This is a genomic window from Xenorhabdus thailandensis, from assembly GCF_037996785.1.
GTDB classification, from domain to species: Bacteria; Pseudomonadota; Gammaproteobacteria; order Enterobacterales; family Enterobacteriaceae; genus Xenorhabdus; species Xenorhabdus griffiniae.
The window spans coordinates 688,015-744,834 of record NZ_JBBMXF010000007.1 but is presented as its reverse complement, the minus strand read 5'-3'; the positions used below and the strand labels follow the sequence as shown (position 1 = coordinate 744,834).

Here is a 56,820-nt window from a genome sequence, read left to right as displayed (position 1 = left end):
AACCACCAAACATCCATCATTGCACCACTTTCTGAAGAAACACCGCCCCCCCATTACTGATATTCATCAGGGAAGTTCGCTGCCAAGGAAGGCTAAACGCAAAATAAAAAAGAGAAGCTTAAAACCCGCTTCCCTTTTTCTACTTAAATCTTAATGGCAGCTACCGCCGCAGCATCCATGATCACCGTGATCGTGATCATGGTGGTGATCACCACAGCCACCCTGACCATGTACATGGCCATGAGCCAATTCTTCTTCGGTTGCTTCGCGGATAGCAACAATTTCAACATTGAATTTCAGATTCTGGCCAGCCAGCATGTGGTTCGCATCAACAACTACTTCATCACCTTCTATCGCAGTGATTTCTACTGGGATAGGCCCCTGATCTGTGTCAGCCAGGAAACGCATACCAACTTGAAGATCATCAACACCAACAAACACATCTTTTGGTGCACGCTGAACCAGGTTGTCATCATACTGACCGTATGCATCTGCTGCTTCTACGCTCACATCAAAACGTTCACCCACCTCACGGCCTTCCAGTGCTTTCTCTAATCCGCTGATCAGAGAACCACGGCCATGCAGATAGTCTAACGGTGCGCTCACCGAGGACTCATCAACTAAAACACCGTCTTCTGTTCTTACTTGATAAGCCAGGCTGACCACCAAGTCTTTTGCTACTTTCATGACAACTCCTACATACCCGAGGGGAAAAACCCGTGAGGGAAAATTTTTACTGCTTAAAAAATGCTGCCAATTGTAACGGAATTCTACGTTACTGTACCTAGGCAATAGCAAAATTTATCCACAATTCGTTGTATATGTATTGGGTTACTGTGGTGTAAAGATGCCAATGACCTGTTCCTGATCTCTGACATGAGAGGTGACAGCTTCATCCGTCTGCCGCTGTATATGGCCACAATGGACACACTCAACAACATCAACCTTATTTTCCTGCCACATTGCCAGCGTATCCTGTGACTGACATTTTGGACAAACCGCTCCTGCAATAAAACGCTTACGACTGATTGACATAATTCCCCCTAAGACGTGTCAGAACCCCTATTTTCCGCTACCATGCACCCCAGACACTTAAAATTACATACATATACCCAATAGCTTTCAAATTGCGGCACATCGATCACTATACGCATCAACGGCCACTATGCATATCAATATACGATTGGTATGGGGAATGCAGTCAACAAAGCAGCAACTTGAAAGACGAAGGATATATAAATCTAACTATACGCGTTACCTTTCAAGTTGCTCATTATAAGACAACATAACTCATTGTTTCTCCCCGCGAAGCGGGGAGAAACAATGTGCATCTTGAAGTGAGATGGGTATATTAATTAACTTAACACATTATATATAGACGGCATCTATGATTGTTTTCTCTTCACTGCAAATCCGTCGTGGCATTCGCGTCCTACTGGATAACGCCAACGCAATCATCAATCCTGGACAAAAAGTCGGATTAGTTGGTAAAAATGGCTGTGGTAAATCTACCCTGCTTGCATTACTGAAAGATGAACTTCAAGCTGAAAATGGCTCTGTTACCTTCCCTAACAACTGGGCACTGGCTTGGGTTAATCAGGAAACGCCAGCCCTGGAAACATCAGCATTGGAATATGTCATCGATGGTGATCGTGAGTTCCGACAACTGGAGCAAAAACTCAAAATCGCCAACGAACAAAATGACGGCCATGCTATCGCTCATCTTCATGGTTTACTTGATACTATTCAGGCATGGACAATCCGCGCCCGCGCCGCTAGTTTGTTGCACGGATTAGGTTTTTCCCAGGTTCAGCTAGAACAGCCGGTACGTTCATTCTCTGGTGGTTGGCGTATGCGCCTCAACCTGGCGCAAGCGTTGATCTGCCGTTCTGATTTGCTATTACTCGACGAACCGACCAACCACCTTGATCTGGACGCGGTTATCTGGCTGGAAAAATGGTTAAAGAGTTATACCGGCACCTTGATCCTAATTTCCCACGATCGCGATTTTCTCGATCCAATCATCGATAAAATCCTGCACATTGAGCAGCAGGATCTATACGAATATACCGGTAACTACTCTTCCTTCGAACGGCAACGCGCGGCCAAACTTGCCCAGCAACAGGCGCTATACCAAAGCCAACAGGAAAAAGTGGCCCATTTACAAAGTTATATTGACCGTTTCCGCGCCAAAGCCTCTAAAGCGAAACAGGCACAAAGCCGCATCAAAATGCTGGAACGTATGGAGCTTATCGCGCCCGCGCATGTCGATAACCCTTTCCATTTCAGCTTCCGCCAGCCGGACAACCTGCCAAATCCACTCTTAAACATGGATAAAGTCAGTGCTGGCTATGGTGAAAAAACGGTATTGAATTCAATCAAATTAAATCTGGTGCCAGGTTCACGGATCGGCCTACTAGGTCGCAATGGTGCGGGTAAATCCACATTGATCAAGTTGCTGGCAGGAGAACTGGCACCTCAACACGGAGAAATTGCCTTATCAAAAGGCATTAAATTGGGTTACTTCGCACAGCACCAACTGGAATACTTGCGGGCAGATGAATCTCCATTACAACATTTGTCCCGAATCGCCCCCCAAGAAACGGAGCAACAGCTTCGGGATTATCTGGGAGGATTTGGCTTCAAAGGCGATCAAGTGATCGATCCAAGCGGACGTTTTTCCGGTGGTGAAAAAGCGCGCTTGGTACTGGCTCTGATTGTCTGGCAACGCCCAAACCTCCTTTTGCTTGACGAACCAACCAACCACCTTGATCTTGACATGAGACAGGCATTGACTGAAGCATTGATTGATTTCGAAGGTGCGCTGGTCGTCGTATCGCATGACAGACATTTACTGCGTTCTACAACAGACGAGCTTTATTTAGTGCATGATGGCAAAGTAGAACTTTTTAAAGGCGATTTAGAAGATTATCAGCAATGGCTCACTGAACTGCAACGCCAGCAAATGCGGGATAGTCAGGAGAAAGAAAAATCAGAAACCGAATCTTCAACGAATGGCACTCAAAATTACAGTGCCCAAGAGCGTAAAGATCAAAAACGGCGTGAAGCTGAATTCCGTAATCAAACGCAGCCATTGCGTAAACAGCTTGCTACCCTTGAAAAACAGATGGAAAAACTGGGAACGGCATTGATGGAATTAGAAGAGAAGCTGTCAGACAACACACTTTACGACCATGATCGTAAAACTGAACTGACTGAATGCCTGCATCAGCAAACGCAAACAAAATCCAAACTGGAAGATATTGAAATGGAGTGGTTAGACATTCAGGAACAGCTCGAACACATGACTACAGAATTTAATATGAGTCAAGGGGTCAGCTAATCTTTCAAATGTAAGCTGGTGGGGATAATCGGGTATTGACATCAAATGCCCGATTATCTCCTATTCTCTTATCCCATCAATTTTTTTTCAAGCACTAAAAATAGTGCTTTCTGTTCACAACAGAATATAAAATTGTTTGCAAACAATCAGAATACTCGCGTAAAAAATAATAATTCATCTATTATATAGAAGATTATTTATAGTGGAAAAATGCTCAAGATGTTCACTCTCATTTTTCTCTCCTTACTGAGAAAACTGTTACAAGTTACACCTCAAGTTTGATTATCATAAGAGACCAAATAAAAATATTCCATATAAAACAAATGATAATCGCTAATCTAGATATTAGCCACTAAAGCAGAAAAGTTTTCAGCATCTTCAATCAAAGATTCATCTATAGATTTTGCCCATACGACACCAAGATCAATTTTTCTATCCGTTTCAATAATTTCTAAAAAATTCATATAGTACTCAGGAATAGAGCTAATAATCCGTTTAGGCACACAGGTATAAGCACTATTTTTTGTAATCATCTCTATTATCAACATAATATCATTTGTTTTTAATAACAAATGCATATCGTTACCAGTATAAATAGGAAAAACATTAAGAAAGCCTGTTAACTCTCTTATCTCTTTTTCTTCTGATGAATTTGTCTGAATCACCCCATTTTCAATCTGATGTAAAACTGTTCTAAATTTAGATACCAGATGACTCCCTTTCTTAAAGATATAGACCAATCTTTCCGTAAACACCTTTTTGGGTTTCAACTGAGTAATAATAGATGATAACGGCATCACTGCAACATGCAGCATCCCAACATTCAGTAAATTTAGCTGCTGCTCAACTGATAATCCAGTCACCAATGACAACACTATATTCCTTTTTTTTCCACAACCTGCTTCTCTATTTGTGAATAATTATGGATAGGAAAACAAGAGCCAACATATAAGTGCCTGACCATATCCTCTTTTGAATCGAAATGAACCCGACTTTTGAAATTTTCATAGTGAGTTAAAAATTTTCGGACATTTTCCAATGTCTTCTGCCCAAAATCTGTCAATCTTGTTCCATTTGGTCCTCTTGTAAAGAGTGATGCACCAAAAATATCTTCCAATCCATGGATTTTCTTTGTCAAGGCAGGCTGAGAAAGATAAAGCCTTTTAGAAGCCTTATGATAATTAAGAGTTTCAGCCAAAACGATAAAAGCTTCAAGATTGCGTATATCCATGTTCTTTAGCCCAATGATTGTTGAATAACTACAAAACATTACAGATTCATGGTGATAGCATTTTAACTTAGTGTTTTGCCAAAGATTTTATCAGGTCAAATGGTCAAAATGTTAACTAATAAAATGTTAGTTAATAAGGGTAAAATTCGCAAAAATTTATTATTAACACGCTTTAATTTCAAATTAAAATAATTCCAAAAAGAAATTAATTTAGGGGAATTATCCCGCAAACACAGCCTACACCTCCTTATTACAGATACAGTTAAATACTATCTTTTGTTTTTAAATACAGAATTGTTAATATTTCCTCAATTTAAAAACGCTCACGGTATAGCATACAAACAAATCCATATCTGATTACTTTACCTGTCATAAAATTAGGGCAATCAACAATAAACACCAAGTTATCAACTGATAACTCTTCTTTATTGGCAACCAACAAAAGCAAACGCTAGTCATCATAAAAGTTAAAACATCACATCACTAAACTATTTTGTAAAAAATTTAATTAACCAACATAATGAAAATCATATATCTAGCTTGACCGTACAATATAAAAAACAGCGGGAAATCCACATCCATTATATTATTAATGATCCATTTACACTTTACTTTTCTGGTCATTATAATATTTACTCTCATTACGTGTTAAGAAGGGGTATTCTAATTAAAGGTGATATATTAAATACAACAACAATGATAACCACCACCATAAAACGAGTAAAAGATACCCATTATAAAATATGATATCAAAAAATATTAATATGATAATCACAAGATTTATAGTGTGTTTTCAGTGAGAATGTATATTTATTACTAACAAATTTTTAATATTTTTTATATCAGAATATTCTGTATTGGCATATCGTTTTATGGATAAAACATGTTGATTTTTATCTAAAAAAAACAGAACCTAATTGATAACCAATATAGTATATATCAATCTATCTTCAAGATGCGTATGATATCTCCCCGCTTCGCGGGGAGATATCAAGTTTCATACAGTGTTGTAAATTTCAACTTGAAGTTTAATGCGTATATAACTTTATTTTATCTCCAACCGCATAATGATATGAAAATCATATTCAAGCATAATATCAACAATTTTCCGATATAAAGGAGAAAGCGGAAGATAGTGTTTTTAATCTATTTTTGTGTATATTTTTTATTAAATTCTCAGTAAGATAAGCTGACGCACATAAATCACTTCTTAGTTTCGTTAAAATATGGCAGAAAAATGATGAAAATCGACTTGAGCAATATGATAACAGAAAGTCGTAATCCCGCCAGTACCCACATTGATCAACTTTCAACTCTCGATATGCTACGCGTTATCAACGATGAAGATAAAAAAGTGGCTATTGCCGTTGAGAAAGCACTGCCTCAAATTGCCAATGTGGTTGATAAAGTTGCCGAGGCATTTCGTCAAGGTGGACGCTTAATCTATAGTGGCGCTGGCACATCCGGGCGCTTAGGTATCTTGGATGCCAGTGAATGTCCACCGACTTATGGTACAAAACCAGAACAGGTAATCGGTTTAATTGCTGGAGGACATCAAGCCATTCTGAAAGCTATCGAAAATGCGGAAGATAATCGGCAATTAGGTATAGAAGATCTTAAGGTACTACACTTTAATCAAAAAGATGTTCTGGTAGGGATTGCCGCCAGTGGCCGGACACCCTATGTATTAGGTGCAATGGAGTATGCCAAATCAGTGAGTGCTACTGTTGCCTGTATCAGTTGTAACCCAGATAGCCCAATGGTACAACTGGCCGATATTGCTATCACGCCCGTTGTGGGGCCAGAAGTGATAACAGGCTCATCCCGCATGAAGGCAGGCACGGCACAAAAATTGATACTGAATATGATCACGACAGGCGCCATGATCCGTATTGGCAAGGTATATAGTAATTTGATGGTTGACGTAGAAGCCACCAATGCCAAATTAATCGAACGCCAGAAAAATATTGTCATGGCCGCCACGGAGTGCAGCAGAGAAATGGCAGAACAGGCGTTAAACGCCTGTGGTGGGCATTGCAAGACCGCAATCGTCATGATCCTATCGGGTATTAACGCCGAAGAAGCCAACGCATTATTGGCAAAACATCATGGACTTATCCGGCCAGCTATCTCAACAAACCGATAATCACTATCTCTTTAGAAGAGGTTAGTAATGAGTAAAATTAGTCAGGAAATGTTGGCTGAAATACTCAACGCCATTGGCGGGACAAGTAACATAGCACGCTGTGGAAATTGCATGACCCGCCTGCGGTTGACGCTAAGGGATAATTCACTTGTCGATATATTCAACTTGAAGAAGATTGCCGGTGTTTTGGGTGCCATCAAGACTGATGACCAGCTCCAAATTATCCTTGGTCCCGGCAAAGCCCAAACCGTAGCAGAGATGATAAAAACGCGGTTAAGTGATACTCACCATTCCCGTACATCAGAACCTACTCAACCTCATACTGACACGTTAAAAGATATCGCCATTTCCAATAAAAAACATCTCAAAGAAAAACAAACTCGTTCACTCCATAAATTTCTGACTAAATTTGCCACTATCTTTACTCCCCTGATCCCCGGTTTTATCGCCGTTGGCATGTTATTGGGTTTTGCTACCCTGTTGGAACAAGTTTTTATTAAAGAAGTCACTCATCCCAACGCTATATTGGTTGAGATAGTTGGCTATATGAAAATTTTCAGCAAAGGTATGTTCAGTTTCTTGGGGATCTTGATTGGCTACAATGCACAAAAAGCATTTGGGGGATCTGGGGTTAACGGAGCCATCATCGCATCGCTATTTGTGCTGGGTTATAACGCCGAAGCTACCAGTGGATTCTACTCCGGTATCAGTCATTTTTTTGGCTTCGCCATTGATCCACGAGGTAATATCATCGGGATACTGATTGCCTGTATTCTCGGTGCCTGGGTAGAAAAACAGATCCGCAAAATCATGCCATCTGATCTGGATATGATCCTGACTTCCGCAATGACCCTACTTATCATGGGTGCCATTGCATTTATTGTCATTATGCCCGTCGGCAGTTATCTGTTTACCGTGATGTCATGGTTGTTCATACACTTGAATGGTAACCCGTTCGGTACAGCTATCTTGGCCGGTCTATTCCTAATCGCCGTGATGTTTGGTGTACATCAGGGCTTTGTTCCCGTCTATTTTGCTTTGATGGAAGCCCAGGGATTCAATTCTCTTTTCCCCATTCTGGCAATGGCCGGAGCGGGGCAAATAGGCTCTGCATTGGCGTTATATGTTAAAGCTCAAAAAGGTTCCTTGCTGCGCACTCAGATCAAAGGCGCCATCATTCCAGGTTTACTGGGGATTGGCGAGCCGTTGATCTATGGTGTCACCCTTCCTCGCATTAAACCTTTTGTCACCGCTTGTCTCGGCGGCGCCATAGGCGGTTTTTTTATCGGCCTGATTGCCTGGTGGGGATGGCCTGTCGGATTAAATAGCGTTTTCGGCCCTTCCGGGCTGGTCGCCCTGCCACTGATGACATCCAACAGTGGCATTTTCATGGGCATGGCAATATATGGGGCTGGGCTAATCGTTGCTTATGTCGCTGGCTTCACGCTAACGCTATTCTTCGGGTGCAAAAATATCGACTTAAGTTAACCAGATTAAAGGCACACAAGCGGCAGTCAGGACACCCATTACGATATTGAATGTAAACCACGCGCGACGGCTTTTCAGTAACTGACCAATCAGTGAACCGAGAACCAGCCAGATTACACTAGCGAGGATATTGACAATTAACATCACTATACTGATGGCAAAAATGGAATAGTTATACAGCTCTCCAGCCAGACTGTAACTACTGATTGCGCCCAATCCCATCAACCAGGTTTTGGGATTTAAGAACTGCAATAGCCAGCTTTGATAAATTTTGATTGGCTCCCCTACCGACGCTGTGGTGTCCAGCCGCTTATAGTGCGAAGTAGCTGTCTTCCAAGCTAGCCATAATAAATACAGGCATCCGAGTATTTTCAGCCCCATATGTAAAGCAGGATAAATCAGCAGTAACGCGGCAACACCAAATGCAGACAGTAGCAAAATGGTTTGCATTCCCAGAATAATACCCAGACAAAGCGGGGTAGAACGGCGAATACCAAAATGAGCTCCCGATGATGTCAGTAACAAATTGTTTGGACCCGGTGTGACAGCGGAAATAAACATAAATATACTAAGCGAGAATATTAGGCTTAAAGTCATGGGTAGATTCCCCTCCCACCCTGGTGGTTAACAATTATTTTCAATAAAAATAACAGTATGTTATTTCACATACAAGATAACTAATCATGAAATCAATTCATTATGAATCCCAGACTACAACTCCATTGGCAACAGCTAAGTTTACCCGATGATGAATTACAGTATTTTCAGGAGCAATCACAATGATTATCCCGTGGCAACAATTGGAAGCCGATACACTCCACAACTTGATTGAAAGTTTTGTCCTGCGGGAAGGTACTGATTACGGCGAACAGGAAAAAACGCTCAAGCAAAAAGTGCAAGACGTCAAACGCCAACTTGAACGAGGTGAAGTTCTGTTAGTATGGTCTGAACTACATGGAACCGTTAATATCTTGCCTAAAGAGATGTTCCGCCCGTAAAACTCAGCTTGTTTGATTCATTCTAATTGACTGATTCACCAATTTTATTGATTTAAGGAGTCTGTTCATGTCTGCCAAACACCCCGTTATTGCAATCACTGGCTCCAGTGGAGCAGGAACAACCACTACCAGTATCGCCTTTCGCAAGATTTTCCAGCAATTTGACGTAACAGCTGCACTGATAGAAGGGGATAGTTTCCATCGTTATACTCGTCCTGAAATGGATGCCGAGATACGGAAAGCAAGAGAACAAGGCAGACATATCAGCTATTTTGGGCCAGAAGCCAATGATTTCGGTATGTTGGAAAAAACATTCCTTGAATATGGGGAAACGGGCAATGGCCGCGGTCGAAAATATCTTCATACCTATGATGAAGCCGTCCCCTATAACCAATCACCAGGTACTTTCACACCGTGGGAACCCCTGCCATTAAATACGGATGTCCTATTTTATGAAGGACTGCACGGTGGTGTTGTCACGCCACAACACAATGTCGCCAGTCATGTTGATCTGCTGATTGGTGTTGTACCGATCGTCAACTTAGAATGGATACAAAAACTCATCCGTGATACAGGTGAGCGAGGGCATTCCAGAGAAGCGGTTATGGATTCCGTTGTTCGCTCAATGGATGACTATATCCGCTACATCACCCCTCAGTTTTCACGTACCCATATCAATTTCCAACGTGTCCCTACCGTTGATACCTCCAACCCCTTTTCTGCCAAAGCGATCCCCTCTCTGGATGAAAGTTTTATCGTGATCCGTTTCCGTGGCCTCACTCAAATCGATTTTCCTTATTTACTCGCTATGCTTCAGGGTTCATTCATTTCCAGCATAAATACTATCGTTGTTCCCGGTGGAAAAATGGGGCTGGCAATGGAATTAATTATGGCACCGCTTGTTAAACAATTACTGGAAGGCAAAAAAATCTCGTAATTTAATCCTTATTTAATTTTTCGATAAGGCAGGTAACAAAAATAATGTTACCTGTTTTATTTAAATAAATAGGCCATTTTTTATGACAAAATTTTTTTCCTTTTATAAATGTAAAATCAATAAAACCAACTCTTCAGCCTGATTTCTGGTAATCTGGCAGCCAGTTCAATATGCTGAAGCGATACAGGAGAAGACATAAACGCTTTCCTGTGTTACAAACAAGGTTACAAGTGTGGATGCAAGTTTGTGTGGGTTAAAATCAATATGCCCAAATCTTGGCATCTTTATAATCCATATAAAATTCCCACTTGTCAGTTTTTAGCAGGTTAATATGTTAAGCTATTGACTTTATAAAGCCAGCCTGAAGAGGAACAACAGTTTCTCACATCATAAAGGCAGAAATAACAACAGAGGATAAAGCGAATGGTTCTCGGCAAGCCACAAACAGACCCTACTCTTGAATGGTTTTTGTCACACTGCCATATTCACAAATATCCATCCAAGAGCACGCTTATTCATCAAGGTGAGAAAGCAGAAACGCTTTACTACATTGTTAAAGGTTCCGTTGCTGTTCTAATAAAAGATGAAGAAGGTAAGGAAATGATTCTCTCTTATTTAAATCAAGGGGATTTCATTGGTGAACTTGGATTGTTTGAAGAGGGGCAAGAACGTACGGCATGGGTACGAGCCAAAAGTGCCTGTGAGGTGGCTGAAATTTCCTATAAAAAATTTCGCCAGTTAATTCAGGTCAATCCTGATATTCTGATGCGTTTATCTGCTCAGATGGCTAGTCGCCTACAAACCACTTCTGAGAAAGTAGGTAACTTAGCCTTTCTGGACGTTACAGGCCGTATCGCCCAGACATTGCTCAATTTGGCCAAACAACCTGATGCAATGACTCACCCTGATGGTATGCAAATCAAAATCACACGTCAGGAAATTGGGCAGATTGTGGGTTGTTCCCGTGAAACGGTTGGGCGTATTCTGAAAATGCTGGAAGATCAAAACCTGATCTCTGCACATGGCAAAACCATCGTCGTTTATGGGACACGTTAATTTCCTATAAACCAGAAACTCAGCCAGTGCAATCCGTTACTTCGCACTGGCTTTTTACTGCTATTTATTTAACCAGCGAGATATCGCCATTTCCAACCGCACCATACCCTCCGTGATTTCTTCTTCAGGAATGATCAGTGATGGTGTAAAGCGCAAGATGCTGTCTCCTGCACTTAATAACATCAATCCCAGTTCCGCCGCCTGCTGCAATATTTCTTTAGCCTTACCCTGATATTCAGTTTTCAATACGGCCCCAATAAGCAAGCCTTTTCCTCGAATTTCCTGAAAGATACCATATTTTTGGTTTATCTTTTCCAAAGCACGAATGAACATGTCGTGCCGTTTCTCCACGCCCATCAGCACTTCTGGCGTATTGATAATATCCAGTACGACACAACCGATACGACAAGCCAATGGGTTTCCACCATAAGTCGTTCCATGGGCGCCCGTTTCCATTGCCGCCGCGATTGTATCTGTCGTTAACATTGCACTGATGGGAAAACCGCCCCCCAGCGCTTTTGCCGTCGTCAGGATATCCGGCTGTACGCCATAATGCTGGTAAGCATATAACTGACCCGTGCGCCCTATTCCACTCTGGACTTCATCAAAGACCAACAAAGCCTGGTGTTTATCACACAATTCCCGCACCCCATGCAGAAACGCCATCGTCGCAGGAGTCACTCCCCCTTCTCCCTGAATTGGCTCCAAAACAACAGCACAAGTGTGATCATCGATTTCCGCCCTGACGGCATCCAAATCGTTAAAAGGCACGTGAACAATATCAGCAGGCTTAGGTCCAAATCCTTCGGCATATTTCGGCTGTCCTCCTACCGAAACCGTGAAAAAGGTACGACCATGAAACGCCTGATGGAATGCAATGATTTTGGTTTTATTCGGATGATAGCGGGTAATCGCATAACGACGCGCCAATTTAAATGCCGCTTCATTGGCTTCAGCTCCCGAATTAGCGAAAAAGACTTTTTGGGCAAAAGTCGCATCAATCAACTTTTGCGCTAAGGTTAAGGCGGGTTCATTGGTAAAAACATTGCTGATATGCCACAATTTTTCACCTTGCTGTTTCAGGGCGTTCACCAAAACCGGATGACAGTGTCCCAAAGCCAGAACAGCAATCCCCCCAGCAAAATCAATGTATTCTTTACCCTGTTGATCCCATATTCGACTTCCTTGCCCTCTGACAGGAATAAAATTCGCCGGCGCATAAATAGGCAACATCACTTGATCATAGGTATTTCGGTTTGTTGCTTTATTTTCTACCATTTCCCTCACCTTATTTTTATATCTGCCATTTCGAAATGAAATAATAATCATAAAATATGAATAAAAAATCAATTAATGACAAATAAAAAAACAACAGAATGAGGGGTATGGGGGTATCTGACTAGGGCGTGTTGACGTTTCGTGGAGGGAAGTTTGAACAGCATGATGATCTGGTATCATTGTCTTCGCGAAAAAACCATTACCCCAGCTCATCATGCCAAGAACAATGTTATCAAAATCTTTATGGAATACGCTAGCTGTATTAATGCAACAACATGGATGTATTTACCACAAAGACGCGCATTACCTGACTTTCGAAGGGATCCTTTATCGAATGAGAACGGGATGTCCGTGGCGGGATTTACCCGATGAATTTGGCAAATGGAATACGCTTTTTAAGCGCTTTAACGCCTGGTCAAAGAAAGGTGTTTTTGAATTATTATTCAAATTGTTATCTGAAAATACAGACACCGAATGGTTATTCATTGATGGGAGTATTATCCGCGCTCATCAACATAGCTCAGGGGCAACTTCAACAGAAGATGAAGCCATTGGTAAAAGTCGAGGTGGACGTTCGACTAAAATTCATTTGGCCGTAGACAGTTATGGTTTGCCTGTCCATTTTGAGCTGTCAGGGGGTCAAACGCACGACATTGTACATGCAGAAAGTTTGGTCACCCATTCACCCGCATCCGATTTTGTGATCGCGGATAAAGGTTACGATAGCGGTACTTTCAGAGATTTCGTTGAAAAACAAGGTTCAAAAACGGTCATTCCCTATCGAAAAAATAGCCGAAAACCCGATAAAAGTATTGATGAAGATTTATACTGTTATCGGCATTTGGTCGAAAATGCGTTTGCCAGAATAAAACATTTTCGAGCTATTGCGACAAGATACGATAAATTGGCGCGAAATTACGCCAGTATGTTGGCACTGGCGTTTGTCATTATATGGTTACCGATGTGGGTTGAGTAAATGGTGAACTCAAAACGTCAACAGCCCCTAATATTTGAGGAAATTATTCAACAATTCATGTCCCTGCTCACTAAGAATGCTTTCTGGATGAAATTGCACCCCTTCCAGTGGCAAAGTACGGTGACGTATTCCCATGATTTCATCTACGTCGCCATTATGCTGACTCCAGGCCGTCACTTCAAATGAAGCCGGCAGCGTCTCTGCGGCAATGACCAGAGAGTGATAACGCGTGACCGTCAATGGACGATCTAATCCTTTGAATACCCCTTGCTGGATATGGTGGATCAGACTGGTTTTTCCATGCATCACTTCATGAGCTTTCACAACCTTGGCACCAAAAGCCTGACCTATTGCCTGATGCCCCAGACACACTCCCAGAATGGGCAATTTCCCTGCAAAATGTGAAATCGCTTCCAACGAGATCCCTGCTTCATTCGGCGTGCAAGGCCCCGGAGAAATGACTAAATGAGTAGGTGCCAAATCTTCGATATCTTCAAGCTGAATTTCATCATTACGCTTAACTAAAACCTCTGTCCCTAACTCACAAAAATATTGGTATAAATTAAATGTAAAAGAATCGTAGTTATCTATTATTAGTAACATAGGAGTATATCCTACTGATTATTATAGTCTTATAAGTTGCCCTACCCCGTTGGGGTATTATGCATTCTGTATAACAGTAAAATCAGGTAAAGCAGTATTAACAACAATGGGGAACTAATCATACCACAGAAGCACTTTTAAAATAGTGGTACGGCGACCGCATTACCATAATGCAACATGATGTAACAACGTAGAAATGGCAGAGAGAAGGGGGAATGTAAACGGTACTCAAACAACCAGTTATGATTATCCGAATACCGTATTATACCAATCACCTTTCAAGATACTCATTGTTTCTCCCCGCTTCGCGGGGAGAAACAATGAGTTATGTTGTCTTATAATGAGCAACTTGAAAGATAACGCGTAATATGTCGGTTCGGGCTGTTAAGGTTCAACCTTGGCAGACAAGATCACAATAGGTTTTACCGGTACATTTTGGTAAGGGCCAACATTTTCTGTTTTGACTTGAGAAATTTTATCAACTACATCCATGCCTTTGACGACTTTGCCAAAGACTGCATAACCGAAATCACGCTGCCCGTGGTCAAGAAAAGCATTATCGGTCACGTTAATAAAAAACTGACTGGTTGCGCTGTCCTTATCTGCGGTACGTGCCATAGCAATAGTACCCCGCAGATTCCGCAGACCGTTATCTGCTTCATTTTTGATTGGCTCTTTGGTCGCTTTTTGTTTCATATCCTTTGTAAAGCCACCGCCCTGGATCATAAAGCCTGGGATAACACGATGAAAAATAGTGTTGTTATAAAATCCCTCATTGACATACTCAACGAAATTCTTGGTAGTCATTGGTGCCTTATTGCTATCTAACTCAAGTTCGATTTCTCCAGCCGATGTTACCAGCTTCACGTGAGTTTCAGCGGCTAATGCTGGGACAGCTATCGCACTGATAGCACATGCAGTCATAAGCGACACAAAAATACGTTTAAACATTGATGATTCCTTTATTTTTGAGGTCAACAATAAAACTCATAACAACAAAACTCATTAAGTGTAATTCCCTATGGAGTGAAGTTCCAAAGATTTACCTACATTTACGAGTTATATAACTTTTATATTCACATACTTAAACAGGCGTTATTTTGAGAATAACCCCATATTAATACGCTTCCCCATGTCAAAGCATAAAAGTTGAAGATTGATGAACACTCGACAGTATGATCAGAATAATTCAAAATCTGTAAGCTCAGTTTCTTAAACTATGCCTTCAGATATTTTTTCCAAAGTAGTCACTACTATGAACTATAAAGCAAGATTGAACCCCGAAAAAGTATTGATTTTGCGGATTATTCATAAAAAGAATCTATTGTGGATTTTTCAAAAAAATACGGTGTTCAGAACATTTTCAAGCTCAAATTTGAAGCACAAAACGATGGGGCATATGTCCACAACTTAACTCATTGACCCAATGCATTAGAGGAAGCAGTCACCTGAATTAATAGGTTGAGCAGACTCATCAAGTTACGCCTGTCCACAAGCGGTTGCTCTCGGTATAATCACCGGGCTATTTTTGTGTATTCCTCAGGGAGATAACCATTTTGACCATCAAAAACTACAACTATCATATGACCCACTTTATTACGAGTGCACCTGACATTCGCCACCTGCCTCAAGATGTGGGCATTGAGGTCGCGTTTGCCGGTAGGTCAAATGCGGGTAAATCCAGCGCCCTGAATGCGCTGACCCGCCAAAAAAGCCTTGCACGAACCAGTAAAACCCCTGGCCGTACCCAATTAATTAACCTGTTCGAAGTAGAAGAAGGGGTCCGTCTGGTCGACTTGCCAGGCTATGGTTACGCTGAAGTCCCAGAAGAGATGAAACGTAAATGGCAGAAGGCGTTGGGAGAGTATCTCCAGAAGCGCGAATGCCTGTTAGGGCTGGTGGTTTTGATGGATATCCGCCATCCGCTGAAAGATCTGGATAGGCAAATGATTGAATGGGCGGTCGTGACGCAAGTCCCCGTCATGGTATTGCTAACTAAAGCCGACAAACTGGCTTCCGGTGCCCGTAAAAGCCAATTGGCAAAAGTTCGTCAGGAATTGACCTCTTTGGGTGGTGATATTCAGATTGAATACTTCTCCGCCTTGAAAAAAATCGGCATCGATAAACTAGAGCAAAAACTCAACCTTTGGTTCAATCAACCTGCCCTTGAAGCGGAATAACTCCGAACTCTTCCCTGCCATAAATCGGGTATAAAAAAACGCCCCAGTCAAAAGAGATGACTGGGGCAGCTAATATTCAGCTAAATCCGATTACGTGAAGTAAAAGGTCTGAAAGATAGAACATCTTACCTCTGTACCCTACGCCGATAACTTTAACCTATTCTTTTAATCAAAAAAAGACTTTTTTGTAATTAATTTTCACCAATTACCTCGATTCAGCTGTTAACATTTAAGCAAATCAGGTTATTATGACACCATTAATGTAGTTTAATTACATAATTGTGAGATCTAGATCTAATCTAAAACCTAACTGAAATTCTTGTCACACGCCCCTTCACGGCGTAATTGAAATCATTTTAGTTCATTAAATAAGCTGCATTTTCATAAAAATCATTCAATAAAAAAGAACCGCATTTTTGCGGCTCTTTTTCAGCTTCTAAAATAAACGGTACATCAATGTGCCTGATCCCAATTATCACCAATCCCAACATCCACTTTTAACGGCACAGCAAGCTGCATACTTTGTTCCATCAGCTCCCTGATTTTCTGTCCTGCGGTTTCCAGCTCTGATTCATGGACTTCAAATACCAATTCATCGTGAACCTGCATGATCATGCGCACATTTGGCTGTTCACTGACAATCCAGTTATCTACCGCAATCATAGCCAATTTGATGATATCCGCTGCCGTTCCCTGCATCGGTGCATTGATAGCTTCACGCTCTGACGCCTTGCGGCGCATGGCATTACGCGATTTGATATCCGGCAGGTATAACCGACGGCCTTCCAGCGTTTCGACAAATCCATGATCAGCCGCCTGCGCCCGTGTACGTTCCATATAAGCCAACACCCCTGGATAACGTTCAAAATAGAGATCCATATAGCGCTGTGCTTCACCACGCGGAATGCCTAACTGGCGGGACAGACCAAACGAACTCATGCCGTAAATCAGGCCAAAGTTAATCGCTTTAGCACTGCGACGCTGCTCGCTAGTCACTTGCTCCAATGGAACACCAAACACTTCCGCAGCCGTCGCACGGTGGATGTCCTTACCTTGGGCAAATGCTTCCAACAGGCCTTTGTCCTGTGACAAATGCGCCATAATGCGCAATTCAATCTGTGAATAGTCCGCCGCCATAATGCGATAACCTTCTGGTGCAACAAATGCCTGACGGATGCGACGCCCTTCACCATTGCGAACAGGGATGTTTTGCAAATTTGGATCACGGGAAGAGAGACGTCCCGTCGCCGTTACCGCCTGATGATAAGAGGTATGAACTCGATTCGTCAGTGGGTGCACCATCTGAGGCAATTTATCAGTATAAGTGGTTTTCAATTTTGCCAGGCCACGATGTTCCAAAATCACCCTTGCCAATTCATGGTGTTCTGCCAACTCCTCCAGCACTTCTTCATTCGTTGATGGCGCACCAGTTGGCGTTTTTTTCAAGACAGGCAAGTTCATTTTTTCAAATAAGATGACTTGTAGCTGCTTTGGTGACGACAGATTGAATTCTTCCCCTGCTAATTCATAAGCGGATTTTTCCAACTCATCCAAACGCGCCGTGATTTCTCTTGAATGTTCTGCCAATGTTTGGGCGTTGATCAACACCCCTGTTCTCTCCATACGGGATAGCACCGGCACCAGCGGCATTTCGATCTTCTGGAAAACTTTTTGCAGAGTTGGAACATTTTCTAACTGGGGATACATGACCTGATGTAGCCTAAGAGTCACATCCGCATCTTCCGCTGCATATTTTGCGGCCTCCTCCAATGGGATTTGATTGAAGGTGAGTTGCTTTTTACCCTTGCCGGCAATTTCTTCAAATGTGGTGGTCTTATAACCCAGATGACGATCAGCAAGGCTATCCATATCATGCCGCCCTGCTACGCTGTTCAAAACATACGATTCCAGCATGGTATCGAAAACAATGCCATTTAAAGCAATGTCATAACGTGCCAAAACCCCACGATCAAATTTCAGGTTTTGACCAATTTTAGGCAGATTAACATCCTCCAGCAGCGGTTTTAAGGTGGCGAGCACTTCATGCAGCTCCAATTGCTGTGGCGCATCCAGATAATCGTGTCCCAATGGCAGATAAGCGGCTTCAACTTCTGATTCCCCCACGGCAATGGCAAAGGACATCCCCACCAGGTTAGCTGTTAAGGTGTCAAGACTGTCGGTTTCAGTATCAAAAGAGAACGCCGGAGCCTGTTTCAGCTTTTCAATCCACTGATCAAGGGATTGGCGTTCAAGGATAGTTTGATAGTTTTCCGGTGAAATTTTAGCGCCAGCTGGTACAACAGCCACTGGTTCTGACTTAGCGTTGGCTGAGGCAGGTTTTTTTCCATTGCCTTCCAGCCAACTGCCATTCTGCACGTCACTGATCCACCGTTTGAATTCATAATGACTAAACAGTGCCAGTAACGCCTCCGTATCCGGTGGCATAACAGAAAGCTCTAAACAGGTCTTATCCAACTCAACGTCAGTTTTGATTGTCGCCAATTGGTAGGAAAGATAAGCCACTTCTTTATATTGTTCCATTTTACCACCCAGAGTTTTGGCTCCACGGAAACCAAGTGTGGCAATATCATCAAGCCGGGCATAGATCTCATCCAATCCGCCAATACCCTGCAATAGTCCCAGAGCGGTTTTTTCACCCACTCCCGGCACCCCCGGAATATTATCGGAAGAATCCCCCATTAAGGCGAGAAAATCGATCATCAGTTCAGGGGGAATGCCATATTTTTCCTTAACCTCTTCTGGCCCCAAAATAGTATTGGTCATCGTGTTAATCAGTGTGATATTTGGCGTCACCAATTGAGCCATATCCTTATCACCAGTACTAATGAGCACCGAACGGCCCTCTTTTGCAGCCTGCAACGCTAATGTACCGATGACATCATCAGCTTCAACGCCTGTCACAACCAGAATTGGCAGTCCCATAGCCTTGACCATTTTGTGCAGCGGTTCAATCTGCAAGCGCAAATCATCTGGCATAGGCGGCCGATGGGATTTGTATTCAGCAAATAGCTCATCACGGAACGTTTTGCCTTTGGCATCAAACACAACCGCCACATGACTGGGTTTGTACTGCATGATCAAACTTCGCAGCATATTCAGAACGCCATACATGGCGCCAGTCGGCTCTCCCGAACTGTTTGTCAGTGGAGGAAACGCATGGTATGCACGATAAAGGTATGAAGAACCATCAACCAAAATCAGGGGATTGTCTGCTATCTGTGCCATAAAATTTTCTTTGTCGTTCTGTGGGATGGATTGATGAATAAAGAATAGAATGCCATATTGTGCCGTTATAGACGAATTTTGCGGGAATTTTCTCGTACTAACTTGCATTTTATGACAAATATTCTGATAAGTACTCTGTGGATAACTTTGTGCACAAAAAAATGACATATAAAACAGATTGATGTTTATTATCACAAAGAGTGGAAAACAGAAGATGAAAAATCAATGAATTACACGGAACATTAAATAAATATTACAACCGCTTTAAAATCACTGACTTGTGGATATTACCGGAATTTATGTTATGAAAGGTGTTTTTTGGCAAGTATTGTGCCAACTTTCTCATAGCCGACACAATACCTATATCATTTTATATTAATACTAGCGTTTTTGTTTCGTTACGCCACCCTCTGGCAACTTATTTTTTGTTCACCAGATAGTTCACAACATCAGAGAATTTCTGTGAGTAATCCAAAGCTGAACGAGTATCAATTCCACCATTGTTAATCAAGTACTTGCCATTAACAAAGATCGCCGGAACACCGCGCAAATTGAAATCCTGGGCCGCCTGACGCTCTTTAGCGGCCACCGACTGCACGATAAAGCTGTTCAGGGCTGCATCGTATTCTTCACCAGACACTCCCGCTTTGATGAAAGCATTGCGGATATCTTCCTTGCTAATGATGGTTTGGCTTTTCTGAATGCCATCAAACAAAATAGGGGTGACTTTATCTTCAATCTTCATCACAATGGCGACAGCCCAGGCATCAGTCAATGCTTTTCCCAAAGGCCCAAGAAAATCCACATGGTAACGTTCATGGGTCACACCTGCTGGCAAATTTTTCTCAACAGTAGTAGGAACATGATAAATATGTTCAAACTGATAGCAGTGAGGACAATAAAAAGAGAAAAACTCCACCACCTGGGGCTGATTCGCAACCGGATTTTTTAACTCGGTATACTGTTTGCCTTCGGAAAAACCAGAAGCTGATGCATTAAATGCCATAAACGCTCCCACCAGTGCTAGCCAAAATTTCTTCATAATGGTCTCCAAAAAAATTAATACATCGGGTTGAGCTGTAAAGGTGGCTCTTGTAACAGCCGGACTTGTTCAGAAAAAAGACTCACTTGCTTATGCCAAAAATCACTATCAGCCATCCACGGAAACGCTTTGGGAAAAGCCGGATCTTGCCAGCGACGAGCAACCCAAGCTAAATAATAGACTATTCGCATCGCACGCAGAGGCTCTATTAATGCCAAGGTCTTGGGATCAAATGCCATAAATTGACCATATGACTCAAGCAAGATATCCAACTGGATCAACCGTTCTTGCCGTGATCCACTCAGCAACATCCACAAATCCTGAATAGCAGGGCCATTGCGAGCATCATCAAGATCCACAAACCACGCTTCATTACGCCACAAGATATTACCAGCATGGCAATCCCCATGCAGCCGCAATACTTGCCAGTTATCATGCCATTGGCTTGCGACTGCCTGATTCAATTCATTTAATGCAACCAAAAAATCCTGTTTATGACTCGTGGGAATGAGTTCACATTCAGCCAAACATTGATACGGCTGATATAAATATTCATTCAAGTTAAGTGTAGGACGAGCAGAAAATGTTTTTTTTGCCCCAATTTGATGCATTCTTCCCAGTAATCGCCCAACATCTTCTAGTTGGTCAAAACTATCTGACTCATACTGACGCCCTCCCACACTGGGAAAAATGGCAAAAAAGAAACCACCATAATTCAGCACCGTCTGCCCATCAAATATCAACGGTGCGGCCACGGGCAAATCGGCCTGCTGCAATTCATGTGCAAGATCATGTTCCTCCTGAATTTGCTGCTGACTCCAGCGCAGGGGACGATAAAATTTCACAACATAGCGTTTACGGTTTTCATCCATGAACTGATACACCCGATTTTCATAGCTATTCAGTTCGGTTAGACCTGAATCAAGGTACAGGCCAGATTGCCCCAATGCATCCATGATTAAATCTGGTGTAATATTTTGAAAATTAAAAGCCTTCGATTCCATCACAACACAGTTCTCTCTTCATCAATCTTTAATAATGCCCCGGGCACGCAACAACGCCGTTTTAAAATCTTCTTCATAATCTTTTTTCACGCCAGGGATTTCTGCATGGCTATCCATGCCGCGCATTTTCAGGTGATAAATCAAAATATCATCCGTTAATTCAGACAACTGTCCTGTGAATCCCGCTTCATCAGCCAGTTTTTGCAAAAGCGCCAGCAGATTTAAATCCGGCTCATTCTTCCATACTGGATGTAAAAGTTCGATGACTTCATTGAGGCGGTAATGCTTCATTTTTAGTTCCTTATAAATCACGATACAAATTAGCAGGGTTAATGACTTTGAGAAAGCATTGGTCTGTCAATCAGCGTAAAGTTATACTGCCACCTCAAGCAGCATGGTTAGATATTGATTCACAATTGAAAGACAAAGGGTATACCAAACATTAAATATTTCATTGCCCAATATCAGGTGGTTTAACATGACGCATCTAAAAATCAGTGGCGCAATTCTGGCTGGGGGATTATCCACCCGCATGGGGGGAAACGACAAAGGATTGCTGCAATTTAACAATGCACCACTATACCAGCACATTGCCACAAGATTGCAGCCACAGGTTCATGAATTGTTGATTAATGCCAATCGCAATCTGGAGATTTATCATCAAAGTGGCTATCCCATCATACCGGATATCATTGCCGATTTTTCCGGGCCATTGGCAGGTATGTTGGCGGTTTTAAAAAACGCTATCCACGAGTGGGTGGTATTTGTCCCTTGCGATGTCCCCAATTTTCCTGAAAACCTGGTCGAAAAACTGTGGCACTACAAACAAGACGCTTGGGCTGCTTATGCACATGATTGCGAACGCACGCACCCGACCTTGGTATTAATGCACCGCAATCTCATCCCTCGTCTGGAAAGCTATCTCGCTTTGGGGGACAGAAAGCTGATGTTCTTTATGCAAATGATTAAGGCAAAGGCGGTCTATTTTCCCAATCCCAATGCATTCACCAACTTAAATACCCCTGAAGAATGCCATCACTGGGAATACCATCATTGGGAACACCTTCAGGAGACGGCATGAACCACCGCCTCAACGACATAAAACTGCCGATTTTGGGTATCACGGCTTATAGTGGAACCGGAAAAACGACGCTATTGAAGCAAGTCATTCCACTGTTACGCCAGCAACATATCCGCGTTGGGCTGATTAAGCATACTCACCACAATATGGATGTCGATAAGCCAGGCAAGGATAGTTACGAGCTACGCAAAGCGGGGGCTGCACAAACGTTGGTTGCCAGCCAGCAACGCTGGGCTTTGATGACTGAAACGCCAGAATTGCCGGAACTGGATCTTGACTATCTTGCCAGCCGATTTGATGCAAATTTGTCGGATCTGATTTTGGTTGAAGGATTCAAACATGAACCCATCCCCAAAATCGCTCTTTATCGAGATGGCCTCAACCACACCGTTGATGAGCTTCTCGATCCCTATGTAATAGCAATTGCCAGCGATATTGCGCTGGCAACTCCCCTTCCACAGCTTGATATCAATCGACCGGAACAAGTGGCGGCATTTATTACCAAATGGTTACATCAATAACAGTGGTTATAACAATAAGAATATTTCCTGTCATTCGAGCTGTTATTCGCTTTTGCCTTAGTTCCTTTCCGGCATCAAACCAATAAAAGTCGTTTTTTTGCGAGGTTCAGTCATCAATGCTGCCAACTTTTCGACACAGCGCAGGTAATGAGGCGTTTTCTTATGTGCCGCAACTGCCGCTTCGTCAGCGTAGGCTTCATAGATATAAAAGCGGGTTGGGATATTCTCATCACGCAATACATCGAACCGTAAATTACCTGGCTCTTTAACAGAGCCAAGGTGATTATCCCGAAATACTTCAATAAATTCGTCTATCTTGTCGGCTTTAACATTAATTTCCACTAATGTAACGTGCATATTATTCTCCCTTGGCTTTTTCACTCAGGAAAAACTCATAAGCCTGAGCAGGTTTCTCATTGTGATGCACCACGGCCTGCACAGCTTTCAGCATCGCAACAGGGGCTTCCGACTGGAAGATATTACGTCCCATATCCACACCCGATGCCCCCTGATCAATCGCCTGATAGCACATATTTAACGCGTCCAGTTCCGGCAGTTTCTTACCACCTGCAATCACAATCGGCACAGGACAGCCCGCCACAACCCGCTCAAAACCGCTATCAACATAATAGGTTTTGATGATGTTTGCCCCCATTTCGGCTGCAATGCGAGTCGCTAACGAAAAGTAACGTTGGTCACGCGCCATCTCTTTACCAACACCTGTTACCGCCATTGTTGGCATACCATAGCGTGTTCCCTGATCCACCAGCTTGATAATGTTCTTGATAGATTGGTGTTCGTGTTCTGAACCGATATAGACCTGTGCTGCAACCGCACAGACATTGAGACGCAGTGCATCTTCCATCGCTACCGCAACAGCTTCATTGGAGAGCTCAGTCAGAATAGAGTTAGCCCCAGACGCACGCAGGACTACAGGTTTATTGGTTGCCGGGGGAACCTGACTGCGCAGGATACCGCGGGTACACATCAACACATCGGTGTATTCAAACAACGGGGCGATATTGATATCAATACGTTCCAAACCTGTCGTTGGGCCCTGAAAATAACCGTGGTCAAATGCCAGCATCACCGTTTTATGGGTGGCAGGATTGAAAATCCGTGACAAACGGGACTGCATCCCCCAATCCAGTGCACCACAGCCTTTCAGTTCAAATAGCGTGTTCTGTTGCGGTGTATTAATGCCAAAATCTTTACCATCTTTGATATCATCTAAATCTGCCATTTCTCCCTCCAGAAAGGTGTCAGGACTGCATACCAGCCCCATGCATTAGAAATCGTACTGATTGATATTGTCTTTGGTGAAAATTACCCGCTCCGGCATGACAACAATGCCATTGCCTTTCGCCTCATAACGGTATCCTTGTACACTGTTGGGTGAGATTTCAACACTGCCAATACCAGGAATATTCAATTTATCTCCCACATTCAGTTCGCCTTTTTACAATATCTCATTGGTAACATGAATGGCTATCTTGCCCTGCTTGACTACATCCCACAAAGCGAACTGTTTGACCGTATCAGATGCTATCATCTTGAAGTACCTTAGCAAGAGTCAGCGTGAAATCAATCTGCTTAATACCTACCCTTACCTTAAACCAGAAAACTGCTTACTGATCCCACGGGCAACTAAAAGCGGAGCACTGTTAGTCGGACTCAGGCAAAACGGATCATGGGAATTAGTGGCAATATTGTTCTGTGACATCACGTACCTCATGACATTTTGGGTTTGCGTTTCTGACACCGATGCGAGATTGAACATTTATTTAATTTAAAAACTTTTGTTCAAGACTCTAATGTAAAACTTAAGATTTTTTCAATTATCAGATCACATTTTGTGAAAAATTTAGATCCACATTGAAATATGTTCAAATTTTGCGATAAGCATCTAGTACATTAGAGATATTTATGCTTATTCTTTCCTCGTGGATAAAGAAGTTATTATGTCGACCAAATTAAATCAGAAACAATCAGTCTCAGAGAAAAGCGTATTATCCGAGGAAATTGACTATTCAAGCTACAGCTACCCAGGAAATAGCATGAGTGAAGAAGAACTAATGGCCCGCATTGCCTGGTTTTACTATCACGATGGTCTGACGCAAGGAGACATCGGTGAATTACTCGGCCTCAGTCGCCTGAAAGTTTCCCGTCTGTTAGAGAAAGGGCGGCAATCTGGCGTGATCCGCGTTCAGATCAATTCGCGCTATGAAGGGTGTTTAGAGTTGGAAAGTGCTTTGCAAAAACGCTTTAATCTCAGACAGGTTCGCGTATTACCTACCCTTGATGGCATGAATCTGAATGCGCGTCTTGGTATCGGAGCCGCTCACCTGTTAATGGCGCTGATTGAACCTCACCAGCTATTAGCGATTGGATTTGGTGAAACACCGATGTGTACTTTGCAGCATCTGAGCGGTTTTATCTCATCTCAGCAAATTCGGTTGGTGACACTGTCAGGCGGTGTTGGCCCTTATATGACAGGTATTGGCCAGCTTGATGCAGCCTGTCCTGTCAGCATCATTCCGGCACCACTGCGAGCCTCTACCCATCAAGTTGCGGCGACATTTCGCGAAGAGCGCAGTGTACGGGACGTGATTTTGGCAGCTTGTGCGGCCGATACTGCTATCGTCGGGATCGGCGCCATCAAACAGAAGCAACATGCAACTATCATGCGTTCCGGCTACATCAGCGATGGCGAACAATTGATGTTTGGCCGCAAAGGTGCTATCGGTGACATTCTTGGTTACTTCTTCAATATGGAAGGTGAGCTGATCAGCGATATTGATATCCATCAGGAACTGATCGGCATTTCATTGCCAGAAATGAAAACCATTCCTAATGTCATTGGTGTAGCAGGCGGCATTGAAAAAGCAGATGCTATCGTTGCTGCACTGAAAGGGGGTTACATTAATTCACTGGTGACAGAAGAACAGACCGCGAAAGCTATGTTAATTTGATCGACGAATAATCTCTATCCATCCCCTGTGCCATATCGAATAAAAAGAAGATAACAACAGACGAGGATAGTATCATGAATCAACGCGCTCATGCTCACCCATCAAGGAAGTATTTGATGGCGCTTGATGCAGGAACTGGCAGTATCCGTGCAGTTATATTTGATCTCGAAGGGAATCAGGTTGCCGTTGGACAAGCTGAATGGATACACCATCCCGTACCGAATGTTGCGGGTTCAATGGAGTTTGATCTGAAAAATAACTGGCAACTGGCCTGCCAATGTATTCAACAGGCGCTGCAAAAGGCGGAACTGCCCGCCAATGCGATTCAAGGCGTTGCTGCCTGTTCAATGCGGGAGGGTATTGTCCTTTATAATCGTGACGGCGATCCTATCTGGGCGTGTGCCAACGTAGATGCCCGCTCCAGTCATGAAGTCAGCGAACTGAAAGCGCTTTACAATAATACCTTTGAATATGACGTCTACCGCTATTCCGGCCAAACATTGGCATTAGGAGCCATGCCACGCCTGCTTTGGCTTGCTCATCACCGCCCTGATATCTATCAACAAGCCAGTACCTTAACCATGATCAGTGATTGGCTGGCTTATATGCTAAGTGGCGAACTGGCGGTTGATCCCTCTAACGCGGGCACAACGGGAATGCTGGATTTAGCCAGCCGCGATTGGCGCCCAAGCCTGTTGGAAATGGCAGGATTGCGTGCTGATATCCTCTCTCCTGTCAAAGAAACAGGCACCTTGCTCGGCTATATTACGGAAAAAGCCGCAGCAGAATGCGGCCTGAACAGCGGCACTCCCGTGATTATGGGCGGTGGCGATGTGCAACTCGGCTGTCTTGGCATTGGTGTCGTCAAACCCGCCCAAACTGCGGTACTCGGCGGAACATTCTGGCAGCAAGTCGTCAACCTGCCTGAACCCATCATCGATCCAAACATGAATATCCGCATCAATCCGCACGTTATCCCCGGCATGGCACAGGCAGAATCCATCAGTTTCTTCACCGGCCTCACCATGCGTTGGTTCCGTGATGCTTTTTGTGCAGAAGAAAAACTGCTGGCAGAACGACTGGGCGTTGATGCCTACAATCTGCTGGAAGATATGGCGGCACGAGTTCCTGCCGGTGCCTATGGTGTCATGCCAATTTTCTCCGATGTTATGCGCTTTAAATCGTGGTATCACGCTGCCCCATCTTTCCTTAATCTCTCGATTGATCCGGAAAAATGCAACAAAGCAACACTATTCCGGGCATTGGAAGAAAACGCCGCTATCGTCTCGGCGTGTAATCTCGATATGGTTTCGACCTTCTCTGGTGTCCAAGCAGAATCGCTGGTCTTCGCAGGCGGTGGCTCAAAAGGCAAACTCTGGAGCCAAATTCTGTCTGACGTTACGGGACTGCCTGTCCGCGTACCTGTGGTAAAAGAAGCAACAGCATTGGGTTGTGCTATTGCAGCAGGGGTTGGTGTTGGATTGTATGATTCCATGCCCGCAACAGGAGAAAGATTGGTACGTTGGGAGCGGGAATATCAACCGAATTTAAGCCACCGTGAAGTTTACCAAAAAGCGAAAAAAGACTGGCAGGCAGTATATGCAGACCAACTACACCTGGTGGATGATGGGCTGACGACGTCATTGTGGAAGGCACCGGGGCTGTAATTTTTGATTGGCCTCGAATTGTGAGGCCAATAAAATAATCAAATCTCTCACCTCATAGTCCTGGCTTACTCCTACACCTAGAGTCTGGAAAATTTCTGTAAAGCCTGTTGTTGTTAGGCATTTTATGTTTTCCAGAAAATCTTGTGTTTTTGCTACTTTTTCCAAAATTTTGTCTTTTAAATCTATTACTTTTCCAGATTTTTTAATGCTCGGAATATAATTGAATACTGTACTAACTGAGTACTACATCTCAGGCGATTCAATCACCTGTCAAAAATACCATTATCCTCCTTGAAATATTGCGCTAGCGTTCCCATATACCAGCAAATGACGTGCTGGTTTATTGAACAGTTTTAGATGCTGAGATGATGGCGTTTGGAGCTCAAGTTAACGTAAATGATGCGAGCACAAAATATCCAAGAGAGATAATCATGGAAAACGATTTGATGCTGGCATCGCGCCACATCCTCCTTGCTGGTAGCATATCAAACACTACTGAAAACGAGCTTATTGACCGAGCTCATACATTTGTTCAGGCGTTTGTTGGCGAAGTGCTAAATGCCGGCGGTGGTTTTGTGATTTATGTGGCAGCTGAACCTGTCAATGCAGATAACAAACCACTGCTGTTTGATTGGACAGTGGCTAAAGCTATTGACAAGATGCTCCCTGGCGAGAGTTCTCAGGTTCGCTTAAAGATTGTAGCTTCACATGAGCGTCTCCAGTCTAAGGCTAATCCTGAGCAACGTAAGCTTTTAAACGGGATGATTGCGCGTGGTGTCGCCGAGCTCGTACCTCTTGAAGAGGAAGTGCTGACTGGTGGCAATGTTGGCGATGAACAAATTGAGCACGCTACTGCAATGGTGGCCTTGGGTGGTGGGAAGGGGGTTTTGGACCGCGCTCACAAAATGGTCAAAAGGTCATTACCCGTACTTCCACTTGATATGCAGCTAGGCGCAAATAGTGAAGACGGAGCTGGTGCACTCGGTGTGCTGAATCGTTTTCAATCCAATCCACTTACTTATATGCCAAATAGCGGTAATAAAGTCGTTAACGTATTACCTGCTCTGTCTTTGCAAGAGCCCGTGCTTTCGTTGCAAGAAATCAGTAAACGCATCGTCAAAATCCTTTATGAGGAAGAAAAGGCCAGGATCGAGGCTTTACCCCCAGATGTACTTGTGCTTACCGCTTTAGATGTGGAGTTGGCTGCTGCTAAGCAAGCATTCGGAATCTCGGAAGATGCCGAGCACGTTACAACGAAGAACGGTTTGCATGTATGGAGGGCACCTGTCTCCAAACGTGGCGGTAAGACGGCCAGCTGTGTGGTGGCATGCTTTGCGGGTGCTGGTAATGTAGATGCGGCTTCTGTTACTTCTATGCTCTTGGGTGAACTGGAACCTGCTAACGTGATAATGATGGGTATAGCGGCTGGTCTTCGAGGCAAATGTTCCCTGGGTGAGGTCGTTCTCTCAGAACGAGTGGTTGCCTATGAAGGTGCAGCTTTTATTGAGGGAGGTAAGGTCGAAGCGCGACCAGAAATAACCAGATTAAACATGCGGGTTCGTCAAGATGTCAGTGCCTATCTTTCTAACCGAGCAACTCTCGAATCTCGCCTCACGGACAGTTACAAGACGCTGGGCATTGAATTCCCCGACCAAGTCGAAGCTGGCCCAGTTGCTCAGGGAGTGATGCCAAAGACTGCTACCGTTGCTAGTGGAGAAAAACTCCTTCGCGACCCAGAGAAGTTTCTTGGTATGCGTGAGCTTCACGGCAAAATTGAGATTGCTGAAATGGAAGGCGCGGGTCTTTTTGCTGCGTGTGAAAATTTCGGTAAGCCTGTACTAATGGTCCGTGGCATTAGCGATTTCGGCGATTCGAAGAAAGACAACAGGTTTCACCTTTTGGCTGCCAAAGCCGCCGCAGCGGTAACTGCCGACTACATAGCTTATGGTATGACACTGCAAGATTAACTTTTTAAATCGTTCGTTTTTTTGATGTGTTCAAACATGGAGAAACAATGCCTCTATCAAATACAGAGCTTGAATATTTCGATCACAATGTGTTGCGCCTTAGCAAGGAGAAACGTTCGGAATATCACGCGCAGGTCGACAACCTTGTACGTGAACTGAAAAAGTGTATTACTGACAAAGCAAAGCTAAAAGTCACAAAGGTGGTGAAAGCTGGCTCATTCGCCAAATTTACGATTCTACGCAAAATAGACGGTTACCCAACAGATGTTGATGTTGTTTTTTACATTGCTGGCGTAGATGAGAACAGTAAGTCCTATGAAGAACTATGCAATAAAATTTACGATTTTCTGATAGATATCTATCCAACAAAAGAAGTTGAAGATTTCGAAATTCAGCGTCGCGCAGCGAAGGTCACATTTGTTAAAAGCGGTCTTGAAGTAGATGTAGTCCCTGTTTTACAACACAACTCAACCCCTGATCATGGATGGCAATTTGACATTCAGAGCGGAGAGAGAAACCTTACTTGTGCGCCTTGTCACATCAAGTTTATACAGGCACGAAAAGATAAAGATAAACACTTCCGGACGTTGGTACGCTTGGCGAAGCGCTGGAAGCACTTTCATGATATTCCAGGACTGAAGTCCTTTCATATAGAACTCATACTGGCTTACCTTGTTGACACCGATGGTCCAGCAGAAAGTATAGAGAAGCGCTTCAGGGAGTTCTTGGTTTATATCGCTCGCACCAAGTTAAGTGAACGTATTGATTTCCCCGAAAATGCAGGCAAGCCTCAGACAAGTTTCAGTGATCCGGTTGTGATAATTGACCCTGTGAGCCCAGAAAATAATGTGGCATCTCGTATTTCTAAAGAAGAACAGGAATTGATCGCGAAAGCTGCTGAAGCTGCTTGGGAGAATGCCACCTATGCGTCTGTTGAAAATGATCTTGACGTATGGAAAGAGATTTTCGGTGGCCGTTTTAAGACCAAGGAAGAATAAGGATGAGTACGTATTCAAGTACTAGCACCTATACGGTTGCAGATGTTGAGAAGGTTATGCGTAGCGTCAAGGCAGATTTAATGATGATAGCTGGAGCTACAAAAGCCATGACGGAGGATGATGCTGCAAATTATGCCCATGACATTGAATTACTTGCTAAAAAGGATCATCTGAAGTTTGTAGATGTGACTCTAATGAATGGTGATACCGAAGTAAGAGCCGTTCGGTATGAGTTCCAGTCAGAAAATGCAACTGGAACTGAAAGGCCCGGGGGAGTGTTGTGGCCGCTTATATCAAAAGACAATGGGGGATGGATCCGCTTCCATTTGCGTTACAAAGACACGTCATCATCGGAAAAAAGAAAAGAACTTCCTTTGAGGATTTCTTGGGTACCCGCAACGACAGATATTAGTCATACTGCACTGACCTCTTCAACAGGTCGTGGTTATAGCAGCAATGGCTTTGGCACAAACAGAGAGGATTTTTCGTGAGTAATCCATCCGTATTCGAAATAAAAACTAATCTTCCAGTTGTCCAGTTTGATGCTCAAGAGAAAAAACTTTTGGGATTCGAGGAACGCTATCAGCGTGTTAAAAAGCGCCTTCAGCTTATTTTACAGGCGAATGAATTAGAACGTTGGAGCCTGATGCATCACAAAAAGAAAATCATGGTAATTGGGCTCCTTAGTGATCAGTATCCCCTAGCGATTTTTCATGGAGATGTTGGAACAGGAAAAACTGCTAACGCTGAAGCAATTGCGAATCGCTTGGCGCGTGATGCAAAAATTGAAGATGCCATTCTCTTCAAATTGAGCAATAAAGTTAGAGGAACTGGTAAAGTCGGAGAAATGGGGACCTTGATTACCCAAGCTTTCGAAGACATAACTAGATCTATCGGACCGGGTAAGGGACGCGCTTTTCTAATCATTGATGAGGGGGACTCTCTGGGAGCATCTCGAAGTCAGGACTATAGTCATCACGAAGACAAAGTAGGTGTAAACACTCTTATTCAATCCATAGATAGTATGCGCAAACATGGAGGGCGTATTTTTGCTATTCTCTGTACAAACCGCTTAGCTGCTCTTGATGCCGCAGTAATTCGTCGCGCATCAATAGTTGAAGAGTTCACGCGCCCTTCCGATGACGAGAGAAGTGAGCTTTTTTCAAGAGACTTGGGCGACATGGGTTTCTCCACAGTCGAAATCAATAAATTGGTTAAAGCAACAGCAGCTAGCGGGACTAAGCCAGCTTGGACATACTCTGATATTCGTACACGCTTATATCCAGCTGCAGTATCTTTAGCTTTCCCTGATTCTCCACTAACTGTGGAGCATTTTTATCAAGCCGCTGCGGAATTAGAACCATCGCCGGTGATGATTGGATGATCCCACAATAAATACTGGAGCAATCAAGTGAATAAGAAACGTGAAATTTTTATTTCTGTTGATGTCGAGACAACAGGCCCCATAGTAAGTGAACATAGCATGCTCACGGTGGGAGCTTGTTTGGTGTATCAACCAGAGGTCTGCTTTTCGACGATGCTAAAACCTATTAGCGAGAAATCAATTGAAGAAGCTCTAGCTGTTACAGGTTTGACGTTAGAGAAGGCAGAAAAAGACGGACTAACTCCAACTGAAGCCATGACGCAGTTTGCTGATTGGATAGCAGATAACATACCCGAAGATTGCACCCCTGTATTTGTGGGATTGAATGCCCCGTTTGACTGGGGATTTGTCAATTACTACTTCTGGAAATACCTTGGGTGCAATCCATTTGGATTTTCAGCATTAGACATCAAAGCTCTCTTCATGGGAGTTACGGGTTGTACATGGCATGATACCAAATCTAGTTGTATTGATAAGATTGTAAACCCAAATCAGAAAGGGAACCACGATGCTCTTGACGATGCGATATATCAAGCGGAATTATTCCGGTTAATTTACAGATTGAGCCAGAACACGCATAAGAACTAAGTTTATATATGGTTTTTCTGATGAGTTTTCTAAGGAATTCTGTCCATAGATGATGCTACACAGGTAATAATGAATGTTTATTAGATTGTTATCTAACGTGTTGGAAATGCTCTTTCTAAGACGGTATAAATGCGAATGAAGGAAGGCGAAATGTCTGAAGAGGGAAAATCTCTAGCAGAAAGATATGCTATAGAACAGGTAAACCATTACAAGAAAAAAGCAAATCATAACAAGTTTGAAAGTATTTGGTGTTTCAAAAGTGCAATGGTGTGCTCTCTATTATGCCCTTTATTTGTCAGCCTTGGTGAAGGTATCTGGCTGTCAAAGGTTATTCCATCTTTATTGTCTACGTTAGCAGCTTTTTCGACCGCATGGCTTCAATTAAGAAAACCACACGCACTTTGGGCTGTATATCGAACTGCACAACGCAAAATTGAGACGACTTTAGCTCATTATCAATTTAGAGTGGGAAAATTTTCTGGCATGTCGGATTCAATAAAGGAAGCAGATAAACTGCTTATTTCTGAAGTTACAAACTTTGCATCTGAAGCTCACAATACTTGGGCAAAGAATGTTCCAGATGCATCAAGTCTTAATAAAACGGCTCTTACTGGTAAAGAATAAGCTATTTTTAGCTCGGTAATTCTATTCACAGTTTGAATCCATGATGTGAGCCATCTGGTAGTTCAATTTGAAGGCGGATTTTTCCTCCGCCTGATTCAACAATTTTTTTCAACTGCTGTAGACTGTCGATCATCGAGCTATCAATTTGGTAGCTTGCATCAGCACCGATACGCTTTAGTAGCTCGATCAGACGAAGATGAATCAACTGCTTTGATGCTATTTCTTCGGCGGCTTGAACAACCCCTTGAGGTTGCTCTGTAATGATGTCTTCAAGTTTTCTACCCATCTTCTTCGCCTTTGAGGTTAAGCTGAAAAACTTTCACATGTGAAAGTTTTCCTAGCTCTGTATGTTTGGCTAGTTTAGCCAGCAAAGGGCAGTAAAACTAGCTTAGGTATACAATCACTTGATTCTCACAATTTGGCTCTGTTTGAGCTCAACTATCTGAAGTTCAAGATCTTCAATACGTGAAATTGCACTCCTTAGAGCATGACTTAGTTGATGATGTTCTGCCGCCATTGAAGTTAATCTTTGGTTCAATACGGCAACTTTTGCACGATAGTGAATTTTTACCTTTCTTTCTTGGTTGCGCTTTTCTCTCAAAATTTCAACCTCGGACTGAACTGCTGTATCAGGAGCAAGGCACTTTAGTTTTTGTACCTCTGATTGAACTCTTAGCTTGAAATCTGGATAGTAATAGCAACTGCCATTTCCCAATTCGGCTTCTTCCTCTACAGCTCGAACCGATAATTTACGGTGATCGGGTATTCGTTTGGTTTTTCGTTCGATGATCCTCTGCAAAGCCGATTCAAGCTTGAGAAGCGTGTTTTCTGACTTTTTCATAAATCGATAACCTGCAAAGGGTGCTGATATTTTTCAAATTCCAGGCCAACGTCGTTCAACACTTTCTCAGCAACTCGAATCTGTGTAATACAATGGGCATACTCTGCGTGGCTGACATCGGATTGCTGCTTCAGATAGCCGCTCAATGCCTGATGTTTCTTTTGCCACCACGACGCTTTTTTATCATCCACGACGCTCCCGCCGCCACGGCAATCAACGCAGAATGCGGCATTTATTACCTCATCCATGTCACATTCATAGCCATTTTTGCAATAGCTATGGAGAGTTCCATGTAAAGTTAGTCGTTTTTCTTTAACCAATCGATACAAACTGTTCCAGTTGCTATAGATCACAGGTTTGTCGTCGCGCATAGCGACAATAGCCTTACCAAAGCTCCCCGTTAGCTTTTCATCACCATTGAACCATTTATCAAAGTGCGCAGTCGTTTGTTCAAGTTTTACTTCGTTGAGCAAGTTAATCAGCTCACTGTCTACCTTTATCAGGTGCGCCGTAAAACCCCGTCCTTCAGGGCGGGGATATAAGGCGCGGTTTTCCGACTAACCTGGTGTTTTCTGCTGCTCGATGTATTGCCGGATGATCGAGATCGGCGCACCTCCGCAACTACTTGCAAAATAGCTCGGTGTCCACAGAACGCCTTTATAGTAATAGCGTAGAGCAATATCTGGACGGTCACGCCGAAGCAGCCTGCTGGAAACGCCTTTAAGACTGTTGACCAGATTCGATACTGCGAGCTTTGGCGGGTAGTTGATCAGCAAATGCACGTGGTCGTATTCGCCGTCCATTTCAACCAGTTCAACACCAAAATCAGCACATACGCTGCTAAAATAGCTGCGTAGCTTTTCGATGGCATCAAGATCGAATATCTTTCGTCGATACTTGGCGACGAATACCAAGTGGACGTGCATCAGGAAAACACCGTGTCTTCCGCGTCGAATATCAGTTTCTTTTGTCATAGACCAAAGTATAATGATAGTCATGATACGACTTCAAGCCTTCAAATTCCAGTTAAGACCAAATGGTCAGCAGGAGCGCGATATGCGACGCTTCGCAGGGGCTTGTCGCTTCGTTTTTAACCGTGCACTGGCACTCCAGAATGAGAACCATGCAGCAGGGAATAAATATCTCCCCTACACCAAAATGGCTTCATGGCTGATTGAGTGGAAATCCGTACCTGAAACACAATGGCTGAAAGAATCTCCCTCGCAACCGTTGCAGCAGTCACTGAAAGATCTGGAGCGCGGCTACAAAAATTTCTTCCAGAAGCGGGCTGCATTCCCCCGCTTCAAAAAACGTGGTCAACATGACTCATTCCGCTACCCGCAGGGCGTGAAGCTCGATCAGCCCAACAGTCGAATCTCGTTGCCAAAGTTAGGGTGGATACGCTATCGCAACAGCCGTGAAGTCATTGGCGAAGTGAAAAACGTCACGGTCAGCCAGTCATGCGGCAAATGGTACGTCAGTATCCAGACTGAATACGAAGTGACTGACCCTGCTCACAATGCAGAATCAATGGTCGGACTGGATGCCGGAGTAACAAAACTTGCCACGCTTTCAGATGGCACGGTATATCAGCCAGTAAGCAGCTTCAAAGCAAACCAACGTAAGCTGGCAACACTCCAGCGGCAGTTGAGTCGCAAAGTAAAATTCAGCGCAAACTGGCAGAAACAAAAACGGAAAATCCAGTGCTTGCACTCGCACATTGCCAATATCCGGCGCGACTACCTTCACAAAGTCACCAGTGAAATCAGCAAAAACCACGCGATGATCGTCATTGAAGACTTGAAGGTCAGTAACATGTCGACATCGGCAAAAGGCACGGCAGAGAAGCACGGAAGAAACGTCAGAGGCAAATCAGGCTTGAACCGCTCGATACGGGATCAAGGCTGGCATGAAATGCGCCGTCAGCTTGAGTACAAGCAGCTCTGGCGCGGTGGTCAGGTAGTGGCGATACCGCCGGCATACACCAGCCAGCGGTGTGCCTGCTGTGGTCATACGGCGAAAGAAAACCGCCAGACGCAAAGTCAATTCGTGTGTCAGGTATGCGGCTACACCGCGAACGCGGATGTAAACGCCGCACGTAATATTTTAGCGGCAGGACATGCCGTGCTTGCCTGTGGAGGGAGGGTGCAGCCAGACCGCCCGTTGAAGCAGGAACCCACCGAGGTGAGTCAGGCTTCGGTCTGAACGCTGTAGGAATCCCCGTCCTTTAGGGCGGGGAGGATGTCAACACCTCATCAGATATTGAAGCTCTGTATCAGTGGTGGAAAGATCAAAAATAGGCCACTAACAATATACCTTTCGTCTTTCAAGTTGCAGCTTTGTTAGCTGCAACCCAAAGTCTATTTGGTATCTATACGCATTAAACTTCAAGTTGCAATTGACAACACGAATCGCTCAAAAAGGCTAATAACCTTTTTGCTCACCTGTTAAAGTAGCCGCCCGATTATAATCATTGTGTATTTGATTAAGCATCATCATTCTCTAGCGTTATATACAAAAATGAGGAAATACTATGTCAAAACTCATCTATTATGTCGCCGCTACAATGGATGGTTACATTGCGACTAAAAACCATGAATTAGGTTGGTTATATGATTATCCGCCAGGCGATGATGCCACTCCTTATGATGAATTTTATCAAAATATCGGTGCCACAATTATGGGCGCTGGAACCTATGAGTGGATTATGAAAAACGCCGCAGGTGAATGGCCGTATCAAAATATTCCTTCCTTTATTCTCTCCTCAAGAAACTTAACGATTTTTTCTGACATTAATGCTGTTGTCATCCAAGACAATCCCAAAAATATCGCCGCTAAGGCAAGAGACGCAGCCAAAGGAAAAGATGTTTGGATAATTGGGGGAGGTAAAACCGCCGCCAGCTTTGCCGATGCCGGAGAGTTACAACAACTGTTTATTACCACTGTTCCGGTCTTTTTAGGCTCTGGTATTCCTGTCCTACCTGTTAATCAGGCTATTCATGTGACACCTAATAAGCAAAGATGCTTGCGAAGTGGCGCGATTGAAACAATTATGGATATTAAATTGATGAAACAGCCATCAGTGAATTCATAATATTCTGCGCTGTTACAAGGCACATAATTCCATTGCAATTGCAAAATATACCTCACTATCAACAAACTGTGCGAATTCCTGACTATTTAACGTGCCTGCTGACTAATGATGGCATGAACCCATAACCGACATCTATTAATTACCAAAAAAACTAAAAATTCTATAATAATAAGTATCACGAATATAAAAAACCCTTTAATTTCAAATCAATGGCCTAAAATGTGATCTAAAACTCAAACGAAGCAACTTTTCATATTCAAAATGTAAAAATCTGTCTAGGATTGAGCTGCTATTATTTCAGTCTATTCATTATCTCATCACGAGTGTAATCATTCTGTTAATCGCAAAATTCCATCATTTATAACTCCTGCCACACCAAGGAGAAAAGGCATGAAAAAAAAACAAATAAACCAAAAGGATATTGATAATCTTATTACCTTGATTGGTGGTAAAGAGAATATCGCTTCCGTCAGTCATTGTATCACCCGCCTCAGATTTGTTCTTAATACACCAGAAAATGCCGATGCCAAAGCCATTGAAGAATTACCAATGGTCAAGGGATGCTTTACTAATGCCGGACAATTTCAGGTCGTGATTGGCACGAATGTGGATGTCTATTATAAAGCTCTGCTTGAAACCACAGGGAAACAATCCGTTAATAAAGAAGAAGTTAAACAAGCTGCTCGCCAAAATATGAAATGGTATGAAAATGCAATTTCACATTTTGCCGAGATCTTCTTCCCATTACTGCCAGCCCTAATCAGCGGTGGTTTAATCCTCGGTTTTCGTAACCTGATAGGTGATCTCCCGTTTAGTGATGGCAAATCGCTCGTGCAACTCTACCCTGTCTGGCAGAGTATCTATGATTTTCTCTGGCTAATCGGTGAAGCCGTCTTCTTCTACCTCCCTGTGGGTATCTGTTGGTCTGCCGTCAGAAAGATGGGGGGAACACCCATTCTGGGGATTATTCTCGGCATTACCCTGGTTTCCCCACAATTGATGAATGCTTACCTGCTTGGGCAACAAACGCCCGAAGTCTGGAATTTCGGCTGGTTTACAATTTCTAAAGTCGGTTATCAGGCACAGGTTATCCCTTCCCTATTAGCTGGCCTGACGTTGGGATGGATTGAAACGCGGCTGAAAAAATGGGTGCCAGACTATCTCTATCTTGTTATTGTCCCTGTGACTTCTCTGGTACTGGCCGTCCTCCTCGCCCACGCCCTGATAGGCCCTGCCGGACGTGCTATCGGTGATGGTGTTGCCTGGGTTGTTAAAAGTCTAATGACGGGTAGTTTTGCGCCTATTGGAGCCACCTTGTTTGGTTTCTTCTACGCCCCGTTAGTCATTACAGGTGTACACCAAACAACACTGGCTATCGACCTGCAAATGATCCAAAGTACCGGAGGTACCCCAATCTGGCCGATTATTGCGCTATCTAATATCGCTCAAGGTTCTGCCGTTGTCGGCATTGTCTGGGCAAGCAAAAAACAAAAAGAACGCGAAATTTCTGTTCCTGCGGCAATTTCAGCTTATCTCGGGGTCACCGAACCTGCCATGTATGGTATCAACCTTAAATACCGTTACCCCATGTTCTGCGCGATGATTGGCGCAGCTCTGGCTGGACTGGTTTGTGGACTCAACCATGTCACTGCCAATGGTATCGGCGTTGGCGGAATACCAGGCATTCTTTCTATCAAGCCGCAGTTCTGGATGGTTTATCTGATTGCCATGCTCATCGCGATTGCTGTGCCATTCCTGCTGACCGTTCTGGCTTATCGTAGAAATGAACGCAAAGCGCTTTTACCCAATGAACAGGCCAATTAATTTTGTAGGTATCTATTTATGACGGAACAAAAACCATGGTGGATGGATAGCGTTATCTACCAAATTTATCCAAAAAGTTTTCAAGATAGTACCGGTAGCGGCACAGGAGATATCAACGGGATCACCCAACGGCTGGATTATCTACAGCGTCTCGGTGTTGAGGCCATTTGGATCACCCCAATCTATCCCTCTCCGCAGGTTGATAATGGCTATGATGTCGCTGATTACTGTGCCATCAATCCAGATTATGGCTGCATGGAAGACTTTGATAATTTGGTGCAAAATGCCCATCGCCGTGGCATTCGCATTATTTTGGATATGGTTTTCAATCACACCTCAACCCAACATCCATGGTTCCAGGCGGCGCAGGACATTAATAGCCCCTATCGCCAGTTTTATATCTGGCGGGAGGGTTCTGAAGGTTCCCTACCCAATAACTGGAAATCCAAATTCGGTGGTAATGCGTGGCAATGGCATACAGAGAGTCAACAATATTACCTCCACCTGTTTGCGGTTGAACAAGCCGATTTAAATTGGGAGCACGCACCGGTTCGCGCTGAACTGAAGAAAATCTGTGAATTCTGGGCTGATCGTGGCGTTGATGGCTTGCGTCTGGATGTCATTAACCTTGTCTCAAAACAGCAAGATTATCCTAACGATGATCACGGCGATGGCCGCCGATTCTACACCGATGGCCCGCGGATACACGAGTTTTTGCAAGAAATGAGCCGTGATGTTTTCCAGCCGAAAGGATTGATGACTGTTGGTGAAATGTCATCCACCAGCCTTGAAAACTGCCAACGCTATGCAGCCCTGGACGGAACGACGCTGTCCATGACGTTTAATTTTCACCATCTAAAAGTTGACTACCCAAATGGAGAAAAATGGACTCAGGCAAAACCAGATTACGTTGAACTGAAAAAGATTTTCTCAACATGGCAGCAGGGTATGCACCAAAAAGCCTGGAATGCACTTTTTTGGTGTAACCATGATCAGCCGCGCATTGTTTCTCGGTTTGGTGATGAACATCAGCACCACAAAATATCCGCCAAAATGCTGGCAATGGTGCTGCATGGTATGCAGGGTACGCCTTATATTTATCAGGGCGAAGAACTGGGTATGACAAACCCTAACTTTACGCGTATTGAGGATTATCGGGATATCGAAAGCCTGAATATGTATCAAGAGCGTATTGAGAAAGGCATGCAAGTAGAGGATATACTGGCAATTTTGGCGCAGAAATCCCGTGATAACAGCCGAACCCCCATGCAGTGGAATGATTCAGCAAACGCGGGTTTTACCACCGGAACACCGTGGATTGCACCTTGCAGTAATTACCCAGAGATCAACGCCGAAACCGTATTACAGGATGAAGATTCCGTCTTCTATTGCTACCACAATTTGATTAAATTGAGAAAGCAACAACCCATTCTGACATACGGTGATTACCTGGATCTGCTGCCAGAACATCCTTCGTTGTGGTGCTATCTGCGTCGTTGGCAAGATCAAACCTTGCTGGTCATTGCAAACCTAAGTGCTGAAACCCAACATTGGTCTCCAGAACCGGCACTTTTAAGCAAAGAATGGCAGGTATTGATGAGCAATTACCCATCACCGGCAACAGTAAATCATGAAATTAAAATTAAACCTTATGAATCAATATATTTAATATCCAAATGATAATATTATTTATACCAATCTAATTTCAAGATACATGTGATTTCTCCCCGCTTCGTGGGGAGAAATCAGGTTTCATATCGTGTTGTAGTGAGAGTGGACACTAACTCAAACCGCTCCAGTACCCCAAAAAATGAATATTCTAATATTATTCTTATCGATAAATAACCCAAGACTCAGCAACAGCTGTCTATTATTGGCGCGATGAAAAAATCTATGCCATACTTTTTGAATCTCAAACAAGGAGTATACCATTATGTTTTACTCAAGATACTTAACTTATTTGGGAGTCATCAGTCTACTATTATCTGCCTTTGCACAAGCACAAGTACCATCTCAACAATTATCGCCAGACCAGACAAAATACCTACAACAGCAAATTAATGAACAAGTTACAGATAAATCTGCACTACCAATGGTAGAAAGTTGGTCAGATGCCAAAAAAGTGGCAGAGTTTATTTGTCGCCCTTTTGCCTTACCCATCATTAAGAAATATTATAAAGACGCAGATAAAATTTTCCTCGGTGTAGATTCAAAAGAGAGTATCAGACTCAAACAGCCTTCTGAATTAGTCGGCATCGGTATGTATAGGACGAATGATGGTTGGCATGACATTCGATTCTCCTGCAAATTAGATGCAACTGGCAAAGCTCGGTCATTCAGATTCTTTCCCATAAAGGAGAAGTAAATGAAATATCTCTGGTTTATGTTACTTATTTTCTCCCCACTCAGTTTTGCGGCCAGTTTTGACTGTGCCAAAGCCAAGGCACCGGATGAGAAAGCAATTTGTTCAAACCCAAAGCTCAATGAGCTGGATGTGGAATTAAGTGTGAAATATCATTTTCTGCGTGGGTTATTTGCCATGGGCGTATCTGGCGAAATGCATGATAACCAAACTGCATGGCTGAAACAGCGCCACAAATGCAAGGGCGATACAACCTGTTTGCTGCAAAGTTACCACCAACGCATTAATCAGCTTGATACGCTGTATAATTCAATAGAGAAACCGATTTGATAATAAGTCATTGGGACGCAAGGAACGTTATATAACTTCCACTTGCCTTTTCCTTATACTGATGTTAATAATGTTAACATTATGAAAAATAAATTGATCGATATTCTGGCTAAGCCAGTCCAACAAACCACCACCACCGAAACCATCAGGTTGTTCGGGGGGTAGTTACAACTGAATTTTTAAAACCCTCTGAGCGATTCGCCAGAGGGTTTTTTTATACCCATTCCATGCGTTTCGCCCAGAGTTTTACTAAGGAGATAGGATGAAAACTCATCGCGAAATCGCACAACAACTCGATTTGTTCCACTCAGAGCCTCAAGGGCCTGGTATGATCTTCTGGCATCCAAACGGATGGCGTTTATTTCAGGATATTCAGCAACATATCCGCCAACTTTATCAACAATACGGTTTTCAGGAAGTTCGTACCCCTCAGTTTTTGAAAAAGGATCTCTGGCAAATTTCCGGCCATCTTATGATGTACGGAGAGGATATGTTCTTTGGTGGTGATCAGGAGAATATGCACGCTTATGCACTAAAACCGATGTCTTGTCCGGCACACATTCTGCTGTTCAAACGACATGTGCATAGTTACAGAGAACTCCCGGTCAAGTTATTTGAATTTGGTCTTGTTCATCGCAACGAACCCTCTGGTTCTTTGAATGGCTGTTTACGCTTGCGCCAGTTCACTCAAGATGATGCCCATATTTTTTGTGCATGGTCACAAACTTGGGATGAAATCCGACACTTTTTGAACAGGGCCAGGCTCGTTTACAACCAATACGGTTATCAGCAGCTTTCAGTTAAAATATCTACACGTCCAGAATCGGCTCTGGGAAACCAATCTTTATGGCAAAAAGCTGAACAAATCCTTATTGAAGTTTGCCAAAGTGAATCGATTGATTTCGAATTACAGGCCGGAGAAGGTGCATTTTATGGACCTAAAATTGAACTAACTCTTCAGGACAATATGGGACGCGAATGGCAGTGCGGTACAATCCAATTGGATTTTAATCTTCCAGAACGCTTCAATATTTCTTATACAAATACTTCCGGAGAGAAAGAACGTCCGGTGATCTTACATCAAGTAATATATGGTTCAATAGAGCGGTGGCTCGGTATGTTGTTGGAAGTCACTCAAGGAGCTTTACCGGAGTGGATCCATCCATTACCGGTTGCAATTGCAACGGTCAATGAAAACGTTCTCGACTATGCCAACACATTAGTAGAATTACTCAAATATGCAGGACTACATGTGCTGATAGATGACGGTGATAGTTCCGTTGCCCGTAAAATCAAACGGTTCCATCAGATGAAAATCCCCAATATTTTGATTATTGGAGAACAAGAAATGAATATGCATCAAGTGGCACTCCGTCGAGGTAACGTGGTCATTCCCATAGAGAAAACTAAACTGGTTGATCAGTTAATTAGTTACAGGAAATTGTGATGACCGGAGGAACCCGTTTGGTCACTGAGTCAATCAGTGACCGAAAATTTAAGTTAATACTGAATCAATTCCTTGACTAAATAAACTTAACTATTCTCGGTAAATTAGCTAATATCAAAAAAACTATAAAAACATATTAAAACTTAAACAGATATAAATAAACTTTCATAATAACGATACACTCATTTTTTTCATTCCCGGTTGTTGCCCGAATGAAAATGCAATCATAAATTCTTCAACGCACGCTAAGAGTTGCCACATATACTGACAGCAATGATTTCGGGTGACGGTTTCATGCAAGGATTGCCACAAGCGTTCAATCTTATTTAGCCATGGCGAATAGACCGGTAAAAATAACAGGTTAAATTGAGGATTTTGTTTTAGCCATTCCCTGACCTTATGGCTTTTGTGAATACCATAATTATCCAAAATCAACGTGATACTTTTGGCTTGACGATACTGACGATTAATTTTCTCTAACATATTGATAAATAAATCAGCGTTTTTCTTTATACCACCGACATAAGTCACTTGACCTGTTCGGGCATCAAGGCAGCCTGCAAGGTAGTGCTTTTGGTTTTTCCCCGGTGTCATCACGCGTTTTTGTTGTCCTTTTAGACACCAGTCTGCCCCGATTTTAGGATTCAGATCGATATCGACTTCATCTTCATAAAAAACAAGATGTTGCTCTGATGCGTTGGCTAAGGCTTCGGTGATTTTTGCCATTTTTTCGTCATACTCCGGATCAGGCTTTTTGACAGTAGGCGCCGCTCTTCGCCAGACAATACCCACCTGACAAAAGTAACGATAAAGCGTACTTTTCGACAGTGATACCCCTAATAATTCATTGATTATCTGAGTGATAAGTTCAATACTCCAGCGTGAACGCAAACAGTCAAAATCCTGCGGGGAGTGTGATAATAAGAACGACAACAAGCTAAAAATCGGGGCTAAATTCCATCGAGTAGGCCTTCCTCTCGGTAAGCTTTTTAATCCTTCCAGCCCATATAACGTTAACCAATTTATCCAACGATGGACGGAAGAACGTGAACAATGAAGGGTTCTGGCGATGTAAGAAACGGTCTGACCTTCATGTAACATCAAGAGTGCCATGAGTCGGCGGGCGTAATCTTTATCTCGGGTTTTATGAATAAATTTTTTCATCTGACGTCGTTCATTTCGGGGTATTGGTGCTATGATTCGCATCACTCAGTCCATTTTGGGATTTTTTTGATTTGGCGATTAATCAGATCGCAAAAATTGGACTGAGTTCCCTTCAAGTGATCTACTATTTTGAAAGCTTATTTATATGTTTCTATGAATAGCATTTGATTAAAAACAATCCCAGAATATTGGGATAGATCTTACAATATAGCAAATATATTAATCCTATAAATTTAATACTATTAAAAATAAATAATGAGTGTTACTTTTTCTTATAAATATTTGGGCGAACTATTTGCCAAACACCATTTTCATAACTAACGGGAGAGTAGCCAAATTTTTCATATAACCAAGGTGCCGTTGACGTCACAAGCATAATTCTACGTAGCCGTTGCATAACGGGATGAGATTGACAACATGTTATCAACCAGCGGCCTAATTGTTGTTTTTGATATTCTTCCAAGACATAAACATCACATAGATAGCCGAACGTCGCAAAATCTGTGACGAGCCTGGCAAACCCTATTTGAGTTTTATCTTTATACAACCCAAATGTCAGGCTGTTTTCAATAGCAGACCGTACTGTTTCGAGATCAATACCTTCCGCCCAACGGGAACGTGTCAAAAATTGGTGAATAGCGGTAATATCTAAAAGCGATTTGTCTGTTGAAACTTGGTAGTTTTCTTTCTGCCAATGAAAGTGTTGTGCCATATTTTTTCCCCTGATTACTGCATATCTGTAACAAAAACCCGCGCAAACGGAGCACCAAAATACTTCACCCGTATTTGGAACCATTGCGGTTCACTAAAATACTCTTGTGAACGCCAAACCACAGCGGAATTAAATTACCCTGAATCCATTGATGCCTTTAGTAAAAATATTCTTATTAACATTGTATGGGTGATTAAAGCAAGAATTCTTGTTCCTGAGCACACATAACGGCTCTTGTCGCTGGTGTAAGTTTAGTTCTCATCCGCTTTTCAACTACCCCGTTAACGTGCAGCCCTTCAATCAAAACCAAGTTAAGGCTTCTCATTTAAGGATATTATCTATTTACCCCCTGAATGTTCTCGAATCTTCTTAGCCAATATGCTCAAATCCTTATCAGATGCTCGTTTACTATCATGTGATGATATATATCCTTCGTATTCATGAAAAAATTTGTCCACACAAGATGATATTTTTTTAAAACGGCTATTATTTCCTGTTCCGTGCATAGGAAATAGTTTGGCGTGTATATGATCAACGCCATAGCCTTCGAATATTAGCCCTGTTCTAGCAACACCGTCTAAGGTTGAATCAAGGAGTTTAGCAACCTTTTTAGAAGCGATGATCAACCCAGACAAACTATCATCACTTAATTCAAATGCGTAACTTTCATAATGTTTCTTGGGAATAACTACTGTAAAACCCTGTGTGTTTGGATATATTGATAAAAAAGCTATGTAATCATCATCTTCCCAAATAACATGTGCAGGTGATTTTCCATTAACTATTTCGCAGAAAATACAATTATTCATATAAAAATTTTTATTGAATAAAAAAGACGATTTCAGACAAAAGGTGGCGGAAGATCACAGGAGTCGAACCTGCCGAGGGCCGCTGGCGGCCCCATCTGGATTTGAAGTCCAGCCGCCCCACCGGGGACGATGATCTTCCATTAATAAAATTGATGAAGAGCAGGGATTATAGCGCGTCTCCAAGAATATCTAAACTTCTCCGCAACTTCACAGATCCCTGACAGCAAAAGAACCTAATTGTTCGCACAAAAGTGCGGCATTAACATTGAACTCACGATATCTTATCCCCATCTATCGTCAACAACCCATTGGGATACGGGGCTGGTTTCAGCCTATACCCAAATACACATATAAGGCGCTCATTATGACTAATCCGCTACTGCTATCTTCTGCATTGCCTAAGTTCTCTGCAATCGAACCAAAACATGTCGTGCCTGCGGTGAAAGAGACATTATCCAATTACCGTCAAGTCATTGAGAAGATTTTATCCGAACACACTGCTTTTACTTGGGATAACCTGTGCCAACCCATTTCAGAAGAGAAAGACCGGCTTTCCCGTATGTGGTCGCCAGTCGAACACCTAAATGCGGTCAAGAATAGTCCAGAGCTTCGCGAAGCCTATGAGCAAAGCCTGCCCCTGCTTTCTGAATTTGATACCTGGTTGGGGCAACACAAAGGGTTATATCAAGCATATAAATCGCTAAAAGAGAGCCAAATCTTCGAAACCCTTTCCCAGCCACAACGCAAGGTTGTTGAAGATACGTTGCGTGATTTTGAATTGACCGGCATTGGCTTACCAGAAGAGAAACAGAAACGTTACGGTGAAATTACTGCTCGTTTATCTGAGCTGGGTGCAAAGTTCGGCAATAATTTGCTGGATGCCACTATGGGATGGACCAAACTAATTACCGACGAGGGTGATTTGGCCGGTTTGCCTGAAAGTGCCAAAGCCGCAGCCAAGGCCAGTGCCGAAGCCAAAGGACTGGATGGGTGGTTGCTGACACTCAATATGCCAAGTTATCTGCCAGTCATGACCTATGGCGATAATCGTGAACTGCGCAAGGAAATGTATTATGCCTATACGACCCGTGCTTCTGATCAAGGGCCAGATGCCGGAAAGTGGGATAACAGCGAAGTGATGGCGGAACTACTTGCATTACGTCATGAACTCGCCCAATTATTTGGGTTCAAGAACTATGCTGAAAGTTCCCTGGCAACAAAAATGGCTGAAACACCTCAACAGGTACTCGATTTCCTGAACGATCTGGCCAAACGCGCCCATCAACAAGGTCAAGAAGAGTTGGAAGCACTCACTAACTTCGCCAAATCTCATCACGGTGTTGATGGGCTGGAAGCGTGGGATCTGGCATATTACAGCGAAAAGCAAAAGCAGCATGACTTCTCCATTGATGATGAACAACTGCGCCCTTACTTCCCGGAACAACGAGCGCTTGAAGGGCTGTTTGAAGTCATTCGCCGCATTTATGGCATTACCGCCAAAGAACGCCAGGATGTAGATACATGGCATCCTGATGTGCGTTTCTTTGATCTGTATGATGATCAGCAGGTATTGCGTGGCAGTTTCTATTTAGATCTTTACGCCCGTGAACACAAACGCGGTGGCGCATGGATGAACAGTTATGTCGGCAGAATGCGCCATGCATCTGGCGAGTTGCAAATCCCGGTCGCTTATCTGACTTGTAATTTTAACAAACCAGTTGGTGATCAACCTGCCCTGTTTACCCACGATGAAGTGACAACACTGTTCCACGAGTTTGGGCATGGCCTGCACCATATGCTGACCGAAATTGAAGTTTTAGATGTGGCCGGCATCAGTGGTGTGCCGTGGGATGCAGTAGAGTGTCCAAGCCAGTTTATGGAAAACTGGTGCTGGGAGCCGGAAGCACTGGCATTTATCTCCGGTCACTATCAAACTCAGGAACCCCTGCCACAAGAGATGCTGGATAATATGCTGGCGGCCAAAAACTATCAGGCCGCAATGAAGATCCTGCGCCAGCTTGAGTTTGGCCTGTTCGATTTCCGCTTACATGTGGAATATGATCCAGCCAAAGGAGCGCAAATCCTGGAAACGCTGCAATCAGTGAAAAAACAAGTTGCGGTTGTACCATCGCCAGATTGGGGACGCTTCCCGCACTCCTTTAGCCACATCTTTAATGGTGGTTATGCAGCGGGTTATTACAGCTATCTGTGGGCGGATGTGCTGGCAGCCGATGCCTATTCTCGCTTCTCAGAAGAAGGGATTTTCAATCGCACAACCGGTCAGTCATTCCTCGACAATATTTTGTCCCGCGGCGGCTCAGAAGATCCAATGACACTGTTTGTCCGCTTCCGGGGCCGTAAACCAGAACTGGATGCAATGCTGAAGAGCTACGGCATCGGCGGATAATCACCTGTGAAGATTTGTTTGATTTGTGAAGAAGGCGCTGATCGCAGCGCCTTATCGTTATTGGCTGAACGTTGGGATCTGATCCACGATGAAGATTCAGTCATGGCGCTGGTATTGACACCCGAACGACTCGAATTGCGCAAGCGCGATGAGCCTAAGCTGGGCGGGATTTATGTCGATTTTGTCAGCGGAACAATGGCGCACCGTCGTCGCTTTGGTGGTGGTCGTGGCGAAGCCGTCGCGAAAGCCGTCGGCATCAAGAAAGATTATTTACCCAATGTTGTGGATGCTACCGCTGGGTTGGGACGCGACGCTTTTGTGCTGGCTTCTATCGGCTGTCATGTCAGGATGTTAGAACGCAACCCTGTAGTAGCAGCATTGTTGGATGACGGACTACAGCGTGGCTATCAAGATGAAGAGATTGGAGGTTGGCTGAAAGAACGCATGACGCTGATCCACGCCTCAAGCATTACAGCATTGACAGATATTACACCGCCGCCAGATGTGGTTTACCTTGATCCAATGTATCCACATAAGCAAAAGAGCGCGCTAGTCAAAAAAGAGATGCGGGTTTTCCAATCACTTGTCGGGGCAGATGAGGATGCTGATAGTTTACTGGAACCGGCTCGTGCATTGGCAAAACGTCGGGTTGTGGTAAAACGGCCAGATTATGCAGAACCACTGGCGGGTGTTAAAGCTTCCGCTGCAATTACCACTAAAAATCACCGATTCGATATTTATCCTTGTTAGAAAAATAAACCCCATGTTACGTATGGGGTTTTTAAATCATCTGACTAATCCGAATTCCGCTTAAACCGTCGATCAATACAGGGAGGCCAAAGTGACGGCCTCAGATAAATCAATAGGTTACAAGTATAGTTTTTAAAGATAGCAGCATAGATATTTTGAGATCTTCACAACCTTGATTTTGAGATAATAGTGAGCCACTATGTAACATAACATACCATAAATAATCACTTTTTTTTCCTGATTTCGAGATATTGAAAACACTACTTTTAAGATAACTTAAGATATGGCTACATTTAATCACTTTGAACTCAAATTATTAAATCCTAGTTTTGATTCTCCTCTTGTGGATATCATAACTGAACTAGAGTTATTGAGACATTTACGCCTAGAAATTGATGTGCATCCATCACTTTTTATTCAATTAAAAGAAATCTTTCATATGCTTGAAAGTCTTGGCTCAGCCAGAATCGAAGGCAACCATACAACCCTTGCTGACTATATTGAAAGTAAAATTGAAGGAACTCAGAGCCAAGATGATCAGTTGAAAGAAATTGATAATATTGAAAAAGCAATGAGCTTTATAGATGAATATTTTAAACGTGGTGACGAGATAACAGAGCGTTTTATCAGAGAATTACATACCCTTGCGGTAGATAACTTACAACGCGAAGGAGATAAAACACCCGGTCAATATCGCCATTATGGTGTGAGCATAGGGCAATCAGAACATCTTCCGCCTGATAGTATAAAAGTCCCTGACTATATGAATGAATTAACCGCTTTCATTAACCGTGAGGACAGCCCTAAATACGATTTAATGAAAATAGCTCTTGCCCATCATCGCTTTGGTTGGATTCATCCTTTCAGCAACGGAAACGGTCGAACAGTAAGATTGTTAACTTATGCATTACTTATCAAGTATGGATTTAATGTTCAAGCTGGCGGCAGGGTTCTCAATCCTACAGCAGTGTTTTGCAATGATAGAAATAAATATTATGAAATGTTATCAAAAGCAAATCTTGGAACTCGTGAAGGGCTTGAAGAATGGTGTATTTATGTATTAGCTGGTATCTCTACTGAACTAAAAAAGGTTGACCAGTTAACCAATTTACATTTCTTAAGTCAGAAAATTTTATTTCCAGCAATAGCATTTGCTTTAGAAAAGAATGCGCTAAACAATATTGAAGCAAAAATACTGAGAAAAACAGTTACAGTGGGCATTATTAAGGTAGGAGACTTGAAAGAGGTTTTACCTGAGCTTAAGTCAGCGCAAATAACATATCAAATATCTAAACTAGTAGAACAGAAACTATTAAAGCCAACATCAAATAAAGCCAGAAGCTACGCGATTAATATATCCCATTCATCTCTGATAAGAGGAGTCATTCAATCCTTGAGAAATGAAGGATTCGTTCCTAGCTTATAGTTATCAATACCCTCCATCAATATTGAACATGACAAAAACACAGATAATTTGCGGAGAGAGTTATTCTTGGATGGCAGATCCACCAGTGAACATATTTTTATCAATTCAGTGATGCACCTCGATTTAGCGAGTACCCAGGTCATGCATTCAATCCGTTGATTACGTATTTTCGTTCAATGAACGTACTAATGACTTTATCATGTGACAACGGATTGAATACATGACCAAATTTTAAAATCACAGTAATATGACAGGTGAAAGAAGAGTCGAATGGTTATGGTTTCGCTAGGATACATGTGTCTTGTCTGCGGCGCAGACGATACCCGTTATTGAGACAAAACGGCTTCCATTGCGGAATACAAAAACGACAAAAGCCATCAACATCGCCGAACATTTCTACTCATTGTTTATTGCCTGTTCCTCCCCAGAGCGATTTAGGATGTGCACCAAAACCTTGCTCTTGGAACAGGCAATTTGACCATGCTATTGGCTATATTAAACAACACCTTGTGACAACATCGCATCCGCCACTTTGACAAAGCCAGCGATATTTGCGCCTTGTACGTAGTTAGTTTGTTTTTCTTCTCCACCATATTCTACACAGGCCTGATGGATATCAAGCATGATGTGATGTAAGCGAATATCCACTTTCTCTGCTTTCCAACTCAGACGCGCTGCGTTCTGTGCCATTTCCAAACCCGAAGTTGCCACTCCACCCGCATTAGCTGCCTTGCCCGGTGCAAACAAAACACCTGCTTCAAGGAAAGCTGTAGTAGCTTCAATCGTCGCCGGCATATTGGCGCCTTCCGCAACAGCTTTCACACCATTTTTAATCAATGTTTTCGCCGCTTCCAAATCCAGTTCGTTCTGCGTCGCACAAGGCAGGGCAATATCCACAGGGATGGACCACGGATCCTGGCCTTTGAGGAAAGTCAGTCCACGCTCTTTGGCATACTCTTCCACACGGCCGTAGCGCTGGTTTTTAATTTCTTGAAGATGAGCCAGTTTCTCCGCTGTAAAACCATCTTCATCCAATACCGTGCCGCCTGAATCCGATACGGTGACGACTTTCGCCCCCAACTCCATGCATTTTTCAATAGAATACTGGGCGACATTCCCCGCACCGGACACAGATACTCGCATGCCTTCAAGTTCCATACCATGGCGTTTAAGCATTTCATGGGTAAAATAGACCAGCCCATATCCGGTAGCTTCGGGGCGGATCAGGCTGCCACCAAAAGACAGGCTCTTACCCGTGAAAACGCACGCCGTATTGTTGGACAATTTTTTCATCATACCAGCCATAAAACCGACTTCACGGCTGCCTACACCAATATCTCCGGCAGGCACATCAGTATCAGGCCCCAGATGGCGGTAAAGTTCTGTCATCAATGCCTGACAAAATCGCATAATTTCGCCGTGGCTTTTCCCTTTGGGATCGAAATCAGAACCCCCTTTTCCGCCTCCCATCGGCAGCGTTGTCAACGCATTCTTCAATGTCTGCTCAAAACCTAAAAATTTCAGGATAGAAAGATTCACAGAAGGGTGAAAACGCATCCCACCTTTAAAGGGCCCAATGGCAGAACTGAACTGAACACGCCATGCGCGGTTAACCTGTACTTTCCCTTGATCATCCACCCAGCAGACGCGGAATTGGATAACTCTTTCCGGCTCCACCAGACGTTCCAATAACCCTTGCTCACAATATTGCGGGTTTTGTTGCAGAAAAGGCCAGAGAGAGGTCAACACTTCTCGTACTGCCTGTAGGTATTCTACTTGATGCTGATTACGGGATTGAACCGAATCGAGAAATGAAACTAAAGATAATGAAACATTCATTTGGGCTTCCTTTTTGTCATTCAGATGTGATGACCCCCTGCCATTTTCCATATTATTTTTTTGTTGAAAATGTGAGGTAATTACGGTTTGCTTTCTGAATATAGCACTGTTCTATGCTTAAATTTCAACAACTATTTTTTGTCTATTTTCTCAAAAATTACTTTGACAATTTCTAAACCAGTTTCATTATCTTTTCTAAGGATAAAAAAATCGCCTGCATAAGCAGGCGATTTTACGAAATAAAATATCAACCGAAGATTATTCTTCGTCACGTAAAGGTACGATCAACATATCAACATGAACGGTGTTAATAAGCTGGCGAGCTGAAGACATCAACTTACTCCAAAAATCCTGATGGTGACCACATACAACCAGATCCATATCGTATTGTTTAATCGCATCCACAAGGACTTGTCCTAAATCACCACTACCACTCAACGTTTCCTGAACAGGATAATCTGCACCAGCAGAGAGTTCTTTCAGGGAATTACGCGTTTCATCCGCGATGCGCTCCTGCATATCGCCAAGATTTACGTCAATCAAGCCGGTATAAAGATCAGAGTAGTTAACATCAACATGGATCAGGGAAACTTTGGCATTGTACGGTTTTGCCAATGATACGGCTTTTTCCACCAAAACCTGACTTTCTGGAGATAAATCAACCGCAACAAGAATATGTTTGTAAGCCATAAGAACTCCTTCCATAACGTCGTTTAAATGGATTGGCAACATTAAACGCCATGATTCGATGTTCATACTATAACCGCTCAATGTGTCTTTTGAGTGTTGTTGTGATCACAACTTATTGTTTTACTTTCAAACCAGCCACAATAGCGGATCATATGCCTTACGATGATACCTACTAAGCACTGTATTTTTAACTAAGATTTAATATAGTTATTATTCAAATCAAAATGTTTCCTATTGGTTTCTTCTTTTACTGGCAGCTATTGGCAATCTTTACTGCCACAATCAGGAGGGAGGAAGTATGTTCAATACCATTGCACTATTTTGGGCAGTTTGCCTTATCTGCATTATTAACATAATGCGCTATTTTTCTTCGCTCCGTGTACTTCTGTCCATTTTACGCGAGTCAGATCCCCTGCTGTATCAAGCCGTTGATGGAAATGGTTTTTTTAAAACTAATGGTCAATTCAATAAGCAGATGCGGCTCGTGCGTTATATCAATTCACAAAGTTATATCAATCATCACGACCCTGATGTCGTCCTGTTGTGCGAAAGGATGAGGAAACAATTTATATTGACAGAAATACTATGTGGCGTTGTCCTGCTATGCCTAATAGCGATGATGATCTGACGTAAATGTGAGAAATGGTGAATTCCCGATCTAGTTGCTGCATATCTTTATCCTGATTCAGAAGTTTATGTTTTAGATGCAGATGATCAACTTTTATCGAGCATAATGTTATGCGCACAAAAATATGACTTAACTAACATAAAAACAATTCAATATAATGCATTTGATGAATTGCCTGTTCGTCTTCGTAAACATGCTTAGACAGATCTTTTTGTTCTACAATTGCATTTAAAATGGCTGAAGCGCAGCAATTCAGCGAAGACAGTTTCCATAAAATTCAACAAGAATTTTATCTCTTCATTCTTTTTTCTTAATAAAAATATGATAAAAGAACTAAACAATGAACGTCAGTCAGGAGGGATTATGCTGTATATTTTCGATCTGGGTAACGTGATTATTGATATTGATTTTAAAAGAGTATTGGCTGTTTGGAGTAATCTGAGTGGGGCACCACTGGCAACATTGACCCCAAAATTTTCTCAGGGCGAGACGCTTGAAAAACATGAGTGCGGGCAAATAAGTGACACTGAATTTGCAGAAATGATGTGTGATGAAATGGCGGTTTCACTCAGTTTTGAACAATTTGCGGAAGGCTGGAATACAATCTTTATCGATGTCAGGCAGGAAGTCATTGAGTTAATGAATAAATTGCGTGCTAAAGGGCATCGTGTGGTTGTTTTGTCAAATACAAATCGTCTGCATATTGATTACTGCTCAGAGCATTATCCTGAGATTGCAGCATCAGCGGATTTCCTTTATCTATCCCACGAATTGGGGATGCGTAAACCAAATCTTGATATTTTTAACCATGTGCTTGTCGCGGAAGGTGTGGAAGCGGATCAAGCCATATTCTTTGATGATCTTTTAGAAAACGTCGAAGCAGCAAAAAAAACAGGCATCACTGCACTGCATGTGGCTGACAGGAACATCATCCCTGATTATTTTAAGTCACATGACTTCTCACTCCCCGCAAAAAATTAAATTGTTAGCTTATTGCAACGGAATAACAGGCAAGAGAAATGATCGCATTAATTCAGCGTGTCACACAGGCAAAGGTTGTTGTTGAAGGCGAGACGATTGGCGAAATTGGACAAGGGTTGCTGGTGTTGCTGGGGGTGGAAAAAGACGATACCCCACAAAAAGCGCAACGTTTATGCGACAAGGTAATGGGGTATCGGGTATTCAGCGATGAGCAGGGAAAAATGAACCTTAATGTTCAGCAGGCTGGCGGTAGTTTGCTGGTGGTATCGCAATTTACATTGGCTGCGGACACCCAGAAAGGCTTAAGACCCAGCTTTTCTGGTGGTGCTGAACCACAAAAAGCAGAAGAGCTTTATCGCGATTTTGTTGAACAGTGCCATGTAACTGGTGTAAAAACAGCAACGGGAATATTTGCAGCAGACATGAAAGTCAGTTTGATCAATGACGGGCCGGTAACTTTCTGGTTGCAAGTATGATGTGTTTCAAGAAAGGGGTTGTTTCTATGTACCATCTGAGAGTACCTCAAACAGAACAAGAGTTAGAAACTTATTACCAATTTCGTTGGGAGATGTTGCGTAAACCGCTTCATCAACCTGTTGGATCAGAGAAAGATGGTTACGACTCAATGGCTCATCACCAAATGGTGGTGGATGAACAGGGCAATCCGCTGGCTGTTGGGCGCTTATATATCAATGCGGATAATGAAGGCGCTATTCGCTTTCTGGCTGTGCATCCCAGTGTGCAGCGAAAAGGTTTGGGTACGCTGATTGCGATGGCATTGGAATCGGTGGCCAGACAGGAAGGTGTGAAACGAATTGTTTGCAGCGCGCGGGAAGACGCCGTCGATTTCTTTGACAAGTTGGGTTTTCAAAACCGCGGTTTGATCAATGGTGCTAAGGCGTCGCCGATCAACCATTTCCTCATGATCAAACCGATAATAAGCCTTGATGATATCTTGCACCGTCCTGATTGGTGTGCGGAGTTGCAGCAGGCATGGCATAAGCAAATCCCTTTGAGTGAAAAGATGGGGCTTAGGATCACCCAATATACTGGACAACGCTTCGTGACCACGATGCCGGAAGCCGGAAACCAGAATCCACATCATACTATTTTCGCAGGTAGCTTATTTTCTCAGGCCACCTTAACGGCATGGGGATTGATTTGGTTGTTGCTACAGGAGCGCCAGTTAGGGGGAGATATCATTTTGGTGGATGCCAATATTCGTTATCGCCAACCGATTACAGGACGCCCCTGTGCAACTGCGGATTTCAATAATATGAGCGGAGACCTTGCCCGTCTTGCCCGTGGCAATAAGGCGCGTGTAACGATAGAAGTGCAGGTTAGCGGTGAACACGGCGTAGGTAGCGTGTTCACCGGCACTTATATCGTCCTGCCTCCCGAACGTCTTACTAAAGCTTAATTTTCGCGCAGGTTTGACTCTCCGTAGCAGGATTATCTACGGAAGAGGGTGCGGTCTGGGGACAGCGGCTCGTTGAGATCAAACCTTGCTCAATAGATTGTGACTCTTTGTTTGATGATTTATCTTCAGCAGCCAATGTGCCGTTTATTGTTCCCTTAACGTCGTCAGCGGAGAGATCTCCCGTGATAGCGAGTGTGAAATTGCCTTCTCCCTGAATATTAAGTGGTATCCAACCCCATTGTGGCAAGATATGCAAATCCGCGTTCATTCCTTTGAAGTTAAGGTTAAAAGGGGTATGAGCCGTTTGTTGTTCCACTGAGCCTGCCACTTGCAACAGCCCTTCACCGGTAAAGCCATTTAATTTATCAATGGTGGCTTTGCCATCTGTAGCGTGCAGTTGCAGATAAGGGCGGGTTATTTCGATTTTGTTAAATGTTCCCGCAGCCGCTTGCAGTGATGCCTGACCATTCCATAATCCCCACTTGCCATTTTTCAAGATATCCATGTTGTCAATATGGGCTGCAAGCGTGGTGAGCTGGAACGGGAAATTGGGATTGGTATCAATCAGCAGCGTATTATTGATAGTAATATCATTAAGTTTTACGCCTGAAATCCATTCCGGCGCAGGCTGTTTGAAATAATCGAGCCATGTTGCTGGCAGAACATAAAGCAGCCCTGTTACAGAACTTTCTTTGAGGGTAAGGAGCCGGCTTTTGCGATCCCACTGAGACTGGATATTGAACAATCCTTTTTGATAGTGGGTTGT

The 56,820-nt window shown here is 43.2% G+C and carries 60 protein-coding genes, 1 tRNA gene and 2 pseudogenes (2 of these 63 cut by a window edge); 35 read left to right on the top strand and 28 right to left on the bottom strand.

What is annotated here, in order from left to right:
- Positions 1-60, top strand: partial view of a SlyX family protein gene (locus AAC853_RS06035; protein ID WP_338884133.1) — the 3' portion only. 159 nt of this gene lie to the left of the window's left edge; 60 of the gene's 219 nt are visible here — the last part of the coding sequence; its start codon lies beyond the left edge, outside the window; it ends in the stop codon at positions 58-60.
- 90 nt (positions 61-150) lie between these two features.
- Here the strand turns inward: AAC853_RS06035 and slyD are convergent, their stop codons facing one another.
- Positions 151-687, bottom strand: a complete 537-nt coding sequence (slyD, locus tag AAC853_RS06030; RefSeq protein WP_189759331.1) for a peptidylprolyl isomerase — start codon at positions 685-687, stop codon at positions 151-153.
- Between the two features lie 144 nt (positions 688-831).
- Positions 832-1,035 (bottom strand): YheV family putative zinc ribbon protein, encoded by a 204-nt coding sequence (locus AAC853_RS06025; protein ID WP_338884130.1) that lies wholly within the window; start codon positions 1,033-1,035, stop codon positions 832-834.
- A gap of 352 nt (positions 1,036-1,387) precedes the next feature.
- Between AAC853_RS06025 and AAC853_RS06020 the strand changes: the two genes are divergently transcribed.
- Entirely contained in the window at positions 1,388-3,343 is a 1,956-nt protein-coding gene (locus AAC853_RS06020) for an ABC transporter ATP-binding protein (RefSeq protein ID WP_338884128.1), read from the top strand.
- 338 nt (positions 3,344-3,681) lie between these two features.
- On the opposite strand, the gene AAC853_RS06015 is transcribed toward AAC853_RS06020, so the two are convergent.
- Together AAC853_RS06015 and AAC853_RS06010 are read right to left on the bottom strand one after the other, a co-directional pair.
- The gene (locus tag AAC853_RS06015) at positions 3,682-4,206 is read right to left on the bottom strand and encodes a hypothetical protein (protein ID WP_340614165.1); all 525 of its coding nucleotides are present in this window, start codon (positions 4,204-4,206) and stop codon (positions 3,682-3,684) included.
- 11 nt (positions 4,207-4,217) lie between these two features.
- Positions 4,218-4,574 carry a LysR family transcriptional regulator gene (locus AAC853_RS06010; protein ID WP_340613969.1) on the bottom strand — a complete coding sequence of 119 codons (357 nt, stop codon included), beginning with the start codon at positions 4,572-4,574 and terminating at the stop codon, positions 4,218-4,220.
- A 1,240-nt stretch (positions 4,575-5,814) separates the two neighbouring features.
- On the opposite strand from AAC853_RS06010, the gene murQ reads away from it, so the two are divergent.
- The gene (gene murQ, locus AAC853_RS06005; protein ID WP_340614164.1) at positions 5,815-6,720 is read left to right on the top strand and encodes an N-acetylmuramic acid 6-phosphate etherase; all 906 of its coding nucleotides are present in this window, start codon (positions 5,815-5,817) and stop codon (positions 6,718-6,720) included.
- 27 nt (positions 6,721-6,747) lie between these two features.
- Entirely contained in the window at positions 6,748-8,208 is a 1,461-nt protein-coding gene (murP, locus tag AAC853_RS06000; RefSeq protein WP_340613968.1) for a PTS N-acetylmuramic acid transporter subunit IIBC, read from the top strand.
- On the opposite strand, the gene AAC853_RS05995 is transcribed toward murP, so the two are convergent.
- Complete coding sequence (locus AAC853_RS05995) at positions 8,200-8,805, bottom strand: LysE family translocator (RefSeq protein WP_338884121.1); 606 nt, start codon at positions 8,803-8,805, stop codon at positions 8,200-8,202. The genes murP and AAC853_RS05995 overlap by 9 nt on opposite strands.
- Positions 8,806-8,987: 182 nt before the next feature.
- Here AAC853_RS05995 and AAC853_RS05990 point away from each other — a divergent pair, with 182 nt between their 5' ends.
- From AAC853_RS05990 to crp, 3 genes are all read left to right on the top strand, one after another.
- Entirely contained in the window at positions 8,988-9,206 is a 219-nt protein-coding gene (locus AAC853_RS05990) for a YheU family protein (RefSeq protein WP_340613967.1), read from the top strand.
- Between the two features lie 67 nt (positions 9,207-9,273).
- The gene (locus tag AAC853_RS05985) at positions 9,274-10,143 is read left to right on the top strand and encodes a phosphoribulokinase (RefSeq protein ID WP_338884119.1); all 870 of its coding nucleotides are present in this window, start codon (positions 9,274-9,276) and stop codon (positions 10,141-10,143) included.
- A 423-nt stretch (positions 10,144-10,566) separates the two neighbouring features.
- Positions 10,567-11,199: a cAMP-activated global transcriptional regulator CRP gene (gene crp, locus AAC853_RS05980; protein ID WP_004240730.1), complete on the top strand. Its 633-nt coding sequence runs from the start codon at positions 10,567-10,569 to the stop codon at positions 11,197-11,199.
- Positions 11,200-11,259: 60 nt separating this feature from the next.
- Here the strand turns inward: crp and AAC853_RS05975 are convergent, their stop codons facing one another.
- Complete coding sequence (locus AAC853_RS05975; protein ID WP_340613966.1) at positions 11,260-12,477, bottom strand: aspartate aminotransferase family protein; 1,218 nt, start codon at positions 12,475-12,477, stop codon at positions 11,260-11,262.
- 214 nt (positions 12,478-12,691) lie between these two features.
- On the opposite strand from AAC853_RS05975, the gene AAC853_RS05970 reads away from it, so the two are divergent.
- Positions 12,692-13,453, top strand: a complete 762-nt coding sequence (locus AAC853_RS05970; protein WP_340613576.1) for an IS5 family transposase — start codon at positions 12,692-12,694, stop codon at positions 13,451-13,453.
- A gap of 27 nt (positions 13,454-13,480) precedes the next feature.
- Here the strand turns inward: AAC853_RS05970 and AAC853_RS05965 are convergent, their stop codons facing one another.
- Positions 13,481-14,056, bottom strand: coding sequence for an aminodeoxychorismate synthase component II (locus AAC853_RS05965; protein WP_338884115.1), 576 nt, complete (start codon positions 14,054-14,056; stop codon positions 13,481-13,483).
- Between the two features lie 384 nt (positions 14,057-14,440).
- Complete coding sequence (ppiA, locus tag AAC853_RS05960) at positions 14,441-15,007, bottom strand: peptidylprolyl isomerase A (RefSeq protein ID WP_273557548.1); 567 nt, start codon at positions 15,005-15,007, stop codon at positions 14,441-14,443.
- A gap of 605 nt (positions 15,008-15,612) precedes the next feature.
- Between ppiA and yihA the strand changes: the two genes are divergently transcribed.
- A complete protein-coding gene (gene yihA / locus AAC853_RS05955; protein WP_340613965.1) occupies positions 15,613-16,236 on the top strand; it encodes a ribosome biogenesis GTP-binding protein YihA/YsxC in 624 nt (207 codons plus the stop codon).
- 76 nt (positions 16,237-16,312) lie between these two features.
- Here the strand turns inward: yihA and spfP are convergent, their stop codons facing one another.
- From spfP to AAC853_RS05935, 5 genes are all read right to left on the bottom strand, one after another.
- Positions 16,313-16,360 carry a small protein SpfP gene (gene spfP / locus AAC853_RS17960; RefSeq protein WP_438361642.1) on the bottom strand — a complete coding sequence of 16 codons (48 nt, stop codon included), beginning with the start codon at positions 16,358-16,360 and terminating at the stop codon, positions 16,313-16,315.
- Positions 16,361-16,689: 329 nt separating this feature from the next.
- A complete protein-coding gene (polA, locus tag AAC853_RS05950; protein WP_340613964.1) occupies positions 16,690-19,482 on the bottom strand; it encodes a DNA polymerase I in 2,793 nt (930 codons plus the stop codon).
- Between the two features lie 418 nt (positions 19,483-19,900).
- Positions 19,901-20,524, bottom strand: coding sequence for a thiol:disulfide interchange protein DsbA (gene dsbA, locus AAC853_RS05945; protein WP_273557541.1), 624 nt, complete (start codon positions 20,522-20,524; stop codon positions 19,901-19,903).
- A gap of 17 nt (positions 20,525-20,541) precedes the next feature.
- On the bottom strand, positions 20,542-21,528 hold the full coding sequence (locus tag AAC853_RS05940; RefSeq protein ID WP_338885506.1) for a serine/threonine protein kinase: 987 nt from the start codon (positions 21,526-21,528) through the stop codon (positions 20,542-20,544).
- Positions 21,529-21,549: 21 nt separating this feature from the next.
- Complete coding sequence (locus tag AAC853_RS05935) at positions 21,550-21,819, bottom strand: YihD family protein (RefSeq protein ID WP_273557540.1); 270 nt, start codon at positions 21,817-21,819, stop codon at positions 21,550-21,552.
- A 187-nt stretch (positions 21,820-22,006) separates the two neighbouring features.
- Here AAC853_RS05935 and mobA point away from each other — a divergent pair, with 187 nt between their 5' ends.
- Positions 22,007-22,609: a molybdenum cofactor guanylyltransferase MobA gene (gene mobA / locus AAC853_RS05930; RefSeq protein WP_340613963.1), complete on the top strand. Its 603-nt coding sequence runs from the start codon at positions 22,007-22,009 to the stop codon at positions 22,607-22,609.
- A complete protein-coding gene (gene mobB, locus AAC853_RS05925; RefSeq protein WP_340613962.1) occupies positions 22,606-23,130 on the top strand; it encodes a molybdopterin-guanine dinucleotide biosynthesis protein MobB in 525 nt (174 codons plus the stop codon). The genes mobA and mobB overlap by 4 nt, the downstream gene beginning before the upstream one ends.
- 57 nt (positions 23,131-23,187) lie before the next feature.
- Here mobB and lsrG read toward each other — a convergent pair whose 3' ends face one another.
- The 3 genes and pseudogenes from lsrG to AAC853_RS05910 all read right to left on the bottom strand — a co-directional run.
- Positions 23,188-23,487, bottom strand: a complete 300-nt coding sequence (gene lsrG, locus AAC853_RS05920) for a (4S)-4-hydroxy-5-phosphonooxypentane-2,3-dione isomerase (protein WP_338884108.1) — start codon at positions 23,485-23,487, stop codon at positions 23,188-23,190.
- Position 23,488: 1 nt separating this feature from the next.
- Entirely contained in the window at positions 23,489-24,373 is an 885-nt protein-coding gene (gene lsrF / locus AAC853_RS05915; RefSeq protein WP_340613961.1) for a 3-hydroxy-5-phosphonooxypentane-2,4-dione thiolase, read from the bottom strand.
- Between the two features lie 45 nt (positions 24,374-24,418).
- A pseudogene (locus tag AAC853_RS05910) lies at positions 24,419-24,667 on the bottom strand (autoinducer 2 ABC transporter substrate-binding protein LsrB); the annotation flags it as partial.
- Between AAC853_RS05910 and AAC853_RS05905 the strand changes: the two are divergent.
- From AAC853_RS05905 to AAC853_RS05865, 9 genes are all read left to right on the top strand, one after another.
- Positions 24,615-24,923 carry a hypothetical protein gene (locus AAC853_RS05905; protein ID WP_340614182.1) on the top strand — a complete coding sequence of 103 codons (309 nt, stop codon included), beginning with the start codon at positions 24,615-24,617 and terminating at the stop codon, positions 24,921-24,923. The pseudogene AAC853_RS05910 and the gene AAC853_RS05905 sit on opposite strands and share 53 nt — an antisense overlap.
- A 168-nt stretch (positions 24,924-25,091) precedes the next feature.
- Positions 25,092-26,102: a transcriptional regulator LsrR gene (gene lsrR, locus AAC853_RS05900; RefSeq protein ID WP_340613960.1), complete on the top strand. Its 1,011-nt coding sequence runs from the start codon at positions 25,092-25,094 to the stop codon at positions 26,100-26,102.
- 74 nt (positions 26,103-26,176) lie between these two features.
- On the top strand, positions 26,177-27,769 hold the full coding sequence (gene lsrK, locus AAC853_RS05895; RefSeq protein WP_340613959.1) for an autoinducer-2 kinase: 1,593 nt from the start codon (positions 26,177-26,179) through the stop codon (positions 27,767-27,769).
- Between the two features lie 431 nt (positions 27,770-28,200).
- Complete coding sequence (locus AAC853_RS05890; RefSeq protein WP_340613958.1) at positions 28,201-29,736, top strand: phosphorylase family protein; 1,536 nt, start codon at positions 28,201-28,203, stop codon at positions 29,734-29,736.
- A 47-nt stretch (positions 29,737-29,783) separates the two neighbouring features.
- The gene (locus AAC853_RS05885) at positions 29,784-30,734 is read left to right on the top strand and encodes a CBASS oligonucleotide cyclase (RefSeq protein ID WP_340613957.1); all 951 of its coding nucleotides are present in this window, start codon (positions 29,784-29,786) and stop codon (positions 30,732-30,734) included.
- Positions 30,735-30,736: 2 nt separating this feature from the next.
- Positions 30,737-31,225: an HORMA-1 domain-containing protein gene (locus tag AAC853_RS05880; protein ID WP_340613956.1), complete on the top strand. Its 489-nt coding sequence runs from the start codon at positions 30,737-30,739 to the stop codon at positions 31,223-31,225.
- Positions 31,222-32,118, top strand: a complete 897-nt coding sequence (locus AAC853_RS05875; protein WP_340613955.1) for an AAA family ATPase — start codon at positions 31,222-31,224, stop codon at positions 32,116-32,118. The genes AAC853_RS05880 and AAC853_RS05875 overlap by 4 nt, the downstream gene beginning before the upstream one ends.
- Positions 32,119-32,145: 27 nt before the next feature.
- Complete coding sequence (locus tag AAC853_RS05870) at positions 32,146-32,706, top strand: 3'-5' exonuclease (protein ID WP_340613954.1); 561 nt, start codon at positions 32,146-32,148, stop codon at positions 32,704-32,706.
- A gap of 150 nt (positions 32,707-32,856) precedes the next feature.
- Positions 32,857-33,330 carry a DUF4231 domain-containing protein gene (locus tag AAC853_RS05865; protein ID WP_340613953.1) on the top strand — a complete coding sequence of 158 codons (474 nt, stop codon included), beginning with the start codon at positions 32,857-32,859 and terminating at the stop codon, positions 33,328-33,330.
- Positions 33,331-33,355: 25 nt separating this feature from the next.
- On the opposite strand, the gene AAC853_RS05860 is transcribed toward AAC853_RS05865, so the two are convergent.
- The 4 genes from AAC853_RS05860 to tnpA form a co-directional block, all read right to left on the bottom strand.
- Positions 33,356-33,616 (bottom strand): hypothetical protein, encoded by a 261-nt coding sequence (locus AAC853_RS05860; RefSeq protein ID WP_340613952.1) that lies wholly within the window; start codon positions 33,614-33,616, stop codon positions 33,356-33,358.
- 114 nt (positions 33,617-33,730) lie between these two features.
- On the bottom strand, positions 33,731-34,171 hold the full coding sequence (locus AAC853_RS05855) for a hypothetical protein (RefSeq protein ID WP_340613951.1): 441 nt from the start codon (positions 34,169-34,171) through the stop codon (positions 33,731-33,733).
- Positions 34,168-34,644, bottom strand: a complete 477-nt coding sequence (locus tag AAC853_RS05850) for a hypothetical protein (RefSeq protein WP_340613950.1) — start codon at positions 34,642-34,644, stop codon at positions 34,168-34,170. Before AAC853_RS05850 ends, AAC853_RS05855 begins: the two co-directional genes overlap by 4 nt.
- An 84-nt stretch (positions 34,645-34,728) precedes the next feature.
- Positions 34,729-35,145, bottom strand: coding sequence for an IS200/IS605 family transposase (gene tnpA, locus AAC853_RS05845; RefSeq protein ID WP_338861193.1), 417 nt, complete (start codon positions 35,143-35,145; stop codon positions 34,729-34,731).
- 22 nt (positions 35,146-35,167) lie between these two features.
- Here tnpA and AAC853_RS05840 point away from each other — a divergent pair, with 22 nt between their 5' ends.
- The 7 genes from AAC853_RS05840 (at position 35,168) to thrS (ending at position 43,228) form a co-directional block, all read left to right on the top strand.
- The gene (locus tag AAC853_RS05840) at positions 35,168-36,376 is read left to right on the top strand and encodes an RNA-guided endonuclease InsQ/TnpB family protein (RefSeq protein ID WP_340613949.1); all 1,209 of its coding nucleotides are present in this window, start codon (positions 35,168-35,170) and stop codon (positions 36,374-36,376) included.
- A 328-nt stretch (positions 36,377-36,704) separates the two neighbouring features.
- Complete coding sequence (locus tag AAC853_RS05835) at positions 36,705-37,265, top strand: dihydrofolate reductase family protein (RefSeq protein ID WP_340613948.1); 561 nt, start codon at positions 36,705-36,707, stop codon at positions 37,263-37,265.
- Between the two features lie 390 nt (positions 37,266-37,655).
- Complete coding sequence (gene treB / locus AAC853_RS05830) at positions 37,656-39,089, top strand: PTS trehalose transporter subunit IIBC (protein WP_338883993.1); 1,434 nt, start codon at positions 37,656-37,658, stop codon at positions 39,087-39,089.
- An 18-nt stretch (positions 39,090-39,107) separates the two neighbouring features.
- Positions 39,108-40,769 carry an alpha,alpha-phosphotrehalase gene (gene treC / locus AAC853_RS05825; protein ID WP_340613947.1) on the top strand — a complete coding sequence of 554 codons (1,662 nt, stop codon included), beginning with the start codon at positions 39,108-39,110 and terminating at the stop codon, positions 40,767-40,769.
- Between the two features lie 253 nt (positions 40,770-41,022).
- Positions 41,023-41,454 (top strand): hypothetical protein, encoded by a 432-nt coding sequence (locus AAC853_RS05820; protein WP_338883990.1) that lies wholly within the window; start codon positions 41,023-41,025, stop codon positions 41,452-41,454.
- The gene (locus tag AAC853_RS05815; protein ID WP_340613946.1) at positions 41,455-41,781 is read left to right on the top strand and encodes a lysozyme inhibitor LprI family protein; all 327 of its coding nucleotides are present in this window, start codon (positions 41,455-41,457) and stop codon (positions 41,779-41,781) included. It begins immediately after the preceding gene.
- Between the two features lie 262 nt (positions 41,782-42,043).
- Complete coding sequence (gene thrS, locus AAC853_RS05810) at positions 42,044-43,228, top strand: threonine--tRNA ligase (RefSeq protein ID WP_340613945.1); 1,185 nt, start codon at positions 42,044-42,046, stop codon at positions 43,226-43,228.
- 165 nt (positions 43,229-43,393) lie between these two features.
- Here the strand turns inward: thrS and AAC853_RS05805 are convergent, their stop codons facing one another.
- The 4 genes from AAC853_RS05805 to AAC853_RS05790 all read right to left on the bottom strand — a co-directional run bounded on the left by AAC853_RS05805 (position 43,394) and on the right by AAC853_RS05790 (position 46,052).
- On the bottom strand, positions 43,394-44,434 hold the full coding sequence (locus AAC853_RS05805) for an IS630 family transposase (protein WP_340613247.1): 1,041 nt from the start codon (positions 44,432-44,434) through the stop codon (positions 43,394-43,396).
- Positions 44,435-44,654: 220 nt separating this feature from the next.
- Positions 44,655-45,104 (bottom strand): GNAT family N-acetyltransferase, encoded by a 450-nt coding sequence (locus tag AAC853_RS05800; RefSeq protein WP_340613944.1) that lies wholly within the window; start codon positions 45,102-45,104, stop codon positions 44,655-44,657.
- 338 nt (positions 45,105-45,442) lie between these two features.
- Complete coding sequence (locus AAC853_RS05795) at positions 45,443-45,913, bottom strand: HIT family protein (RefSeq protein ID WP_340613943.1); 471 nt, start codon at positions 45,911-45,913, stop codon at positions 45,443-45,445.
- Between the two features lie 44 nt (positions 45,914-45,957).
- Positions 45,958-46,052 (bottom strand) — tRNA-Sec (locus AAC853_RS05790).
- Between the two features lie 225 nt (positions 46,053-46,277).
- Between AAC853_RS05790 and prlC the strand changes: the two genes are divergently transcribed.
- The 3 genes from prlC (at position 46,278) to AAC853_RS05775 (ending at position 50,496) form a co-directional block, all read left to right on the top strand.
- Positions 46,278-48,320 (top strand): oligopeptidase A, encoded by a 2,043-nt coding sequence (gene prlC, locus AAC853_RS05785; RefSeq protein ID WP_340613942.1) that lies wholly within the window; start codon positions 46,278-46,280, stop codon positions 48,318-48,320.
- A gap of 6 nt (positions 48,321-48,326) precedes the next feature.
- Complete coding sequence (gene rsmJ, locus AAC853_RS05780) at positions 48,327-49,070, top strand: 16S rRNA (guanine(1516)-N(2))-methyltransferase RsmJ (RefSeq protein WP_340613941.1); 744 nt, start codon at positions 48,327-48,329, stop codon at positions 49,068-49,070.
- A 283-nt stretch (positions 49,071-49,353) separates the two neighbouring features.
- On the top strand, positions 49,354-50,496 hold the full coding sequence (locus AAC853_RS05775; RefSeq protein ID WP_340613940.1) for a Fic family protein: 1,143 nt from the start codon (positions 49,354-49,356) through the stop codon (positions 50,494-50,496).
- Between the two features lie 230 nt (positions 50,497-50,726).
- Here the strand turns inward: AAC853_RS05775 and AAC853_RS05770 are convergent.
- Positions 50,727-50,854: pseudogene (locus tag AAC853_RS05770) on the bottom strand (IS982 family transposase); the annotation flags it as partial.
- Between AAC853_RS05770 and AAC853_RS05765 the strand changes: the two are divergent.
- The gene (locus AAC853_RS05765) at positions 50,798-50,974 is read left to right on the top strand and encodes a hypothetical protein (protein WP_340614181.1); all 177 of its coding nucleotides are present in this window, start codon (positions 50,798-50,800) and stop codon (positions 50,972-50,974) included. The pseudogene AAC853_RS05770 and the gene AAC853_RS05765 sit on opposite strands and share 57 nt — an antisense overlap.
- Positions 50,975-50,991: 17 nt before the next feature.
- On the opposite strand, the gene gdhA is transcribed toward AAC853_RS05765, so the two are convergent.
- Positions 50,992-52,335, bottom strand: a complete 1,344-nt coding sequence (gene gdhA, locus AAC853_RS05760; protein ID WP_340613939.1) for an NADP-specific glutamate dehydrogenase — start codon at positions 52,333-52,335, stop codon at positions 50,992-50,994.
- Positions 52,336-52,593: 258 nt separating this feature from the next.
- On the bottom strand, positions 52,594-53,025 hold the full coding sequence (uspA, locus tag AAC853_RS05755) for a universal stress protein UspA (protein WP_338883974.1): 432 nt from the start codon (positions 53,023-53,025) through the stop codon (positions 52,594-52,596).
- A 298-nt stretch (positions 53,026-53,323) separates the two neighbouring features.
- On the opposite strand from uspA, the gene uspB reads away from it, so the two are divergent.
- From uspB to fabY, 4 genes are all read left to right on the top strand, one after another.
- A complete protein-coding gene (gene uspB / locus AAC853_RS05750; protein WP_338883973.1) occupies positions 53,324-53,653 on the top strand; it encodes a universal stress protein UspB in 330 nt (109 codons plus the stop codon).
- 363 nt (positions 53,654-54,016) lie between these two features.
- Positions 54,017-54,634 carry a glucose-1-phosphatase gene (yihX, locus tag AAC853_RS05745; RefSeq protein ID WP_340613938.1) on the top strand — a complete coding sequence of 206 codons (618 nt, stop codon included), beginning with the start codon at positions 54,017-54,019 and terminating at the stop codon, positions 54,632-54,634.
- A 38-nt stretch (positions 54,635-54,672) separates the two neighbouring features.
- Positions 54,673-55,110 (top strand): D-aminoacyl-tRNA deacylase, encoded by a 438-nt coding sequence (gene dtd, locus AAC853_RS05740; protein WP_338884060.1) that lies wholly within the window; start codon positions 54,673-54,675, stop codon positions 55,108-55,110.
- 26 nt (positions 55,111-55,136) lie between these two features.
- Complete coding sequence (gene fabY, locus AAC853_RS05735) at positions 55,137-56,054, top strand: fatty acid biosynthesis protein FabY (protein ID WP_340613937.1); 918 nt, start codon at positions 55,137-55,139, stop codon at positions 56,052-56,054.
- Here the strand turns inward: fabY and AAC853_RS05730 are convergent.
- Positions 56,044-56,820, bottom strand: partial view of an AsmA family protein gene (locus tag AAC853_RS05730; protein WP_340613936.1) — the final stretch only. It continues 978 nt past the right edge of the window; only the last 777 of its 1,755 coding nucleotides appear in the window; its start codon lies beyond the right edge, outside the window — the gene reads right to left on this strand; its stop codon occupies positions 56,044-56,046. The two genes, fabY and AAC853_RS05730, sit on opposite strands and share 11 nt — an antisense overlap.

What these genes read in the sequence shown, in the direction of transcription:
- slyD (WP_189759331.1), bottom strand. Translation starts at nt 687, where the DNA reads ATGAAAGTAGCAAAAGACTTGGTGGTCAGCCTGGCTTATCAAGTAAGA.
- AAC853_RS06025 (WP_338884130.1), bottom strand. Translation starts at nt 1,035, where the DNA reads ATGTCAATCAGTCGTAAGCGTTTTATTGCAGGAGCGGTTTGTCCAAAA.
- AAC853_RS06020 (WP_338884128.1), top strand. Translation starts at nt 1,388, where the DNA reads ATGATTGTTTTCTCTTCACTGCAAATCCGTCGTGGCATTCGCGTCCTA.
- AAC853_RS06010 (WP_340613969.1), bottom strand. Translation starts at nt 4,574, where the DNA reads ATGGATATACGCAATCTTGAAGCTTTTATCGTTTTGGCTGAAACTCTT.
- murQ (WP_340614164.1), top strand. Translation starts at nt 5,815, where the DNA reads ATGAAAATCGACTTGAGCAATATGATAACAGAAAGTCGTAATCCCGCC.
- murP (WP_340613968.1), top strand. Translation starts at nt 6,748, where the DNA reads ATGAGTAAAATTAGTCAGGAAATGTTGGCTGAAATACTCAACGCCATT.
- AAC853_RS05995 (WP_338884121.1), bottom strand. Translation starts at nt 8,805, where the DNA reads ATGACTTTAAGCCTAATATTCTCGCTTAGTATATTTATGTTTATTTCC.
- AAC853_RS05990 (WP_340613967.1), top strand. Translation starts at nt 8,988, where the DNA reads ATGATTATCCCGTGGCAACAATTGGAAGCCGATACACTCCACAACTTG.
- AAC853_RS05985 (WP_338884119.1), top strand. Translation starts at nt 9,274, where the DNA reads ATGTCTGCCAAACACCCCGTTATTGCAATCACTGGCTCCAGTGGAGCA.
- crp (WP_004240730.1), top strand. Translation starts at nt 10,567, where the DNA reads ATGGTTCTCGGCAAGCCACAAACAGACCCTACTCTTGAATGGTTTTTG.
- AAC853_RS05975 (WP_340613966.1), bottom strand. Translation starts at nt 12,477, where the DNA reads ATGGTAGAAAATAAAGCAACAAACCGAAATACCTATGATCAAGTGATG.
- AAC853_RS05970 (WP_340613576.1), top strand. Translation starts at nt 12,692, where the DNA reads ATGCCAAGAACAATGTTATCAAAATCTTTATGGAATACGCTAGCTGTA.
- AAC853_RS05965 (WP_338884115.1), bottom strand. Translation starts at nt 14,056, where the DNA reads ATGTTACTAATAATAGATAACTACGATTCTTTTACATTTAATTTATAC.
- ppiA (WP_273557548.1), bottom strand. Translation starts at nt 15,007, where the DNA reads ATGTTTAAACGTATTTTTGTGTCGCTTATGACTGCATGTGCTATCAGT.
- polA (WP_340613964.1), bottom strand. Translation starts at nt 19,482, where the DNA reads ATGGCACAGATAGCAGACAATCCCCTGATTTTGGTTGATGGTTCTTCA.
- dsbA (WP_273557541.1), bottom strand. Translation starts at nt 20,524, where the DNA reads ATGAAGAAATTTTGGCTAGCACTGGTGGGAGCGTTTATGGCATTTAAT.
- AAC853_RS05940 (WP_338885506.1), bottom strand. Translation starts at nt 21,528, where the DNA reads ATGGAATCGAAGGCTTTTAATTTTCAAAATATTACACCAGATTTAATC.
- AAC853_RS05935 (WP_273557540.1), bottom strand. Translation starts at nt 21,819, where the DNA reads ATGAAGCATTACCGCCTCAATGAAGTCATCGAACTTTTACATCCAGTA.
- mobA (WP_340613963.1), top strand. Translation starts at nt 22,007, where the DNA reads ATGACGCATCTAAAAATCAGTGGCGCAATTCTGGCTGGGGGATTATCC.
- mobB (WP_340613962.1), top strand. Translation starts at nt 22,606, where the DNA reads ATGAACCACCGCCTCAACGACATAAAACTGCCGATTTTGGGTATCACG.
- lsrG (WP_338884108.1), bottom strand. Translation starts at nt 23,487, where the DNA reads ATGCACGTTACATTAGTGGAAATTAATGTTAAAGCCGACAAGATAGAC.
- lsrF (WP_340613961.1), bottom strand. Translation starts at nt 24,373, where the DNA reads ATGGCAGATTTAGATGATATCAAAGATGGTAAAGATTTTGGCATTAAT.
- AAC853_RS05905 (WP_340614182.1), top strand. Translation starts at nt 24,615, where the DNA reads ATGGCTATCTTGCCCTGCTTGACTACATCCCACAAAGCGAACTGTTTG.
- lsrR (WP_340613960.1), top strand. Translation starts at nt 25,092, where the DNA reads ATGTCGACCAAATTAAATCAGAAACAATCAGTCTCAGAGAAAAGCGTA.
- lsrK (WP_340613959.1), top strand. Translation starts at nt 26,177, where the DNA reads ATGAATCAACGCGCTCATGCTCACCCATCAAGGAAGTATTTGATGGCG.
- AAC853_RS05890 (WP_340613958.1), top strand. Translation starts at nt 28,201, where the DNA reads ATGGAAAACGATTTGATGCTGGCATCGCGCCACATCCTCCTTGCTGGT.
- AAC853_RS05885 (WP_340613957.1), top strand. Translation starts at nt 29,784, where the DNA reads ATGCCTCTATCAAATACAGAGCTTGAATATTTCGATCACAATGTGTTG.
- AAC853_RS05880 (WP_340613956.1), top strand. Translation starts at nt 30,737, where the DNA reads ATGAGTACGTATTCAAGTACTAGCACCTATACGGTTGCAGATGTTGAG.
- AAC853_RS05865 (WP_340613953.1), top strand. Translation starts at nt 32,857, where the DNA reads ATGTCTGAAGAGGGAAAATCTCTAGCAGAAAGATATGCTATAGAACAG.
- AAC853_RS05860 (WP_340613952.1), bottom strand. Translation starts at nt 33,616, where the DNA reads ATGGGTAGAAAACTTGAAGACATCATTACAGAGCAACCTCAAGGGGTT.
- AAC853_RS05855 (WP_340613951.1), bottom strand. Translation starts at nt 34,171, where the DNA reads ATGAAAAAGTCAGAAAACACGCTTCTCAAGCTTGAATCGGCTTTGCAG.
- tnpA (WP_338861193.1), bottom strand. Translation starts at nt 35,145, where the DNA reads ATGACAAAAGAAACTGATATTCGACGCGGAAGACACGGTGTTTTCCTG.
- AAC853_RS05840 (WP_340613949.1), top strand. Translation starts at nt 35,168, where the DNA reads ATGATACGACTTCAAGCCTTCAAATTCCAGTTAAGACCAAATGGTCAG.
- AAC853_RS05835 (WP_340613948.1), top strand. Translation starts at nt 36,705, where the DNA reads ATGTCAAAACTCATCTATTATGTCGCCGCTACAATGGATGGTTACATT.
- treB (WP_338883993.1), top strand. Translation starts at nt 37,656, where the DNA reads ATGAAAAAAAAACAAATAAACCAAAAGGATATTGATAATCTTATTACC.
- treC (WP_340613947.1), top strand. Translation starts at nt 39,108, where the DNA reads ATGACGGAACAAAAACCATGGTGGATGGATAGCGTTATCTACCAAATT.
- AAC853_RS05820 (WP_338883990.1), top strand. Translation starts at nt 41,023, where the DNA reads ATGTTTTACTCAAGATACTTAACTTATTTGGGAGTCATCAGTCTACTA.
- AAC853_RS05815 (WP_340613946.1), top strand. Translation starts at nt 41,455, where the DNA reads ATGAAATATCTCTGGTTTATGTTACTTATTTTCTCCCCACTCAGTTTT.
- thrS (WP_340613945.1), top strand. Translation starts at nt 42,044, where the DNA reads ATGAAAACTCATCGCGAAATCGCACAACAACTCGATTTGTTCCACTCA.
- AAC853_RS05805 (WP_340613247.1), bottom strand. Translation starts at nt 44,434, where the DNA reads ATGCGAATCATAGCACCAATACCCCGAAATGAACGACGTCAGATGAAA.
- AAC853_RS05800 (WP_340613944.1), bottom strand. Translation starts at nt 45,104, where the DNA reads ATGGCACAACACTTTCATTGGCAGAAAGAAAACTACCAAGTTTCAACA.
- AAC853_RS05795 (WP_340613943.1), bottom strand. Translation starts at nt 45,913, where the DNA reads ATGAATAATTGTATTTTCTGCGAAATAGTTAATGGAAAATCACCTGCA.
- prlC (WP_340613942.1), top strand. Translation starts at nt 46,278, where the DNA reads ATGACTAATCCGCTACTGCTATCTTCTGCATTGCCTAAGTTCTCTGCA.
- AAC853_RS05775 (WP_340613940.1), top strand. Translation starts at nt 49,354, where the DNA reads ATGGCTACATTTAATCACTTTGAACTCAAATTATTAAATCCTAGTTTT.
- gdhA (WP_340613939.1), bottom strand. Translation starts at nt 52,335, where the DNA reads ATGAATGTTTCATTATCTTTAGTTTCATTTCTCGATTCGGTTCAATCC.
- uspA (WP_338883974.1), bottom strand. Translation starts at nt 53,025, where the DNA reads ATGGCTTACAAACATATTCTTGTTGCGGTTGATTTATCTCCAGAAAGT.
- uspB (WP_338883973.1), top strand. Translation starts at nt 53,324, where the DNA reads ATGTTCAATACCATTGCACTATTTTGGGCAGTTTGCCTTATCTGCATT.
- yihX (WP_340613938.1), top strand. Translation starts at nt 54,017, where the DNA reads ATGCTGTATATTTTCGATCTGGGTAACGTGATTATTGATATTGATTTT.
- dtd (WP_338884060.1), top strand. Translation starts at nt 54,673, where the DNA reads ATGATCGCATTAATTCAGCGTGTCACACAGGCAAAGGTTGTTGTTGAA.
- fabY (WP_340613937.1), top strand. Translation starts at nt 55,137, where the DNA reads ATGTACCATCTGAGAGTACCTCAAACAGAACAAGAGTTAGAAACTTAT.